Consider the following 57,671-nt stretch of genomic DNA (forward strand, 5'->3'; position numbering starts at 1 on the left):
AATAACCAATCCATTATACGAGGTGAAGGAACCATGACACAACAATCTCAATATCCACAACCGAAAACATATGGACCACTCGGGAGTTTGCCCGTTATTGATAAAGAAAAACCACTACAATCATTTATGAAGCTTGCCAGAGAACTGGGACCAATCTATCAGTTCCAGTTTCCAGGCAGAATGAGCACCTTTGTGTCCAGCGCTTCCCTTGCAAAAGAAATATGCGATGAAACCCGTTTTGATAAGAAAGTCGGACCTGCCCTGCAAAAAGTGAGAGCATTCGGTGGTGACGGCCTTTTTACCAGTGAAACGACAGAGATGAACTGGAAGAAGGCTCATAACATCCTACTGCCAAGTTTCAGCCAGCAGGCCATGAAAGGATACCACTCAAAGATGGTGGATCTCGCCACCCAGCTCATTCAAAAATGGGCACGCTTGAATCCTGCAGATGAAATCGATGTCCCTGAGGATATGACCCGTCTGACCCTGGATACCATCGGACTCTGTGGTTTCAATTACCGTTTTAACAGCTTCTACCGGGAAACCTCCCACCCCTTTGTCGACAGTATGGTCCGGGCTTTGGATGAAGCGATGAACCAATCACAGCGCCTCGGTCTTCAAGATAAACTGATGATCAAATCGAAAAAACAATTCAGGGAAGATATCGAGTACATGTTCTCCCTTGTCGACGAATTGATTGCCGACCGCAAGGCGAATGGGGACCTGGGGGAAGATGACCTCCTCTCGTATATGGTGAAAGGAACAGATCCTGAAACAGGAGAGGCACTCAGTGACGAAAACATCCGCTTTCAAATCATTACCTTCTTGATTGCAGGTCACGAAACGACAAGTGGACTCCTCTCCTTCGCCCTTTACTACCTGATGAATCATCCCGAAAAACTGAAAAAGGCTCAGGAGGAAGTCGACCGCGTCGTTGGCGATAACATTCCGGAATATAAACAAGTGAAACAGTTGAAGTATGTCCGCATGGTCCTGAATGAAACGCTGAGACTGTGGCCGACCGCCCCTGCATTTTCTGTTTATGCGAAAAACGACACCACTCTTGATGGCAAATATGATGTCAAAAAAGATGATGTGTTCACACTCGTTATTCCTGAATTACACCGGGATTCATCCGTCTGGGGGGATGACGTGGAAGCCTTCATACCTGAACGTTTTGAGGACCCGTCTTCCATTCCCTATCACGCGTACAAACCGTTTGGAAATGGACAGCGTGCCTGCATTGGTCAGCAGTTTGCCCTTCATGAAGCGACACTGGTGCTCGGCATGGTCCTGCAGCACTTTGACCTGATCGATCATCAAAACTATCAACTGGATGTCAAAGAGACGCTGACTCTGAAGCCCGATGGATTAACGATGCGGGTCACACCCCGTAAGCCTGCCATGGCATTCTCTGTCGCTTCCTCCGAAGAAACAAAACCGGAAAAAGCGGCCGCACCTGTCCCGGCAGAATCATCTCACGGCACGCCTTTACTCGTCCTTTATGGTTCAAATATGGGAACGGCGGAAGGAATTGCCCGGGATCTAGGGGAAACAGGTCGTCAACAAGGATTCCGGACAGAGGTAGCTCCATTAGATGAGTACAGTGATGGACTCCCAACAGAAGGAGCGGTCATCGTGGTCTCTGCTTCCTACAACGGAAACCCACCTGACAATGCTGGTCAATTCATTTCCATGCTGAAAGAAAGTGAGTCTGATGACTTTGATGGGGTCCATTACGCAGTGTTCGGATGTGGTGACCATAACTGGGCTACTACGTATCAGAGGATCCCTAACTTCATAGATGACCAGTTGTTTGAAAAAGGCGGGCACCGCATCGCAGAAATCGGGCACGGTGATGCAAGCGATGACTTTGAAGGAGATTATGAAAAATGGGCAGAGTCTCTTTGGCCGAATCTCGCTGATGAATTGAACATCGAACTCCATCAGAATGATCAATTAAACAGCTCGATTACAATGAATTACGTCAGTGATGTGAGCGACACACCGCTAGCACGCACGCACCATGCCTTTACAGCGATGGTGAATGAGAATACAGAGTTACAACACGCAGAAAGTGGGAGGAAGACGAGACATATCGCCCTCTCTCTTCCAGAAGGTGTTGCCTACCAGGAAGGCGATCATATCGGGGTCCTCCCGCAAAATCCGTCATCTCTTGTCGAGCGAGTCCTCAGTCGATTCAACCTGAACGGGCAGGACTTCGTGACATTAACAGGCGATTCCGGTAAAGCGGCGCACCTCCCTACAGAAAAGCCTGTGAAACTTTTTGAACTACTGGCCAATTATGTAGAGTTCCAAGAACCAGCTACCCGTTCTCAAATCCGGACTCTTGCTGCTCATACCGTATGCCCTCCTCACGTCGTTGAGCTTGAGGAACTGTTGAAGGATGAGAAGTATAAAGAGGCGATATTAAGTAAACGAATAACGATGCTCGATCTTGTGGAGAAGTACATGGCATGTGAAATACCCTTTGAAAGCTTCCTTGCACTTCTCCCATCATTGAAGGCACGCTATTATTCAATCTCAAGCTCACCTTTATACACAAACGGAGAAGCAACCATCACCGTCAGCGTCGTCCGGGGAGATGCCTGGAGCGGACATGGTGAATATAAAGGAATCGCATCCAACTACCTGGCAGAGCGATCCCGTGGAGACAAAATCTCCTGCTTTATCTCTACACCACAATCGAACTTCCAGCTGCCTGAAGACACGGAAACTCCGATTGTCATGATTGGACCGGGAACGGGAATCGCACCATTCAGAGGATTCATCCAGGCACGTAGCATTCTGAAGGAGCAAGGAAAATCACTCGGCGAAGCACATCTCTACTTTGGTTGCCGAAATCCTGAGCACGATTACCTGTACCAGGATGAATTGGAGAAAGCAGCACAAGAAGGAATCGTCACACTTCACACGGCATTCTCAAGATGCCCGGGTCAAGAAAAAGCATATGTCCAGCATCGACTGGCAGAAAATGCAGAAGAAATCCTGCCGCTATTAAAAAATGGCGGACGCCTATACATTTGTGGTGACGGCAGTAAAATGGCTCCGGATGTCGAACAGACATTAGGAGAAAGCTACATGCGTTTCTGTCAAACATCGAAAGAAGAAGCCGACCGCTGGATAAGATCATTGGAAGAGGATGGTCGATACGCGAAGGATGTTTGGGCAGGGGCATGATGTAAGAGAAGCGAATCCTTATAGGGTTCGCTTTTTTTAGTGATCATAATGGATTCGGACGTGTCCAACGTACATGTGCCACAATTAACTCAAAAAAGGGAGCTTCCGCTTCGGATGCTCCCCCTACTACTATTTCCCCCCTGTAAACGAAATCCCCTTAATAAAGTACCGATTAAAGAATGCATACAACAACAGTACGGGCAGCGTAAAGACCATTGAAGCGGCCATGATATAGTTCCAGTAGCTGACATATTGCCCTTTGAAAGTGTTCAAACCCAATGGAAGTGTGTACATTTCTGTATCGGTCATGACGATCAATGGTGTCATGAAGTTGTTCCAAAAGCCCATAAATACAAAGATCGCCTGAGCAGCCAGGGCCGGTTTTGCCAATGGCAATACGACTTTAAAGAAGATTCCGAAACGGCTCAGACCATCGATTTGAGCCGCCTCTTCCAGTTCCTTCGGGAAGTTGATGAAGAATTGCCTCATCATAAAAATGAAAGTAGCATTGATCATCGCCGGTACAATCATCCCTTGATACGAGTTTAGCCAGCCGATTTCCTTTAAAATCAAATAATTCGGGATCATGGTGACCTGTGCCGGAATCATCAGGACAGCCAGAATCATGATGAACAATGCCTTTTTTCCTGGAAAGCTCAACCTTGCCAATGCATATCCGGACATGGAATTAAATATGATATTCAAACCTGTACCGACAACGGCGATGAACAAACTATTGAACAGCCATCTCGGAAACAGCTCCTGCTTTATAAAAATTTGTTTGTAGTTATCTAAAGTGAAATCCCTTGGTATGAAATTCATCGCCCCGCTTATGATTTCTTCCAGCGTTTTAAAAGAAGAAGACAGTGCCCATAGAAATGGGATCAGGGTTGTGATGGCATAGCCGATCAAAACGATGTATAGGAGACGTTTACTGAACGTCTTTTTCTTTGAATTCATGTTTTAGTCCCCCCATTAATAAAGTGATTCTTCTTTAGAGAATTTACGTTGTATCAAGGTGGCAACCAGGATGATGAGAGCAAGTGCAAAGGCGAGGGCCGCTGCATATCCCATGGATCCCAATGATTTAAACGCATATTGGTAGATTAAGAGCACGACCGTTAACGTCGAGTTATTGGGTCCCCCGGATCCCCCTGAGAAGATATACGATTGATCAAACAACTGGAACGTGCCGATGACTCCCATGATCACGACGAAGGATGTAACCGGTCTGAGGAACGGAACAGTCACATAGAAGAACTTCTGAATCGCACTCGCTCCGTCCAGTTCAGCCGCTTCATATAACGAGTCGGGAATATCCTGAAGGGCAGCAAGATAAATGACCATGAAAAACGGGGCCGTCGCCCATATATTCATCAGCATGATGGCATTCAAGGCTATATCGGGATCTCCCAGAAAATTGTAGGTGGGCAAACCGACTTTATCTAATATGTTATTGATCAATCCTTCTTTGTTGTACATCCACATAAAAATCAGGGTCAATACGGCTGAAGACGTTAACGTCGGCAAGAAGTAGACGATCCGGAACAGCTTCTCACCCTTTAAACCTGCATTTAAGGTGGCAGCTAATACCAGTGCGAGAAATGTTTGGGTCGGTACCACAATCAGCACATATTTCGCTGTGTTTTTCAATGCAATGATGGCCCGGTTGTCTTCCATGAGCCGGGTGAAATTGTCGAAAGCCACAAAATCGAAACTCATATCACCAAGGAGTTGAACTTTATGAAAGGATAAAAAAATGGCATATAAAATCGGTCCAATGATAAACACGGCTAATACCAATAGTGTCGGTGACATAAATAAGTATCCTTGTCCTGCATCTTTTAATCTCTTTTTAGAAGATGGTTTGTTCATTCTTATCCCTACTTTCTATCTGTCTCGTTAACCTACACCTATTACCTGTATTCTTTCCGCCAAGGTCTACAAGACAAGACCTAAGAAGAAAGAATACAGTCAATGGTAAAGATGTACCTGACACGATCATGGGTGCCAGGTACCTTTAGAAAGATTATTGAATTTCGCTATTCGCCTGTTCCTGTGCTTCTTTCAGAGCTTCATCCAATGGGCGGTCTCCCAGGAAGGCCGCAATGAACTGGTTGTTAAAGTTATTCATGATGATCGGCAGATTTTTTCCTTCTGCCCAAACTGTTGCATATGGTGCCCCTGCTACCAGTGCACCCCGTAATTCATCTTTGTCATATCCTAATTTTTCAGCAACTGACTTACGTGTCGGAAGGGCAAATCCTTTGGACGTCCAAGTTTCCATTCCTTCTTTACCTGTCAGATACGAAATCAGCTCCCATGAAGCTTCCTTCTTTTCAGATGCGGCATTCATCACATATCCCACCGTGTAAGCCATTGTTCCTTTTTTTCCATCAATGGTCGGTAATTCAGCCGTTCCGTATTCTACATCAGGAAATGTATCCTCTAAAAATGGAATCGTCCAGTTTCCTTCGATGACCATGGCCGCTTTTTCTTGTCCGAACATTTCTCCACCCCAGTTCGCTCCGACTTCTGAAGCCTGTGCAGAGGTTTTGTCTTTGTTATGCTGGTCTACGATCGGCTGAAGGGCATTCACCACTTTATCAGAAGCAAAGTTCGCTTTATCATCCTTCACAACTTCCCCACCTGTTGCCTGGGCAATGTGGTAAAGACGGGCGAGCTCAGGAGCCACACCAAATCCATAGACGCCATCTTTCGTGAGGGCTTTTGAAACTTCACGGAGTTCTTCCCATGTTTTCGGAACTTCGACACCCGCCTCTTCAAACATCTTCTTATTATAGAAAAGGGCTAAAGTCGAGTAATCCTTCGGAAATCCGTACGTTTTTCCATCGACTTGAAATGCTTCAAGCATCGGCTTCTCGAAATCTTTCACATCAAAGTCTTCCGTCACATAATCATCCAGTGGTTCAACGACCCCGGTATCAATCAGGGCAGGTGCTTCCAGGGCATCAAGATAGAAGACATCCGGTCCTTCCCCACCGATTAGACGTGTTTTCAAGACATCCATGTACTGCTCAGAAATGACTTCATGTTTCACATCGATATTTGGATGCTTCTCTTCAAAGTCAGCAAGTGTCTGCTTCAGGAGCTTTTGCTCTGAAGGATTCCCTCCCCAGCCAGCAAGGGTGATTTCCACTTTTTCGCCATTTCCCCCACCGTTTGAACTTGCTTTCTCATCGGAACTGCTGCAGCCCGCAAGCACTGACCCTACTAACATCGTCGTCATTCCTAAACTCGCTATCCACTTCGTTTTCACCATTTCTTCCAACCCCTTTATTGATTTATGAAAAATAGGAAGCTTATTCCAAGGTGTACCCTAAACTATTTGTTTTTCTTTTACAATGGCATAGCCAGTTGAGTTTTCCATAATGGTGGTACTTACTTTGTCCCCATTTCGCACTACGGAGAGAGAAAGCACTCCATCACCAATCGCTATATTTTGAACCGTTAAGGTATTCATCTCATTAAGTAAAATCGGATGTAAATGGATCTCTTTTTGAAGGCTATTCGGGAAAAGCCCCAATAAAGATTGAACAAACACAAGAGGTGTCCCCGCTGCCCATGCTTGCGGTGAACAAGCGACAGGATACTTTACTGCCTTTCCGATCGTTGACTCGTATCCGCAGAATAATTCGGGAAGGCGGTCGTATTCGAAATGACGGGACGCATCAATCAGCCCACTCATGACCTTCTTCGCTTCAGCCGTTAATCCCAGCTTGCTTAATCCGAGCAAAGTAATACTGTTATCATGTGGCCAGACACTACCATCATGGTAGCTCATCGGGTTATAGCCAGCTTCCCCTTTCCCCATCGTACGGATTCCGTAACCGGAAAACATGCTATCACCCGTTAATGTTTGACTGACTTTTTCAGCACGGTTTCCTGTCATCATTTCCGAATACAACACATGCCCAGGATTCGATGTAATCGTACCTACCTTTTCTTTCTTTCGATCAAGAGCGATGGCATAGAATTCAAGGTCATCCATCCAAAACTCCTGTTCAAATCGTTCTTGGAGATTTTTCGCTTCTGCATTTAATCTGGACGCTGTATCATGATCCTCAAGTGCTTCATAAATGGCAGCCAATCCCCGTTTTGCCTGGTACACATAGCCTTGGACCTCAACCAAGGCGATCGGCGTATCCGCATAGTCCCCGTTCCGGTGGACAATGGAATCCCCCGAATCCTTCCAGCCCTGATTGGCAATTCCTTTGGAAGATTCCTGATGATACTCAAGGAATAGATCTCCATCGCGGTCTCCATATTGGTCGATCCACTTCAAAGCGCTCTTTACGTTGTCTGAAAGCTTTCGGAATGTGCCGAAATCCCCTGTCCATTTCACATACTCCGTTAGAAGGACAAGGAATAACGGTGTGGCATCAATCGTCCCGTAATATGGCGTGAACGGAATCTGATTCGTATTCGCAAGCTCTCCATAGCGAATCTCATGCATGATCTTCCCTGGTTGTTCGTCTCTCCAGGGATCCACCTTCGTTCCTTGCTCGCTCGCCATCGTGAACAGGGTGCCTTTTGCAACCTGTGGCTCGAAGGCAATCATTTGTAATGCCGCAATAAGACTATCCCTGCCAAATGGAACCCCAAACCAAGGCAGACCAGCTACAGGAAACTTCCCGTATCCAGTGTCGTTCAATAACACTCTAAGATCGGACAGTCCTCTGTCCACCAGACGCTGAAGCGGTTCGTAATCGGTTTCTACCTTTGTTAACTGAGAGGACCATTCTTTATAAGAAACTCTTAATTTTTTTAAAGCCTCTTCGACAGGTAACATGTCATCTCTCGCTTCTACATTTTCCAGGGGCACGATCATAAATGTAATGGATCGTTTTTCCTCATGCTGAAGCTCCACCTGGAACGTGACCTCTCCAGTTTCATTCACATTTTTCGCTTTGGCATCCCAGTGAATGTTGGTCGCGCGATCGATTCCGTCTGCTCCTTCGTATTGGAAAATGAGGGTTTGATCCTCTACTTTCTGTCCCGTTCTCTTCCCTACCTTTCCTGTTTGGAAGCCGCGTATGATAAACATATCGTTAAAGTCCACATCGACTTCTATATTCAACTCAAACGAAACCGGCTTTGGGTAATAGTTTTTTGTTGTTATCGTTTCATATAACACATCATCATAAATAAAGCGCTTACGTTCGATCTCAACGGATTCTCGCCATAGAATAAGATGGCCACTCTCTTCCTGGTGGGGATTTGTCGATAGAATCGTAGACATATAGTTTTCAGATCCATCCGAATGCAATAGAATCGGTTTTTGATTATTTATTTTTACATTCAACTTGCTTAAGTACCTCGTGTCATTTTTGTATAAACCAAGGCCGTAGCTATGATCTGAAGTGATATCTCCCTGTTCGTCTGTAAGAAGAAATAAGTTATTTTCTTTAATCACCCGGTAATTCATATGGGTTCCTCCTCCTTTTACAAATTGTTTTCACCCTTTCCGAAACGTTTTGGTAAAAGAGTAAAAAAATATTCACTTCATCCAAAACGTTTCGGATTTTCTAATGAATAATGGCTGGTCCGTGAAATCACTCACCAACTCTTATTCGAATTTGCGGTTCGTACTTTCCCTCTCGATCAACTTCGTTTCCAATACCATCCGATGGGTTTCAGACTGATTTGTTAACAAATCCAACAATAATTTCGCAGCTTCATAACCCAATTGAAATTTATTTTGTTGGATAGTTGTAAGCTTCGGACTCACATACGAAGCAAGCAGGATATCATCATATCCAACAATCGAAAGATCTTCCGGGATTTTAATACCCAATTCTTTCGAAGCACTCATTGCCCCAACGGCCATTAAATCACTGGAGCAAAAGATGGCTGTGATTTCTGGATTTGATGAAAGCAATTGATGTGCTGCTGCCCTTCCGCTTTCTTCAGTAAAAGCACCGTTTACGATGTAGTCGGGTTTACTTTCTATTTGTGCTTGACGCAAGGCTGCATAATAACCTTCCAGTCGCTGCTGACTGACAAACGCAAACTCGTGCCCATTGATCATCCCGATATTCCTGTGGCCCCGGTCGATTAAATGCCGGACCGCTTTTTCAGCCCCTAACACATTATCTGTTGTCACATGACTTACATTCGTAGACTCAAGGGGAATATCGATTAATACACAGGGAATATCACTTTCCACCACTTCATGTAAATAAGGATCATCGGTTCTGATCCCCTGGATGATCACTCCATCCACTCTTCGTTCCTTGCAAAGCTGAGTGTAGGTCTTTTCTCGCTGCTTCGATGAATTCGTATTAAATAACACCAGATCGTAATCAGAACCTGACACAAATTCATTTATGCCCGCGAGAACTTCCACGATAAAATTATCCTTCACACTTTCCTTCGTGAATCCGGAAACGAGTAAACCAATCGTTTTCGATTTCTTCATCACTAGACTCCGTGCAATGGAATTCGGGCTGTAATTCAATTCTTTTGCCACTTGAACAATCTTCTTTCTCGTATCTTCATTGACATCCGAGTATCCATTCAACGCTCTTGAAACCGTCGTAACGGACACCCCAGCTACTCTGGCAATATCTTTAATCGTAGTCACTTGCACATCTCCCAAAACGTTTCGGATTTCCTTTATCTGAATAATACAACAGTTTGAAAACGATTACAATACTATTTTTCTATAACGTTGGTTTGGGACAAGTGAAACCCCTTCTATATCTGCAGGAAGGCTTTGGAAATCCCGACCAATAAAAAAACAGCGAATCCAAATGAATTCGCTGCCTCTTCCTCACTTTTTCCTGACTGGTATCCATATTTCACTTCTAAATGCATCAGACTTAACGTCTTTATTTTCATTCCACAATATCTCCGGTCCCTTAGCTTGTTCGTAGCTTGAAGTTGGAAACCACTCAGAATAGATTCTCCCCCATACCTGCTGTAAAGTGTCCGGAAATGGGCCGACCGCTTCAAATACTGCCCAAGTTAGATTGGGGACATCAAGTTTCGATAAGTCGTGGGGACATTCCTCTGTTGTGGCTGCGCCAATATAATGATCAAGCTCCCCTTTCTCTTCCATTCTGCCCTCGGAAAAGTTGATGGATGCACTAATCAATCCTTGTGGTTCCACATTTGATAGGCTCTTTAACCTCTTGATCATTTTCTCATCCAGGCTCTGCCACATTTCTGCAATGTCAGGGTTCACACCATTAAACATGATCGGCACCCGTTTCATGATTCCTACAATGGAAAACGGTTCTTTCTCTGTGATTCGATAGTTCATTTCATTGCCTCCTTTGATGGATAACTGAAAGGTCATAGGTGGAAATGATTTGAGTGAATGGCCTTTCGCTTGTGACGGAGTAATCCCATGCATTTTTTGAAAGACTCTCGTAAAGGAATCGGGTGATGAGTAGCCATATTTTAAGGCTATATCAATAACCCTTACATCTCCGTTCTGCAGTTCAAGTGCCGCCATCGTCAAACGTCGGCGCCGGATGTATTCAGACAGTGAAATTCCTGCAAGGAACGAAAACATCCGTTTAAAGTGATATTCCGAGCAATAGGCACGCTTTGCCGCTTTTTCATAATTTATTTCTTCCGTCAGGTTTTCTTCAATATATCGTAAAGCGTCATTCATCGTCTTCAATGTATCCATTCCATGACCTCCTTCTTCATAAGAATAGCAAGAATAAAAGGAATCAACCCGACATATCGTGCCCCATGTTGCAGGATGTAAAAAAAAGACCTCCTCACTGGAGAAGGCCACTACATTTATTTCCTTGCTTCATGTACCTTAAGCATCTTCCCTTTTACCGTCGTTTTCTTCATGGCTTGCAAAACCAAGGGCCCTTTTCCATTGAGAATCTCCACATACGACAGATTTTCCTGGATTGTGATGATTCCAATGTCTTCAGCCGTCACTCCATTGATTTTCGCAATCGTTCCGACAAAATCGACTGCCCTGATTTTCTTTTTCTTCCCGCCATTGAAATAGAGCTTCATGATGTCTCTGTTCAGCTGCTGACTTTTGTCCATTTTAAAATCGGGTTCCTCATCCAGCTTCCGTTCAAAATCTTGTTTTGCCATATCCACGGCTTCCCGTGTAGGTGCCGTATACTTAGGGATCACAAATCCGATATACTCCTCAATCTCACTTAGGAATTTCTCTTCATATGGCGTGCAGAACGTAATCGCTTTACCTGTCTGACCTGCTCTCCCCGTTCTCCCGGTACGGTGTACATAACTTTCTTTCTCCATGGGAATATCATAATTAATCACGTGGGTGATGTTCTCGATATCGATCCCCCGTGCAGCCACATCCGTTGCCACAAGGTACCGGAAATCCCCCCGCTTGAAATCGTCCATCACTTCAAATCTGGCTTCCTGAATCATACCGCCATGGATCTTATCCACAGGGTAACCTGAACGGTCCAGCTCTTCACATAACGTATCCACATTTTCCTTCGTTCGGCAAAAGATGATGCAGCTATCGGGATTTTCTACGGTCGTCACGTTTTTTAGAATGGAGATCTTTTCCTCTTCTCTCACTTCAAGAAGAGAATGCTCGATTTTATCCGTCGTGATTCCCGTTGCCTTGATTTCAATATGAACAGGTTGCTTCATATATTTATGACAGAGTGATTCTACATCCTCTGGTAATGTCGCAGAGAATGTCAGCGTCACACGATGAGATGGGAGTTCCTGAATAATCGCTTCGACTTGATCGATAAAGCCCATGTTAAGCATTTCATCAGCTTCATCAATAACAAGGTACGCTAATCTATCCAGTGGAAAGGTCCCTTTTTCAATATGATCGAGGACACGGCCGGGTGTACCGACGACGATATGATTTTTCTGCTTCAACTCGAGCTTCTGGCGATGAAAAGGGGATTTCCCGTATACTGCTGCCGCTTTGATCCGCTTATATCTCCCAATATTGGTGATATCTTCTTGGACTTGAACCGCAAGCTCCCGTGTCGGGGTCAAAATCAGCGCCTGGGGTTTATTTTCTTCCCACTCCACCATCTCACATAGTGGTATCCCGAAAGAAGCCGTCTTTCCACTCCCCGTTTGGGAACGGACAACAAGATCTTTTTTCTCTAAAGCAAGTGGGAGTACCTTGGATTGTACTTCTGTGGGAGCTTCATATCCTAAACCCGACAACGCCCTTACAATCTCTCCACTGAGCTTATAATCCTTAAAATGTTTAATTGACATATCATAACCTCATTTATTTTCACTTATTTTCATAGAAAAGCACAAATTCTATTCGCAAAAGCACGCCCTAATAAATTCTTTTCAAATTTATTTAGGTAATCCCCCAATAGTGTGTTATGCTTTACCTAACCATTTTTAACTTGTAACATGTTGTCTCCGGGACCGACGAACGCTGTCGGTCCCTTTTTATATCTAAAGCGCAGGCGGCTCGTTTAGAGGCGACAAGCATAAGACGAACCGGCTGGAAAGGCGTTCTTTGCCTTTTTGGCCGGTTTGACTTATGACCTCGAGCCTCTAGCCGCCGGAGCTGGAAGATATCTAAAGCGCAGGCGGCTCGCCCAGAGGCGACAAGCATAAGATGAATAGGCTGGGAAGGCGCTCTTTGCCTTCCTGGCCTATTTAGCTTATGACCTCGAGCCTCTAGCCGCCGGAGCTAGAAGATACCCTAAAGCGCAGGCGGCTCGTTCAGCCCCGACAAAAAAAAAAATAGAGTAGGGTGACCTTTCTCAAGGCCACCCCCTCATCAAACCGTACGTGCCCTATTAAGGCATACGGCTTACCAATGTGATTCCGCTTAGTTCAAGATGATGCAAACTTATTCGCACAGTGTATTTTAGAAAGTCGTTGTGAAGAAAAGTATTCCTCTCCCTTTTCTTTTGCTCTCTCCAGACTTCTTTTGTATTTCTTCTTTTGCTTATCTTTCATGTATTGGAGGTAGTATTCAATACCATCTCCATACTGTTTTCCGTAATATATTTGAAAAGCAGATTTAAGACCTGTACACGCAAAGAATTCAATGTTCCATTTCGTACTCATCACCCATCCTTTTCGTTGTGAAGGATGTTTGTGAAGCATAGCGACTCTCAGCCTTCGGCGAGTGTAAGAATCTATTGCCAGTAGTTCATCTCTGAATATGTTGAAACAACAGTTCAGTCGATATCCCTTCTCTTTGAATTCTTCAATCGCTTTCCACAAGGTTAGATAGAAGTTTACCTTTCCTTGAATGATGGAGTTTACGCGTTGGTACCACGCTTCTCTGCTTAAGGTGAGTGTTTTCCTGGTGGCTCTCTTAATTTTCATTCGAAAGTCTTTCCAGGTCTCATCTTTTGGTTTGGCTAAATAGTAAGGTTTACCATCCTTCTTACGTTTTCTCCAGTGTTGGAACGTAAAACCAATAAAGTCGAAATCATCATGATTGAAATCGACAATTCTAGTCTTCTCGATAGAAATTTCCAGACCTAGTTCATCGAGTTTCTCTTTTGTGATTTGTTCGGCTTTCTTAATGTCCTCTTTGGATTTGGCGAAAAGGAGGAAGTCATCGGCATACCGTACAAATCGAATGCCGTGTAAATCAAGTGTCCAATCCAGTTCGTTCAGATAGATATTCGCTAAAAGTGGAGAAATCACTCCACCTTGAGGAGTACCTGAATCTGAGCGATGGTAGGTCCCTTCTTCCATGTATCCAGCTTTTAGCCATTTCCAAATCATGTCTAGGACTGTACCGTCCGCTACATATTTGTTTAGGACCTTCATCAGTTTCTTGTGCGGGATATTGTCAAAGAAGCCTTTGATATCGCAATCATAAATGTGATTGTATCCTTGTTCAATATTCCACATTATAATTTGTACAACTCGTTTGGCTCCGCGATTTTGACGATACCCACATGACCAATTATGAAAGATATGGTCATCGAATTTTGGTTCTAATACGTTTCGCAGAGATTGTTGAACAATCCGATCTTCGACCGTAGGAATACCGAGAGGTCTCTGTTTTCCATTCTTCTTGCGTATATAGGAGCGTCTGACAGGAGTAGGCTCATATTCTTTCGCTCTCAGTTTGCCGAGTAGATTATCTAGATTTTCATCCAGGTTCTCCTCATACTTTTCAAGAGTTACTTCGTCGATTCCACCTGAACCTTTGTTGGCTTTTACTTTCTCCCACGCACTTTTCAATTTACGGTCAAACAGTAGTTGTCCGTATACACTATGCCATTTAAGCTTTAATTCTTGATTCACTACGTATTCCACACCTTTCATTGTGTACATTCAGTTCGTTTATACCGAAGTATCGTGGTCTGTTGTCATTACACACCTTTACTTGTGTAGAGTCACAAGGTCGTTCCCCTTCCGTTCACCAGATGTTTTGTCATCTGGCTACTTCCGTACTATGAGAACGTCTGACTTCTCTATCCACATTATCCATTTCGGAATTCCTTATAGGACAATGCCCTGACGGTAAGATAGAGATCTCACGGGGTCATCGCACTTTCCTTCTGTACATACCCAGCACCATCACTTGATAAGTTGAGCTCATTCGGCTGATTCTTTGAATGAACACCTTTAAGACTTCCCATTATTTTCGCATGGTCGCCAACTTACCCAGCCGCCGTGCTTCACACTTTTTGCATTTGGGTCTGCACATCCGACTACGGGTCTCTCGATTATCCGCATCTCCTCCGAACACAATCTCACAATTATGCCCTAGATTAGTCTTCGTTAGTTGTATCAGCACTCTAACGGAAGGACTTTCACCTTCGAGACGATGAATCTTCCGGGATTCGGGAGCCGTTTATACTACGTATCGTACTCCAACCCTTAACAATTCATCTTGAGTGTGGAACACTCAAGGTGCGACTGCCCGTCGCACAAAAAAAGGACTCTCCTGAGAGAGTCCCTTCATCAAAAGCTATTACGCTTTGTTTACGTTAGTCGCTTGAAGTCCACGTTGACCTTGCTCAGTTTCAAATGTAACTTTTTGACCTTCGTCTAAAGATTTGAATCCTTCGCCTTGAATAGCTGAGAAATGTACGAATACGTCTTCTCCGCCTTCGATTTCGATGAAACCGAATCCTTTTTCTGCGTTAAACCATTTTACTGTACCTTCTTGCATGTGTGTATCCTCCTGTGTGGATGTTGCATCCACGATTTATTACTATAGTTGCTCAATTAGATGTTAAAGGTGAAAAGTTTATAACTTATTCTTTCCTTACATACCGAACAAAAATAATTCTTTCTTAGAATAACAGATAATCTCATAAAAAGCAAATCGATTTGAATTTTCTTTTCAAACTTTCTCTTCATAAAGGAGAATGCTGTTCCTTTGTCGAAAGTAAGAGATATAAAGGGGATGACCCAATGAATAAAAACACACTATTCAAAAACCTTAGTCAAGCAAGTCGCGGAAATTTCTTTACTATCGAACTCCCTGTCTCTTCCAAAGAAGAAGCAGCAGCTCTTGAAAAGGCAGCAACTGAATTAGAAAGGGAAGGCAAAATCAAGATCAGGGAATGTACATTGAAGGAAACTTCCTTCTACATCCAGGGAATCATGAAATACGCTTTAACGTAAAGACGTGGTGCCTAATAACAGGCACCTGTTTTTTTAAACAAAAAAAGGACCCTCAGAGAGGGTCCTTTTTTCTTAAAGCAATTAGATTTTGTTAACGTTAGTCGCTTGAAGTCCGCGTTGACCTTGCTCAGTTTCAAATGAAACTTTTTGACCTTCGTCTAAAGATTTAAATCCTTCGCCTTGGATAGCTGAGAAATGTACGAATACATCTTCTCCACCTTCGATTTCGATGAAACCGAAACCTTTTTCTGCGTTAAACCATTTTACTGTACCTTCTTGCATATGTGTATCCTCCTGTGTGGACTTAATATCCACGGTTTATTACTATTATTGCTCAATTAGATATCAAAGGCGAAAAGTTTAAATACTTTCATTCCTTACAGACCGAACAAAAATAATTCTTTCTTAGAATAACAGGAAATCGTAAAAAAAGCAAATTCTTTTTTATTTCTTTTTAAAAATAGGCTTTAAAGATCGTTGTTCTCCCCAACCAATGCATTCATGTAGGTTTCTGACATTATACAATAGAAAGAACATACCATTTCTCTTCTTTTACTCCAGCAAGATGAAAAAAAGCAGAAAAAAAGCCCACTCCCAAAAGGAAATGGACGTGTATTCTTAATCTTCCTGCTTGTTTCCGTGTTTTACACCTTTACTCGTATAAGGCTTGTTGCTCTTTTTCTTATTGGCGCCTGCCTGCCACCGGTTCCAGCCTTTCTTGCCGGTGCCCTGGCCTGTTCCGCTCTTTTTCTTAGGTTTACTCATTTTTTCACTCCGTTATGATCAGGTTCATTCTTTCAAGTTCATCTCCATATCATAACACGGATTAGTGTAGCAGGGTACTTCTTGTTTATTCCACTTCTTTTTTCTGTCCAGTATAAATGTGGATCGCATCCCTCAGGAATTCAGCCACTCCCTCTTGTTCTGCATCATAATAGGCCTTGAATCGCTCATCATCCACGTACATCTGAGAGAGTCCTGCATGAGCTTCCTTGCTGTAGTGACCCCAATAGAAGGAGATCCACTGTCTGTGAAGATCAGCCGCTTTCTGTGCCATATCACTTCCAGGATCACCCTGTTGAAATGCTGCCCCCAGCATTTTTTTGATTTCCTTCTCTAATCCCGTGACCTTTTTATACTCTTCCTGTGACATGTTCATGACTTTCGCGTTGGATTCGTCCACTCTCTTGTCTCCATATTTCTCACGCACTTCTTTCCCATACTTTTTCTCATTCTCTTCCACCATTTTTTCTTTGAATCCTTCAAATTTTTCTTTATCCGACATGGTGTTTTTCCCTTCCTTTACACGTAGAGTTTTATCGACATTCGCAATCAGTTGATCAAGCTGAGCGCGTCTGTTGAGTAACATTTCCCGGTGTTTCCGTAGTGCAAGTGTTGCGTCAAAGGCGGGATCATCCAGAATATCCTTGATATCATCCAGTCCAACACCTAATTCTTTGTAAAAGAGGATTTGCTGCAGGCGGTCGACTTCCTCCTGTCCGTAAATCCTGTATCCTGATGAATTGGTCCTGGCCGGCTTCAGAAGCTCAATTTCATCATAATATCGGATAGTCCTAGTGCTCACCCCAGCGATCTCCCCCAATTTTTTGACCGTATATTCCATGATGTCACCTCCTGACAATTCTTACTTTACAGGTTGACGCAGCGTGAATGTAAAGGGATTTTTTCCAAAAACCGCGAATGTGGATTTCCTTGAAAATAAAGTGACAGTCCGATATTCTTAGTATAATCACTTTGAGTATAAGGTTGTGTTGAATATGCGAATTAATAAATATATCAGTGAAGCTGGAAAGGCGTCGAGACGCGGGGCCGATAAGCTGATCACAGAAGGCAGGGTCACAATCAACGGACGGGTCGCGAAGATCGGTGACCAAGTGAACCCCGGTGACGATGTATTGGTGAGCGGAGCACCTGTAAGGGTCGCACGGAACAATGTATACATCGCTCTGAATAAGCCTGTCGGAATAACGAGTACGACAGAAAAAGGGGTCAAGGGGAATATCGTTGACCTCGTTAATCATCCCTTAAGAATATTCAATATCGGACGCCTGGACAAGGACTCCGATGGACTGATTCTTCTGACGAATGACGGTGATATCGTTAATGAAATCCTCCGTGCGGAAAATCAGCATGAGAAGGAATACATCGTCACGGTTGACCGCCCGATTTCAGAAGACTTTCTCAAGCAGATGTCAGAGGGTGTCAAGATTCTTGGAACGAAAACACTGCCATGTAAAGTAGAGCAGATTTCGAAATATGTATTCCAGATCACGCTCACCCAAGGGTTGAACCGACAGATCCGCCGCATGTGTGAAGCTCTTGGATACGAGGTATACAGACTGCAGCGTACACGCATCATGAATATTCAATTAGGAAATCTTCCCGTGGGACAATGGCGCGATCTTTCCAAAAAAGAAAAGACGCGATTGTTTCAGGATTTAGATTACGAACCAAAGGAATGGTAATAATAGACGGGTCCGGTGCCTTGACTGCCTAACAGTCGGGGCACCGGCCTTTTTTTATCCTGTCACGCTTTTAAGAAACAAACGGATTTGCTCTTCTTATTTTCAACAATATACGCTATTATTAAATAGTTTAGAAATTCTAACTAGATTTTGTGGAGGTTTGAGAACACATGGTTTTCAAGAAAAAGGATAAATTCGCCATTCTTCTTAGTCAAATAGCTGGTAATTTGAAAGTGAGTGCGCATTATTTTGCTGATTATAAACTGAATAATGTGAGTGATTTAAAAGAATTTTCAGGTACGATGAAGGAATATGAAACAAAAGGGGATTTTTTTGTGCATGAAGTCATTTTGGACTTGAATAAAGTCTTCATCACACCGATTGAGCGGGAAGATATCCTGGCGCTGGCTATGAGTATGGATGATGTACTGGATGGGCTCGAGCATACATCCGCTATGTTTGAAATGTATTCGATCACCCAGGCAGACGAATATATGCTGAAGTTTGTAGAAGCGATCCGCCAATGTTCTGATGAGATTGAATCGGCTGTCGAACTTCTCTCTACGAAAAAATGGCTCCAGATCAGAGAGCATGCCATCAAGATCAAAGATTTAGAATCAAAATGTGATGGCATCCTTCGTCAATCCATCAAGCATCTCTTCCATACGGAAAAGGATCCGATTCGTATCATTCAATACAAGGAGATCTATGAAGAGCTTGAGGAAATCGCGGACTATTGTCAGAACGTGGCCAACACGTTTGAAACCATTATTATGAAGAATGCATAAGGAGTCTTGCAGGAATGGATACAATTTTAATTTTAACCATACTTATCGTTGTTGGGGCCCTTGCATTTGATTTCATTAACGGGTTCCATGATACGGCCAATGCCATCGCGACAGCTGTATCGACAAAGGCACTAAAGCCAAGGCATGCCATCATCCTGGCAGCCGTCATGAATTTTGCGGGCGCTCTCGCTTTCACAGGAGTCGCCAAAACGATCACCAAGGACATCGTCGACCCCTTTTCCCTGGAAAACGGGACCATCGTCATCCTGGCAGCGCTTCTTGCAGCGATCACATGGAATTTAGTGACGTGGTATTACGGGATACCGAGCAGTTCCTCCCATGCATTGATCGGGGCGATCGCAGGGGCGGCCATCGCGGCGGCAGGTGTCTCGGCACTCAATTATAACGGGTTCATTAAAATCATCCAGGCGTTGATTTTTTCACCCCTTTTGGCTTTTGTGATTGGATTCATCATCTATAGCATATTCAAGGTCGTGTTCAAGAATCGGAATTTGGCGAAAACGAACCGGAATTTCCGGTCGATCCAGATTGCGACAGCGGCACTTCAATCCTTTACCCATGGAACAAATGATGCGCAAAAAGCTATGGGGATCATCACCATGGCCCTGATCGTGAACAATTATCAAACCTCCGCTGATATCCAGACGTGGGTTCAAGTTTCCTGTGCAACAGCCATGGGGCTCGGAACCTCGATCGGTGGATGGAAAATCATCAAAACCGTTGGCGGAAAGATCATGAAGATCCGACCGGTAAATGGAGTGGCAGCAGACTTGACAGGAGCAGCCGTCATTTTTGGTGCAACGGTGATTCATTTACCTGTCAGTACGACCCACGTCATCTCCTCTTCGATCCTTGGGGTGGGTTCCGCTCACAGATTGAGGGGTGTGAAATGGGGAACGGCTAAAAGGATGTTGATCACATGGATCATCACATTGCCCATTTCGGCAAGTCTTGCCGCCATCTTCTTTTATATCTTGAATGTATTTTTCTAATAAAAAGGAAGTCAGAAGGGAGAATCCTCCCCTTTGACTTCCTTTTATTGTTGAGCTTTTAGATGCCTACGCTCGAACCCCAGGTAACGCTTGCCCTGGAAGGTCAATTCCTCCTCGTCCCCTTCGACAAAGCATCCCATAATCCGTATCGTGATGGATTCTAATGATGACAAATAAAAAAAGCCGAGCCCCACCTGTGATTCTGTGAGGGGCTGACGACAAAACGAATTCACCCTGTCGGATGCTTCATCTTATCCATGATCATCGTAAAATAATTCTTCTTCACCGGTCCCGGTGCATGGGGGATTTCGTATAATGCTGGTTCTTTTTTCTCCATGAGTTTTGAAGAATATACTTGCGTTCCCTCCATCATACGGCGAATGGAAGAGGTCAATTCTTCACTCGGACTATCCTTCAATAAGTAACCGTCTGCACCGGTGTCCTGTACCCTTTCCAGATATCCCTCTTTAGGGAACGTTGCAAGAACCAGCAGTCGACATTCCAGCACTTCCAGAGGTCCGTCCCTCAGTAGATGTTCGATGTCAAGGATAAGGAGGTCTGGTTGCATGTAGTGGATGAGTTCCAGTGCATGATCTCTGTCTCTCGCCTTTCCGACTATTTCCATATCGTCTTCAAGGTTCAGTAGTGAACCGATTGTTCCTAACACCCATTCTTCATCCTCTGCTATCACAATGCGAATCATATGCGTCCTCTCCTTTTTACACCGTATCAAGTAAAGACTCTCCTTATATGAATATCATAAGGAGAGTCGGCATGTTTATAATTCAGGTTTGGCTTCTCTAGAAATGTGCGCGTTCGATTTCGCTTTCGCTTTCGCTGAGGATTTGATGCCTCTAAAGCTTACAAACGTCTTATTTTCTTCATCCCATAGCTTGAAGCGAAGCGATTTCAAGCTCGTTAAGAGTGAGATCGTCGGTACATTCTGTAATGGCTCCGTATTTTGATGTGCTTGCTCCAGCTTGTAATTCGGTACCCTTGGGCTCAGGTGGTGGACATGATGATAGCCGATATTTCCAGTCAGGAACTGCATGACTTTCGGAAGCTTATAGAATGAGCTTCCCTCCACGGCTGCCAGCACATACTGCCACTCTTTGTCTTCTTCAAAATAGGAATCTTCAAACGTATGCTGTACATAGAACAACCAGATGCCGATCGAGCCTGAAACCATGAAGATCGACCCTTGCACAAGAAGGAATTCCTGCCATCCAAGCGTGACAGAAAGCAATGCAATGAGAGCCACGATGATGACATTCACTAAATACGTGTTCTGACGCTCTTTCTTACGTGCATTTTTACGGTTGAATCGATTTTTTAAAAGAAATACAAAAATCGGTCCCAGAACGAACATGACGAGCGGATTACGGTAAAAACGATAAGCTAAACGTGTTTTCAAAGGTGCCGCTACATATTCGTCGATGGTAAGGGTCCAGATATCACCAGTTCCCCGTTTATCCAAGTTGCCGCTTGTCGCATGGTGGACGGCATGTTCATGACCCCACTGATCGAACGGGAACAGTGTCAGTACACCCATGGCCGTTCCGACTGCCCGGTTGGCTTTACGGCTTTTAAAGAAAGAAAAATGGGTGCAATCATGAAAGATAATGAAGATCCTCGTCAAGAATCCTGCGGCAATCACAATTGGAATAAGGGCGAGCCAGTATGATACTGACAGACTTTGATACGCAAGGAACCATAATAGAAAGAATGGTCCAAGCGTGTTGATCATCTGCCAGACACTTTCCTTCGTTGTAGACTTTTCATAAGGAGCAACTTCTTTTTTCAACGTTTTTATATTTGTCATGTCATTATTCCCTTCGTTTAAGGCGTTGAATTCATTATAGGATAAGGGGGATCATCGTGTTAGTAGTAGGTGTCATATGCTGGGCATGACAAATGTCATAAGGGAGAAAATGTCATGCGTTTACATTGTCCGGAACCCTTGATAATCCTGACTTTTTCTCACTCAGCCAAAAGTTCAATTATCTTTATTATTATTGGGAAAAAGAAATATATTCTTGATTTGGTGAAAAAATATCATAAAAAAGAGCGTGGAAACAATCTCCCACACTCATTACGCACATACAAGTATCTGTCTGACAAATCTTCCTTTACTTACTTCACACCGGTCGATAATATCGAAGCCCGCTTTTTTAACGTTTCTATCCACATCTTCCAAGGTCACGATCACGACCCTTTCAGCGAATCGTCTCGCACTCTTTAGCATTTCCAGCTGTTCATCATCCGTTATGACGGAGCAAAGATTATAAGGAAGGTCAATGACCGCGACATCGTATCTGCCGGTTACATCATTGATGTCCCTTAACGACACTTCCCCTTCCAATCCAAAATGAGCGATATTCTCCCTTACTCCGTCCAGGATCAACGGATTGCGGTCACTGCCTACAATATCGATACCCATGGACAGGGCTTCTACCAGAACCGTCCCGATTCCACAGCAGGGATCGATCATCTTGATCCCTTCCGTTTCGGGAGCCGCAATATTCACGACGGCTCTTGCCACACGGGTACTCAGTGCAGTGGAATAGCTGTGAGGCTTTTTCACGTGGTGTAGCCAAACAGCTTCATTTTTCTTATATGTCCCAAACACCCAGCGGTCACCTGTGTTAATGACCCCATACCAAATATGGGGATCGACAAGTTCCGCTTCGCCTCTCAGATGCAGGCCGATTTCCTTCTCTATCCTCCGCCGTTTCTTAAAGCCGACTCTGTCACCATCAGGGTTTTGTATAAGCACGACCTTGAATCCATCCACTGCGTCTAATCCCTCTATGTTATGAAATAATTCTTCCAATTCGGTATCTTCGCATATGATCTCCAGTCTCTCCCGGATGAAAGGGCTTCTGCTTGGATCGACCTTCACCGTACTTTCGAGAATACCAGATTCAGAAGCCTCTCCGAACAGGATGCGCCTTTCCAACGCACATAGGGACTCTTCGTTCGGCTCCCAAGAAAACGTATATAAATAGTTTTTCGTTTCTATTGTAATCAACTCCGTGTGATGTTTTGCATTTCACCATTGTATCACAAAAAAGGGAGGGGCCCCTTTACAGGGTCTCCTCCCTCCTTATTGACGGAATCAGATTTCCATTTCCCAACGCTCTTCTTGTGTCTGTTTCAACTGTTTCTCCGTTTCTTCCGGATAAACCGTACGGAATTTGTGATTTTCAGCAGGGATGATTTCAATCATCTTTTGAATCATATCTTCAGGATCGAACTGATCTTCCAGTCCTTTCTGTTGTTCCAGAATATCTTCTTTGCGGGTGAAGTTCTTCTCGTCGTCGAACCACTTCCAAATCTCTTCCCCGCTCCGCTTATTGAATCCGGTTTCGAAGGCACCTGGATTGATGGTGGCGACTTTCACTCCAAACTCTTCAAGTTCGGACTTCAAGGTTTGGGCAATCCCTTCAATTGCGTGTTTGGTTGCCGTATAAGGACCGACATAAGGTGTTGCTGAAATTCCGGCCATGGAACTCATAAACACGATTTTTCCGCTGCCTTTCTTCACAAGCTTTTGAGCGGCCAACTGAACCGTTTCCAGGGTGGCGAACACATTCACTTCAAAGAGGGCACGAAAACGATCCATCGGCACTTCACCGAGTGGCCCCCCCTCATTGATAGCCGCATTGGCCACAAAAATATCAAAATCATACTTCGAGATTTGTTCGCGATCCCTTGCATTCGTTATATCAAGCTTGAATACCTCCATATTCAATCCTTGCTCATCCGCTGCTCTCATCAGGTCGGTTTTTTGCGAGGTAAGCTCGGTCGTCGCAATGACACGGTGGCCCTTCTTGGCAAGACCAAGAGACGCGCCCTTGGCGAGACCGCTTCCCGCGCCAGTAATGAAAATTGTTTTACCCATTCTGTATCCTCCTCGGCAATCTAATATAATATGTTCTTCCCTTTAACAGAATCAGTAAAACTTTTTCAAATTAAAAGGGACCGACTACGGGTCGGTCCCTACATGATGAATTACTCCATCTCTTTAATATACTCTTTCACCACTTCATACACATACTCCTGGTTCGCAGCTGCTGTGTCGGGATTGTACGCTCCGCCGTTCGTTTTGTTATTTGACAAAACACGGATTCCAAGAAAAGGTACATCGCATGCCCCTGCGATTTGTGCCGCCGCTGCCCCTTCCATTTCCTCTACGGATGTACCGTATTTCTCATGGAACCATTGGATACGGTCCACTTCGTTATTCCACACGTCAGCAGAACCGATTGTCCCTTCGACGACCTTGCCCTTTTTATATGTGTCCTTTACGGCGTTAGCAGCCGCAAGCAGTGCCTCGTCCCCATCGTAATATCGGATTTTTTCTGCATTCGGGTCTTCGCCGGCGCTTCCTTCAGACGCCATCAGGTCCATCGGCTTCCATGCTGTAGGTTCGATTCCTTCTTCATCAGCCATGCTCCCTGTTTTTAACGAACCAAGATTGACAGTTCTTTCACCGAGAACGATATCAAACACGTGCAATGCCGGATCATGACCACCTGATGTCCCTTGGTTGATGATGGCAACAGGATCATACTTTTCAATGGCCACAGCCGTAGCCGCTGCCGTATTTTCCATTCCTTTACCCGTCTTGGCAACGATGACCGGGTAGCCATCCACCGTTCCTTTATAAAAAACGAATGATCCGGATTTTTCTTCTTTCACATTTTTCAGTTTCCCTGCAAACTTTTCAGCTTCAATGGGCATCGGCCCCTGAATCAGGATCGGCTGCTCTTCTTTTTTTCCTTTCGCTTCCGTTTGGTTGGATGAACTGCAGCCTGTAAAAACAGATAATGCAAGTACAGATACTGCTGCGAGTGATGCGATTTTCTTTTTCATGTGAATCTCTCCCTTTTCTTGATGATTGGATCCCGCTGATTTTGGTCAAAAGAAAAAGACCTGTCATGGTAGAGTGCATCTACGTTCCAGATCTCAGAAGTCAAAGTAAAAGCAAAAACGGCAAAAAAACCGTAAAAACCGAATACTTCAACCCGTAGTCCGGTTCTTGTAATGGGAACCGGGTAGAAACGCTCAGACCATATTACTGAGGATATACGAGTAACGATATATAATGGTGGTACGGTGTTACTATAACAAACCCTTTACTTATTATCAATGAAAATACGAATTTTATTATAATTAATTTTATTATTGTTCGTGTTTAAGGGGTATCTCTTTTTTCAATTTGAAAGCGTTACATTTGAAATCTTATTGTAGAATACTATAATAAAAGAAAAATGATGAGGTGAAGACGATGAAAATCGGTCTTATCGGATTAGGGGATATTGCGAAGAAAGCCTATCTTCCTGTCCTATCTGAAAAAGAAGGCATTGAACTGGTCCTTTGCACAAGAAATGCCGAGACGCTGCATGCGCTTGGAGACAAATATCGTGTGGAGGAGAGGGTTCAGACGGTAGAAGAATTGATAGCTGCAGACATTGATGCAGCCTTCGTCAGTACGGCCACTGAAGCCCATTACGAAATATCAGAAACACTCTTGGAGAACGGCATTCATGTATACATAGACAAACCGATTTCTTTGAGCTTCGGAGAAACCGAGCGAATCGTGCAGCTTGCGAAAGATAGCGGAAAAATCGCCATGGTCGGATTCAACCGACGTTTCATTCCCATGGTAAAGGAACTGAAAAAGCACGGGAAACCGAGCTTCCTCCTGATGCAAAAAAACCGATTCGCCGCTCCGGACGAGCCGAGGAGATTCGTCGTCGAAGATTTCATCCACGTCGTCGACACCCTTCGTTTCCTGATGGATTCAGACGTGCTGGATGTGAAGGTTCAATCCTTTAAAAGAGGAGACCTCCTACATCACCTTGTCATACAGCTCATCAGTGAGAATTGTACCGCCGTAGGCATCATGAATCGGGACGGCGGCGTAACAGAAGAAATCATCGAATACTCTGCCGGACATCATAAATACGTCGTCGACAGCCTTGTTGAAACGACTCATTATCACAAAAAAGAAAAGAGCGTCTCCTCCTTTGGCGATTGGGAACCGACACTCTATAAACGGGGATTCTATGATCTGGTGGATCACTTTATCAACTGTGCGGAAAAAGGGCAACACCCGGACCCTTCCATCGAGGATTCTTTGATCACCCATGACATTTGTGAACGGATTGTGGGAATGGTTGATTAATTGAACGATAGAAGGATTAACATAGGGGGAATGGGCACAGCACCCGTCCCCCTATGTCCCGCCAAAGAGACGTTTTCTATTCAATAACAGTAGCGATAATCATACAAAAGCCCAAGTGATACTTCACTTGGGCTTTTGTATGTAAATGTATGGACTACCTCCACCTCTTCGCCATCGCCTCAATATCCCCCGGATGCATACGGCAGCAACCACCAATGATACGGGCTCCTGCTTCGTACAAAACTACTGAATCCTCATCAAACGCACAACATGCTTTCTCCCCGTCCCATCACTTATCGTCTCTCCATCCTTTAATGAAAGGACAGCCTCACCCAGGTATCCGGAAATGCTTTCAAAAGAGCAATGTCAAGACCCTGAAGCTGATAAGTAGCCCAGCCCATCCAATGGTTACATGAAAGAATAAATAGGGAACAACTATAGTAAAAAAGGAGAAACTGCCATGCCAGAAGGTCCTGAAATCAGAAGAGCAGCCGATAACGTTGAGCGTGCTCTTAAAAATAAAACAGTCGAAGATGTTTATTTTGCCTTCCCTCATTTAGAAGGCTATGAAGTTCTGCTGAAGGGGTCTAACGTGACAAGAGTCGATACGAAAGGAAAGGCCATGCTCATCCGCTTTGACAATGGATACACCATCTACTCCCACAATCAACTTTACGGAAAATAGTATATCAGAAACACCTACAATTACCCGAAAACAAATCGCCAGCTCCGAATGGCACTTCATAACGAGAAAAAATCCGCCCTTCTCTATAGTGCGTGGGATATCGAGGTTCTCAGAGATGAAGAGGTGCCATCACACCCATTCATTTCAAAAGTCGGACCCGACCTTTTAAGTGAACACGTAACATCCGGCGGGCTGACCGAGCGGATGAAGGACAAACGATTCCGAAACCGCAAATGGTCAATTTTATTGCTTGATCAAGGTTTTGTCGCCGGAATCGGTAATTATTTGCGATCTGAAATTATGTTTGTTGCCGGCATACATCCTTCCCTCAGACCTGTCGACTGTACAGAAGATCAATTAAACAATGCCGCTCATGCGGTCATGAGTTTAGTAAAACAATCGTATAAAACTGGAGGGATCACGAATGATCCCGACCTTGCACAGAAACTAAAAGACAAAGGTGTGAAGCGATCCGGCTATCGTCACTGGGTCTTTAACCGTGAAGCGGAATCTTGCTTCATCTGTGGAAGCGAAATCGAGAAGATGGTGGCCGCTTCAAGAAGGCTCTACCATTGTCCGGTTTGTCAATCAATCAAATGATAGATAAAAGGGTTCGTGGCAATCTTACTGCCACGAACCCTTTTATCAGTTTAACGTCAAACCACAGATTCTATTCCGTACTACGGTTAATCGCTTCTTTCATTGAAATCCCTTTTAATTTCCGACGATTAAGCCACAAGGACACATAATACGATAGGATCATGATGATGAAACAAATGATGACACTCATCCAGTCCAGCCTGACAGGAATGGTCACATTCATTTCTGAAGTGATTGAATTCATAAAGGCTGAAATCGACAGCAGCGTGGCAGGAATACCGATCACAAACCCAAGGATGATGAACCAAATGTTATAGTCGATCATCATGTTCATGATTGATTTCTCCCGATAACCGATGACCTTCATGAGTGAAATTTTGAATGAATTTTCCTCAATTAATAAGGAGATAAGAATATAGATGATGATGATTGCAATGATGGCTGCAACGAAGGCAATCGCTGCTACGCCATAGTTCAACGGCTTGAGCATTTCCTCAAAACCATCAATCGTATCGGATGATTTCGTCATCGAGGCAATCTGATCTTTCGGTAAGTTGAGTTCTTTGTTTGAATATATTTCCGTGTAACTTCCCGAAGGATAGTCATTTAATTGGTTGAATTCATCAAGTGGCATATAAATCATATTTCCAAGATACGATTCTGCGATGTGATCAATGGTGAGAGTAAAGGATTTATCCGTCAATTCATTTGTCACATGAATCGACTCTCCCTCTCGAACCCCTAATTTATCTGAGAGTGATTTATTCATAATGACTGAGTTGAACGTAAGTCTCTCCCCACTTGCGTCCTTTAATCGTATGGCTGTATTATCCGCCTTAAGGCCCGTAATCGTAACGCTCTCCTTATCATCTATCGTAAATGGTGCCACAGCTCCGATCTGTCCCGAGTGAGGTTCTGTGGTCTGTGGAGCTTTAAATAGATAGCTGTACTCATAGTCGTACACTTGTTGAAAATTATCGGTCACCAGATACTCCATCGAGTTCTTCGTGACGAATCCGAACAACAATAATAATGTGGCAAACATCACCCCGATGATTAAAAACAGTGCCCTGGGAAGGTTTCTCATGATTTCCCTGATCACGAATTTCCGTCGGAACGGCAGCTTTTTCAATTTAAATAACCGTTCAAACCGGCTCACTTTCACCTTTCGCTCCCCCCCTTTTATCAAACTCACCGGTGGGATCTTCAAGACACGGTGAACCAAATAATAGGTTAACGGGATGAATAGAACAAGTGGCAACATTATGCTCGTAAGTAAATAACCCACATGCAGTTTCACGTCAAGTACGGGCAGATTATAAAAAGCCGCAAAGGTTGATAACAATGGCTGCAGGAATAGCCAGCCAAGGATCGTTCCCACGGCGCTTCCTGTAATGGCAAGAATGCCTGCATAGGAGAGATAGTGACGGATAATTTCCCTTTTCCTGTAGCCGAGGGCATACAGTGTACCGATCTGCACATATTCCTTCTTCATCAAACGCCACAATAATATAAGAATGATCACCATACTAATGAATAATATTCCTATGGGAAGAAATTGTCCCATTTTTTTGACACCGGAAATATCCCCTTTGATGAAGGAAATGCGGTTATTATCTTTTTTATCCGTCCATTTGATGATGGAGTTATTTTGATTGATTTGCTTTTTCAGTTTTTCCCGGGATGCATTCAATAGACGGACACTATAATACACCTTGTGATCTTTCCAGTTTGAAATGACTGATTGCTTCACGACTGCGACACCGAAAGCATCAGGATTTTTAAGGAAGCCTGATTCATCCTTTAATGGATAAATGTAATCCGGGATTGCCATGTATCCTGCAAGGTGGAACGTCTCCCCTCCCAGTTCAATCTCGTTTCCAATCGTCAATCCATGGGCTTTTGCGAAGCTTTTATCCACTAAAACGTCACGATCCGAGGACAGTTTTTCACCATCCACCACAGTGGGGAGATTGATATCCTCCGTCGCATCCAACACCCTTAGAGTCGCATCTTGACTATAGGAAAGATCAGCTGCAATCCTTTGCTCGATCTCTGCCCCAGTCCGTTTTTCAATTCCTTCGATATTTTTCAAGGGCTGTTGTGTGACGAATTGAGCATCTTCAACCTTATTATCCTTAAAAAACATCTGTAAATTATCAATGAGATTTGCTCCGGCTGCTGTAAATGCGTAAAATACGATGGAACTGATGACAATCAGCAACCACGCAGAAAAAAACTGCGCCTTTTTTTCCATTATGGTCCGAAAAAGCTTTTTCCGAAGGGGCATCACCACTCAACCCCTTCAGCGGAGGTTTGATGTTCATTGACAAAGTCGGATTCAACCTTCCCATCTTTCAGTGTGATGACCCGGTTCGCCATGCTTTTGATTGCTTGGTTATGGGTGATGATAAGGACTGTCGTGTTAAATTCTTTATTCACTTTCTCGATCAACTGCAGAATTTCTTTCGATGTGGCTGAATCCAATGCTCCAGTCGGTTCGTCACATAATAATAATTTCGGAGCCTTCACGACGGCACGGGCAATCGAAACGCGTTGCTGCTGTCCTCCGCTTAATTCCCGGGGAAAGCGATCCTCCATCCCCGACAATCCAACAGCATGAATCACCTCCGGAATAGACATTGCCTCCCGACTGATATTCGCGGTCAATTCGATATTTTCATAGACCGTTAAATTGGGAATCAGATTATACATTTGAAAGACAAAGCCGACATCTTCCCTTCTATAATCCACAAGATCTCGATCACTCAATCGGCCAATATCTTTCTTATTAACCTCAATGCTCCCGGAATCCATTGTATCAATGCCTCCAATGGCATTTAACAAGGTGGACTTCCCGGAACCCGATGGACCGAGAATGACGACGATTTCCCCTTCCTCGACTTGAAGGTGAATATTCGTCAGGGCCTGAAAGGTCGTTTGGCCGCTTTGATAGGTTTTATGGACCCCATTGATGCTCAAGATGCTCATCTTCATTCCTTCTTTCCCGGTTTTATTTTCCCTGCAAATAAAAATTGTATATGCCTCGATAATTGTTCCTTATAAGCTTTGAGATCCATCTCTTCGTTATACATATAGAACATCGTATCGGACATGGCTGCACTATAGATGGCGTAAGCCGCTTCTTGCGGATCAATTTTTACAGCAAAGCAATCTGAATGGCTTTCGATCAAATACTTGACCCACTTCATCATCTCTTCATCAATGCCGAATAATCCCTGTCTCAATCGGATGCTCTCTTCCACTTCTCCCGTCATCACGTGAAACAGCTCTCGCCAAAATGCTTTCGGATAATGCTGAAAAAATTCTGCAAAAACCTGCATGGCCCCAATCACACTTTCTACCAGATCTCCACTCTCTTCTGAGGAAAATGGATCTTGAAGCCCTTCTTTCATCTCCTCCGCTTCTTCAGTGAAAATCCGTAGCAGCAAGGCTCCCTTAGAAGGAAAATAATTGTAGATGGTCCCGGTCCCCACACCTGCATCCTTCGCAATTTCAGCCATGGAAGCCGTTTCAAATCCCTTTTGAGAGAAAATATTCTTCGCTGATTCCATGATGTTCAGCTGTGTTTGCCGTTTCTTATCTTCACGTAATCCTGCCATAATCAGTGCTCCTTTAGTTATAAAAATATGAACGCGTTCATTTATGAATACATTCATATTTTAACTGGAAGAATATTGATTGTCAAACAGTGCTTGTCTCAGAAATAACAAAGCCCACTTCATCAAATGAAATGGGCTCGTCCTCTCTACATTCCATATTCCTTTCGATACTCATCATGCTTCGGCTGGAACAGTTCCTCATTGGATGATCTCACATCCGAAAAATGATCCACATTGTAATGTCCCCTCAAAGCAGCATTATGATGGGCAATGATTTGCTCCGCCTTCAAGGCTTGAGAGTCCTTGGTGGAGTGCCCGTCAGCCACCAGGGTGACATCGAATCCGCTCACCGTCGCATAGCGGACAGCCGTGTCGATGCAGTGCTCGGTCTGACAACCCGCAATCACGAGATGCCCTACTTCTTTTTCTTTTAAAAATGAGAGTAACGGCGTCCTGTAAAACGAGTTGGTAGCGAGCTTATCAAATACCTCTGCATGATCCGGAATCTCAAGGTCCCGATGTACCTGGAACCCTTCGCCGTTACCACCTGCGACGTCTTTGTCCCTTATGAAGACAATATGTGCGTCCGCTTCCTTTGCCTTGGCGACCACTGTGTTGATGGTCTCGATCAGTTTTTCTTTTTGAAAGACCACCTGTTCCTTTTCGTTTCCTTCCACTAATTCCTGTTGTACATCAATGACAAGTAATGCCTGCTTCACATATAAAACCCCTTTTCGATTTTAGTCCTCTTTTAAATGGATGTCGTTCGGTAATCTTTTTCATTATGAACCGCCCCCTTTAAAGTCTATATGTGTATAGTTCGGCGTATCACCCGCCCAATCCTTTTACACAGCAAAAAAGCCCGGAATCACATATGACTCCGAGCTTTATCGCATGTATGTCATGCAAGCAGGACGATCTTGCCAAGCTTTCCTGAATGTTTAAAATAGGTTTGTGCTTCACCCGCTTGTTCCAGTGGGAACGTCCGGTCAATGACCGGCTTGATTTTCCCTTCAGAGATTGCATCAAGCATACGTTTGAACTCTACTCTGGTTCCCAACACCGACCCATAAAACGTGATATGTTTTAAATAAAGGGTCCTGAAGTCGAGTTGTGTTTTCTGACCACCGGCGGATCCGGATATGCAGAACTTGCCGCCTTTTTTCAAGACTTCAAGGGATGTTTCGAATAGTGCATCCCCTACTACATCCAACACGGAATCGACCGGGCCTCCATTTACATCAAGTATTTCACCGGCAAGGTTTGGCGACTTATAGGACAGAACGTGTGTGGCACCGAGCTCTTTCATCCTGTCTTCTAAAGCCAAGTCTCCTACTATGGCAATGACCTTTGATCCGAAAACCCTGGATGCAATTTGAACATTCAATGATCCCACACCGCCATTGGCACCAGTGACGACGATCGTTTCCGAAGGCTTAGCCTGGATCTGTTCCACCATATGCCATGCCGTCAAACCGCTGACGGAAAACACGGCACTTTCTTCATATGCGGAGAGAGGCATGTCATAACAGAGTTCTGCTGGCCACACGACGTATTCTGCATATCCGCCGTCATATTCGGAACCGATGAATGACATATCGTCTGATATATGTTCGCTTCCTTCCGTACCACTTGATGTGAATGGAAAAAGGACAACTGGTTTCCCCAACAGGGCTTCAGAAACATCGGCCCCCACTTCTACTATTTCACCGGTGATATCGGAACCGGGAATCCGTGGGAACTGGACGCCTTCAGGACGCCAGCCTGATTTTTCTTCCGTTCCATAGGCGCCTTCTCTCATCCAGATTTCAGTATTGTTGATGGCACACGCCTTTACTTTGACCAGGACTTCACCCTTTTGAGGGGTGGGGACCGGAATCTCAGCAACTTCGAGCTTGTCGACATCTCCATATCCTGTAACTTGAACGGCCTTCATGAGCGTTCCACCTTTCCATTATTCTGGTTATAGTGTTGCCGAAAACCAAAACTCTAACCTCAACCCACTATCTTTAAGTTCCACAATAGGTACGGTACGGACGTTTCGTCGGACTTGGAAGCGTACAATACTCTTCCTGACCGGGAGAGTAAGCGTACGGATCTTCCAGAGCCGAAAGCAAGTCGTTCATCACACTGAAATCATTTTCTTCCACTGCCGCCTGAAGTGCTTCTTCCACCCTATGGTTACGCGGGATGACCGATGGATTGCTCGTGCGCATCCGCTGCTTGGACGCTTCCATCGTCTCCTCCTGTCTGCTCAGCCTTTCTTTCCAACGTTCCTTCCAAGACGTAAATTCAGGTGTGTTGAATACATCTGACTCTTCACGACCCAGTGTCAGGCTCCGGAACAAATTCGTAAAGTCTGACTGATGCTTATGCATGAGATCCAGCAGTTCTTCTGCAAGTGCACGATCCCCTTCTTCTTCATTGAATATCCCAAGCTTGGCCCTCATGCCGTCAAGCCAGCGTCCTTCATACAACTTCGGAAATTTGAGAACCGCCTCCTGGGCAAGCTTGAGGGATTCTTCCTGTTCAGGATGGAGGATCGGGAGCAAGCTTTCGGCAAAGCGGGCGAGGTTCCATCCTGCAATCGGCGGCTGATTCCCGTATGCATATCTCCCTTGTGCATCGATGGAACTGAAGACCGTATTCGGGTCATACGTATCCATAAAGGCACAAGGTCCGTAATCAATCGTTTCCCCGCTGATCGTCATATTGTCCGTGTTCATGACACCGTGGATGAAGCCCACCATCTGCCACTTGGCTATCAGGGCTGCCTGTCGTTTGATGACTTCCTTCAGTAGGAAAAGGTAGCGGTTTGGAGCATCCATGCCATCTGGATAGTGGCGCTCCAGTGCATAATCTGCAAGGGCCCGGAGATCATCTACCTCCCCGAATCTTGAAGCAAACTGGAACGTCCCGACGCGGAGATGACTGGCGGCCACCCTGGTCAAGATCGCACCCCGTTGTTCCGTTTCCCGGTAAATCGGCTCACCCGTTGTCACCACTGCCAAGCTCCTGGTAGTAGGAATCCCAAGTCCGTGCATGGCTTCACTGATGATGTGCTCCCGGAGCATGGGACCGAGTCCTGCGCGCCCGTCCCCTCCACGGGAATAAGGGGTTCTTCCTCCCCCTTTAAGCTGAATATCGAATCGTTTTCCCTCCGGCGTGATCTGCTCGCCAATCAGGACAGCCCGTCCATCACCCAGCATATTCAAATGTCCGAACTGGTGGCCTGCATAGGCTTGAGCAAGGGGCTCGGCTCCTTCAGGGATTTCATTGCCCGACAAGACACCCGCTTCCAGTTTTTCTGCATCAAGCCCCAGGGACTCAGCAACCTGCTCATTGAGAACCATCAGCTTTGGGTCACGCACCGGTTCAGGATCCTGGCTGGTGAAAAATGTTCCAGGAAGACTTCTATAACTGGTTTCGAGATTCCAACCTGCATTCTTTTCCATCATCGTCCTCTCCTCCTTTTTAATAAATAAACAAAAAACCATAGATGTGTTCTATGATTTTTTGGTGAAGTTCCCTTTTATCTCCTCTTCATTATACCGTTCTTTTCCTCTAGTGTCCTTTATGGCCCCTCTGGAAAATACCCCAATAAGAAAGATAGATCACTAGGATCAACCCTAATGAGATGAACAAGCCAATCCGTTGATTCCCGTGGACCATCGCACCTGAAATTGCCAGGAGTATCAGCGCGATCCCAAGGTAGGAGGTAAAGGGATATCCAAACATCTTAAACTTTCCATTCGCTGCATCGTAGGAAGGATGGAGTTTAATATGGGATACAAGGATGATGCCCCAGTTCAGGATCAACATGACTCCGGCTGCAGTGGTGATATATTCATACACTTCATTAGGAAGAAGAAAGGAAAACAGAATCGATATCCCGAGCCCGACCGCTGTGATCATCAAGGATTTCACTGCCACACCCTGATCATTTTTTTCAGCGAATCCTCTGGGTGCATCTCCATCGACAGCCAGGGAAATCATCACATTCGTAATGGAGAATAAGGCCCCGACCATCGTCGAGAAGGCCGCACTGATAATAATGATGTTGAAAATCGAATCAAGGAACGGGATATGATAAGCGGAGAGTGCCGTTACAAATGGACTTTCCGTTTCGTTGATCTTCCTCCAGGACACCATACTCATGACAAAGAACAAGGAAAGAACATACACCGTCACCAGGGAAAACAGCGTGCCCTTCCCCGCTTTCGGGACATCTTTCTTGTCACGCAGTTCATTCGAGGCGATACCGAGAACGGCAATGCCACCGAATGAAAAAAACACAAAAATCAAAGCCGCCCATGTACCCTTGATACCCATTGGCATAAAAGGGGAAATACCGGCATTTTTAGCAGATTGAAGCTCGGATGGCGTGATGATATGAAATAATAGCAGGGCCCCGAAAATGATGAATATAAGCAAGGTCGACAATTTGATCACGGCAAATATCGATTCGATCTTCCCGAAATTACTCGCCCCCAGTAGATTGATGCCAAAACCCAGGACCGCATAAAGAATGGAGAAAATCCATAACGGGACGTGGGGAAACCAAAACTGGGTGAACGTCGATAACGCCACGATTTCACTGGACATAATCAGGATGCCCGATAGCCAGTACATCCACCCTGAGACAAACCCGAATGAATGTCCGAATGCCTTCTTCGCGTAAATTCGGAACGTCCCCTTTTGTGGATCATTCGTGATCATTTCCGCCAGGGCACTGAATACGAAATACGCCGTCACTCCAGCGATGATGTAATCGATGAGAATGGACGGGCCGGCCGTCTTGATGGATAACCCCGTTCCGAGAAAGAATCCTGCTCCGATGACGGATCCGATCCCAATCAGGGAAAGCTGCCACCAGCTGAGCTTGGTTCCTTCCCTTTTCTCCTGCTTCTTCTGTTGGTGGTGGGCTACCGTCTGGGTCAATAAATGCTCGTCTTTCATTCAACCATCCTTTCGTATGTATGTATATCCATAGGTTTTTCATCAGATGGGATTACTATACAAGCGGCTAACACCCGTTGGATTAACATAATTGTAAAAATTTAAATTATTTTGAAATTATTGTCACGAACCGTTATAATTGGCCTAAAAGATCATGGGGGTGTTTCTACTGAAAAGATTCCATGTCGTCGGTCTACCCATTCAGTTCTTGCTTACATGTATCGGTCTATTCCTTTTCAGCGGCGCAGGTTCCTTGCTTGCATACGATACTGAATTAGTCATCATGCTGGGGAAATATCTTCAAACCCTTCAGGAGATTGGACGTGAAATGCTCCATCCCACTTCTCTCATTTTCAGAGTCGGGGATCCGATGGACTATAAAAGCTATCCGCTTTACCCGCTATTCTTTCAATTGTTCGGTTACTCATTCTCACTATTAGTCATGGCTTTTTTCCTTGCTGCCATCACGTCTTCCCTTGTGAGCTATTTGTTTATGTTTCTGCCAAAGAAGGTGTATCGTATCTGCTTCCGTTTACTCGACTCACTGGACTCCCTTCCCGACGTCATGATCATCGTGATCATCCAGCTGTTTATCGTCTGGTTTTTCAAGAAAACGGATATTTTGCTTTTTGACATCTATACCTTAGGCGATGAAAAGATTTATCTGCTTCCGATTATTTGTCTTGCCATCATGCCGATTGCGTTTTTAACAAAGCATTTCTTATTCCAGCTTCGGGAAGAAGAAGAGAAACCTTACGTAGAGTACTCACATTCTAAGGGGTTCTCAAAAGCGTATACGATATGGGTTCATTTATTTCGAAATGTGTGGCTTCACTTTTATTTTCATATTAAGCCGATTTTTCTTTTGATGCTTTCAAATCTGTTGATCATCGAAATCCTTTTTAATATCAACGGATTTATGAATGTACTTCTCGATGTTTCAAGGAATACGCCAAGTGCGTTTTTCGTCGGTATGCTGATGATTTACATACCGTTTTTTCTTATTTTCACTATGGGAGCCGTTTTTCTAAAGAAATGGTTATCGGGAGAGGAGGTCAGTTCATGAGAGTGTTAAAATCACCACGATTCTGGCTGCCGTTAGGCTTTCTTCTGATTCTGATCTCAGCAAGTTTCATCGTGCCAACCGTCTATCCGGAGCTATTGGAACCCGGCCCCCCTTATTTGAAGGATGAAGCAGGGAAGATCATTGCAGATCCACCATATACGATGAAGGAAATGAAGCCGCTGGGAAGTGATAAACTCGGCCGGAATCTATTTTATTTGCTATTGTCCGGTGCAAAGTATACCTTGCTGTCGGCCATGATCATCGCCCTTCTCCGCATGGCCGGTGGGTTTGCGTTCGGTCTTGTATATGCTTTCCTTCCTGATTGGGCCAGGCAGATGCTTAAGGGAATCGGGGATACATTCAACTTCATCCCGCTTGCGATCATTGCTTTCGTTCTCCTCACTCCCCTGCAGCTTGCCTTTGAAGCAGAGGCAATGTTTTCGTTTAGGTTTCTGGTCATTGAAGTTTTCGTGATCGCCATCATCGTGATCCCTTCTCTCGGCTTGTATATTGGGGAAGAAATGAAGGAGTACTTAAAGAATGATTTCGTTAGTGTATCGAGACAAATCGGGGCATCGAAATTCCATATCATCAAGCGGCACCTGCGTCCACAGTTCAGCCGTCATGCCCTTGTCATGTTTTCAGAGCAAATATCACAGACCTTATACCTTCTCATTCAACTTGGGGTTCTCCATATCTGTTTGGGAGGGCTGAAGATAGCGGAGTTCGGGATCATGGAGCACATACCTGAATACTTCTCTTATACAAATGAATGGGCAGCGACGATGAGCATCAATATCCAAATGGTTTTTCTTCATACGTGGTTGGTGCTGACTCCACTAGTATTTTTTGCGACAGCCATCTTTTGCATCAATGAAGTGACCAGATTCTTAAAAGAGGTTCTGCTTGAAGATAACCTCCCCATCGGAGAAGCAAAGCCCCATTCAATACAGACGCCGCCTTCGTCCATGTTTGATGACCCATTCACGTTTACAAACCGCTCAAGGGAGGAATTCCATTGAGAAATCAACTACTATTGATCCTATTTGCCATTCTAACCGTACTGACCGGATGCAGGGTTGAAATGGCAACGGAACTTCCTCATAAACCAGAAGCGCCGTCCGGGGTGAGGATTGAAATGAGCGGCACCGTCTCCCTTCAAGGAAAAGAACTAATCGTTGAAGGCAAATCCAATCTTCCAGAGGACAGCATCATATTTGCTGGCCTCAAAGATTATGGAGAAATGGAATCCTACGCCAGGGTCATCAACTGGCAGGGGGAAGAAACGGATGAATATGTGACGGAAAGTACCGGGGTAGTGGACGATAAAGGGAACTTCCAAATCAAAGTGGACCGGGTCAATCCGCAATCCCGCTACAAGCTGGAGGTCCTCTTTAACCCCGCCATCCAAAAATCCAGGATTCAGGAAATCTACGGCTTCTGGGGAGAGAACATCGCCCGGAACATCGGTTACCTCGATTTCGAGTATAATGGCAACACACTATCCGGGATGATCAAAGTCGCCCCAATCGTCAGTATCACAGACCCAAAAGGGGACGGTGCCAAATGGAACCTCACCAACATCCCGAAAAAATCCAGGGCACTAAAGTGAGGAATGAGGGACGGACCTCTTACTGTCAGACATTCTTGGTTGAAGCCTCAATGGGAGATCAGTCCCTCTTAGCATTGAAAAATCCCTGACGCTGAGTTTGGCGTCAGGGATTTCTCCGAAGGGAACCGGTTTTTTATGAATTCAATGTCAGTGTCGCAACACATTCCACATGCACCGTATGAGGGAACAGGTCCACAGGTTGAACGGCATCAAGGGTGTAGCCGAATGGCTCAAGCTCCTTGATATCCGTCGCGAACGTATCCGGGTTGCATGAAACGTACACGATCCGCTCCGGCTTCGCGCGACCGATTCGTCTCATCACTTTCCCGCCGGCTCCGGAACGCGGCGGATCAAGCATCAACAGCTGTGGATGACCGAACGTTTCGAGCATCTGGTCGATTCCTTTCCGTGCATCCTTTGCGAGGAATGTGGTGTTCGAGATCCCATTATCATCTGCATTCCGTTTCGCCGATTCGATGGAGCTTTCCACGATCTCGATCCCGGCAAGCTCCCCTACTTTGCTTGCAAATGGAAGGGAGAACGTTCCTACTCCGCAGAAAAGATCGATCATCTTCTCCGTTTTCTTCGGCTGGCTCATTTCAACCGCCAGGTCCACAAGCTTCTGGGCCTGTGTCGGATTCGTTTGGAAGAACGTATCGAACCATAGACGGAAACGATACCCGTCCATTTCGTCATAGATGAAATCCCGTCCGTCCAACAGATGGATCTCCTCCGCCTGCGTACGATCTGCCCATGCCGTGTTTTCTAGCCATAATAAGCTTTTCACATGAGGGAATTTCTCGCCGACACGTTTCTTTAAATCGGCAACGGCTTCTGAATAGGCTTCAGGTGCCTCGGTTGCGAACAGGGCAAGCATCAATTCACCTGTCGCAAACGATTGGCGGACCATTAAATGACGTAATAACCCTTCATGCTTGTCCTTGTCGTAACCTTGCAAGGCATGATCTTTTACCCAATCAGAAACTTCCATCGTCGCTTCTACCATCTCCTCACTCGCGATTAGGCAAGTTTCAAGGGAAATGATCTTACGGAAATTCCCCTGCTCATGTAAACCAAGTGCCCCTTCAGGTGAAAAAGTAAATTCCATCTTATTGCGGTAGCGCCACGGGTTGTCCATCCCTATGGTCTCACGGACGAGAGCGGGGTCGTAGCCCTGTCCTATTAAAGCTTCCTTTACATGATCCGTCTTGTGCTTCAGCTGACCTTCATAGTCCCAATGCTGCCACACACAACCTCCGCAGCGTTCAAAATGAGGACAAGGCGGGGCGATACGTTCCGGGTTCGTCTCCAGGATTTCATCCGCCATTGCCTTACGTCTTCTACGGTCCGGCTGATCGACCGTCACCTTCACCTTTTCCCCGATCAGGGTCTGAGGGATCGTAAGTCGCAGCTTCTTCGGATTCCCAAGCTCATTCTCACGCCAGATCACAGCCTGTCCGGACCCTTTTTGATCTAACTCTTCTATAGTGGCAACCATCGTTTCTGGTTTGATATTCGACAATTTCTACGTCCTCCTTCAACTTGCTCTCTAACTCTATACTTTATTAAAAATGGAGGCGGAATGCAACAAGGATATAGGGGCAAGTAGCACAAAAAAAAAGCCTTAAGTGTAAGGCCCCTTCTTTGATGTGAACAGACTAATAGGCTTTGTAACTTCCGAATTCACCGGTAATATAAGCTCTTCTTCCGTTGTAGACGACTTCCCAATAGCCTGAGCTGCTGTTTTCCCCCCTGACGGATCCCGTGACGGGAAGGGTACGGCCTTTTCTAATGGTACCCAGATCTTTTGAGGTCAAGCGATCCGGACGATCTTGTATGATGGCGGCATTCGCGACGCCAATAATGGTGATTTCCCCAATGGCAATCGGTCCTCCTGGTACAGGTGGCGGTGAGACTGGTCCCCCCTGCTGTCCACTTCCTTCCACCTTCACATATTTCGGTGATGCCGTCACATAAAACACATAGCCCCTGGAGTTCATGACTTCATACATATCGGCACCTTCCACCTTCAGCTTCCGGACAATCGTCGGAAATCCATACCCGTACTTCAATATTCCAGCACGGTAGGTATCATCGAAGGTCGGCCGGCTGTAGAAGTCAAGACCTTCTGCTCCTTTATAAATACTCTCAACGCGCTTGCCGACAAAATTCCCACTGCTTGTCCCACCGGAAGCGGGAGGTGACCCAACGTTCCCACCATTACCTGCAGCCACATAAGACACCCCGAAGAAATCACACACTCCCAGTGCCTGCTCCCTTGCCGTCTCACGCTGAAAATCCTCGTTGATCATGAGCAACGCTTCCCTCTCATTATCCATGAAGCCATTCTCTACAAGCACCGCCGGACCATTGAACTCCCTTGTCATATGAAGATTTTGCTCAATAATCCCCCGGTACACCTGCTTCGTCCCCTGTTTCAAGTACTTCGCAATATTCTCAGCAAGTTTTCTATCCTTTGCATCGTTATAATATACATGAAGCGAACGCCCTTCTGCATCCTTCCCCGGGCCATCAAACTTCCCATCAAAGGCATTATAGTGGTTGGAAACCAGTGCATCTGCCCCCATGGAATTAGCGGCATCGGTTCTCGCCTGAAGCGGAGTATCTGCATCCGTCGGAGCTGTTAACAGCGTCCGGAATCCGCATCTCTCCAATTCCAATTTTAAAAATAAGGTCACTTTCTCATTGAACTCGTTTTCCCGGATCTGCCTTCCGATAGACGGAATATAAGGCGTCCGTTTACCAGCTGTCCCGAGACCGTGACCATCATCCAATGCTATTAAATAATCACTAGCTTTTGCCATATTTTGTATCCTCCTTTACTAGTAAAATATTCACAGCTTGTACAAATGGTCACGGCGAGGGGAAAAAGTATAAAAGAATATAAATGCATCCGTTCATGACTTTGTCATCAGATAACATAAAAAAGGTGCCCGACTCCCCTTATCGGAGTCAGACACCTTTTTACTCTTCTATTATTTCGCCTGCAAGCGACTGATCCGCTCATCCAAATCCGGGTGAGTCGAGAACATCGCTGATTTACGTCGTCCATTGATTTTCAACGTAGAAATCGCAGTGTCGTCTTCCCCCTTCATCCGGCTTGAGTAAGCTTTCAGCATCTGCAGGGCATGGACCATTTTATCCTTACCGGCAAGATCCGCTCCGCCTCTATCTGCATGATACTCACGATGACGTGAATAAGCGAAGACAACGAGACTTCCCAGGATCGAGAAGACGATCTGGAAGACAATTACGGCAATGAAATGAACAATCGGTGCCATTTCTTCCCTTGCAAATCGGGACGCAATCCATGCGGCGATCCGCGCCAGGAAGACAACGAATGTATTGACCACACCTTGGAGCAGGGTCATCGTTACCATATCACCGTTCGCAACGTGGGCCACTTCATGGGCAATGACGCCTTCCACCGCATCATCATCCATTTCACGAAGCAATCCAGTCGAAACGGCAACAAGTGAGCGTTTCTTCGAAGGACCTGTGGCAAATGCATTCACTTCAGGAGAGTGATAGATTCCCACTTCCGGCATATGCGTGAGTCCTGCCGCTCTTGATAGACGGTGGACTTTCTCGATCACGGCACGTTCCTCAGAAGATAAAGCGCCATCCGGATTCAACACCTGGACACCCATCATCCTCTTCGCCATCCAGCGTGACATCGCCAAAGAGATGAAAGCTCCGGAAAAACCGATGATCGCACTGAATACAAGCAATGCACCTAAATCTAATCCGCCTGAAGCAGTGATATAATTCCCCGCTCCTGTGACGGAAAAAATGATACTAATCGTCAGTAGTACTAAAACGTTCGTTAACAGGAAGTAAAATATACGTTTCCCCATCTTGATTCTCACTCCTATTTCAAGTTCAAAAGAACCTGTATCTGATTCTATTATAAATCTTTCATGTGTAAAATACAAGCAAAAGGTGAAATTGACGAGTCACCACCTAACCAGTAGTATAGAAGAAGATATTTGCAAAAGAGACGGGGGAATCACGATGGAAACGTTTAAACTGACACGCAAAAATATGGCCGACCTGCTGCTGTCTCTGAACGGCACTGCGAGCAGGACTCCACATGAGGTGATTGGGGGAGTTTGGTCGGATCTGGTCCAGGAAAGCGAGCGTCCACCCATCATTCGAAAAATCCTTAAACCCACCAAAGGTGAAATCGGTTTTTCCCTCAATGAAATCGTGTCCCTTGGAAATTTGATCGAATTCACCAATTTCCCCCAAAGCACCGTCCAGAACTGGGTGAAGCGGGATGTAAAAGGGTTGATTGGTTCCCCGCAACTCGGTAAAAAATACACTACGGAACAGGCTGCCATGCTGTTCATCGTCGAAGATCTCAAAGCGACATTGGATTTTGAATCCATCCGTAAGATCCTGACCCTTGTATTCAATAATATCGAAGACCGCACCGATGACATCATTAACCCTACGGATCTTTATCTTGCCTATGCATCTGTCTTCGATCAGATCCACCACCAATCCCTCCCGTCCATCAAAACGGCAGATGGGTCAGTCAACGAACATATTGACGAATTCATCAAGGAAGAGTGCCGAACGATGCTAGGGACGCTTGACGGGATTGCAGAAGAAAACCTAACCAAAGTCCTTAATGCCATGATTGTATCCGTCTTGACGGTCCAGGCTGGATTTTATCAGGCTGCCACGAAGAAATATGTAATGGATGCCTTATCTTAACGGAAAATGCGAGGAAGGCACAGAGGGACGGACCTTCATTTTTGCAAATGAAGGCCCGTCCCCCTTGGGTTTCTCATGAAAATCATAGGTCCGTCCCTCTCTAAAAGTGATAACCCAAATAGTTTGATTGAAATTGAAGAAGATGCCTTGATTAAGGCATCTTCTTCCCTACAATCTGTCTCAATTCATAAGCCTTAATAATTTCACGGACCAATAGATATAGCCTCTCACTTCGTCTCTTTCACAAGTTGGAACATTTCTTTGTCTTTTAGGCATCGGTTTTGGATTTCTTCAGCCGAACCTTTATCTGTTGAAGATTCCACCAGGGTTTCCACCACTTGCGTCGCCCCGATCAGCATCAGCTTTGCCGACAGGATCGTCAAGGTAAAGAAAACGACGGGGATGAAAGAAATCCACGGATAGGTCGTCCACAGGAATTGCCACCAGCCGCCGAGGAGACCCGACCATTCATGAGAAATGGAAGCCAGGAACGGATTGTCAAAAAGGTCTACCTTAAGTGACGATCCCCCGATATAAATGTTCAAAACCCCAAGATGTGCAATCAACAGCATGATGATCATAAATTCCCGGATCGACACGAGAAGAATCTGCGGAAGAATAAAGGGGCGAATATGATTTCTGATGTAATGACGCTTCGTTGCCCCCAGCACTTTCGCACTATCTATAAACTCTTGACTCATGATCCGGTCATATTCATTCGTAAATAGCAGTGTCAGACTCGGAAGTGAAATCACGATAAGAATGATCAGGTAAAAAATCGTTTTATCCGTAAAATCATAAGGGAATCCCTCAGGATGATGTAACGGCCCATCCAGCAACATCCAATTCAATAATAAAAAAGATAATAACGTCGGCGGAAAATAGTTTGCGGCATCCACAATGTTATCAATGATTCTCCTGATTGGTTTCAAGTAGAAATGTAGTACCAACCCCATCAAAACGGAAGGCAATACCCTGCATAGCGTGATCAAGAGCGCTGCCCCTATTGTATATTTCGCCCCAACAATGATAAGAGAGAAGATATTCCGGTTAAAATTGTCGGTGCCAAGTGGTGGAGACTCTATCGGGGAGTATGGAGGGCTGAGAAAATCCCCCTCTTCATTTTTCACAAGATCCAGCTTCGGCACCTCATCCCCCCAGCCAACATAGTAAACAAGACTTGCGGCAAACATACCGAACAGAAAAATAAACCCCATTATAAATGACCGATTCTTCATCAGTTTTTTCAACATCATATCACCACCTTCTGCCCGGTTTTCCGATCAACGATGAGCCTGATGAGGATGAGCAGGACAAAAGCAGGCAGATAAAACATGATCAGACTGAAACAGATCACATCCATTTGAGAGAATGACAGGATGAAGTGTGTGATGCCATAAATATTAAATAATCTTTCAAACACGATTAAGGAAGATAAGAGAAAAAGAATGATAGATTTGGAATGATTCAATAAGCTGAACGCGATATTCCGCAGGACATGGATGAAGAAAATCGAGTGCTTGGACATCCCCCTGCTTCTGATCAGATCAACATACGTCTTCCCGTATTCATCATTGACCAGTAGATAGATGATCCGGAACAACATGATTGTCGGCAAGATGGACAGGGTCACAACCGGAACGAGATACACCTTTTCCTGAGAGCCGACAATAGGGAACAGCAGCACACCCGTCTCTTTCAAAATGAGGATGACGCTGTATTGAATGACAATCAAGATGAAGATATCAGGTGTGGACTCGAGAAGATTTGTCACTCTAAGGATGAACTTTGACCAACGGGAGGGCAGCAAATGTGTGAAGTACGCAAGGAAGATGCCCATAAGGACGGATAAAAGAAAGGCAGACAAAAAGATTGAAACAGAATAGAAATACGGCTCCCAGAATGCCGGGAACATCGGATACGAGTTGTTCGATTCATTCGTGATGGTCATCGACTCAGAATGGACGAGGGATGTTGAAATCTCCACAATGTTGAGCATATATTGTTGCAGGCTGAGGTCCACGCCATCATTGAACAAACCGATGAGTGCCGTCAGGAGGACGATCCCGAACAGAACGAAGACAAATTTCATCACCATGGAACCGATCGATTTGAGATTCATAGATTGATCCTCCGAATTCATTGGATAAAGTTTCCTTTATATTACCATAGTCACCCAAAAAATCCCATAAAAAAAGGTGGAAACCCTTTTGGACTCCACCTCTCTCTTCCCTACCGATCTTTCCTTACAAGATCCGCATACGTCTCCCGTTCGATCACGACCCGGGATACCCCGTTATCCACAAACACAACAGCAGGTCTCGGTATCCGGTTATAGTTACTCGCCATAGAATACCCGTATGCCCCCGTACTGAAGACAGCCAGGATATCACCGTAATTCGTCGGCGGCAGCATCAGGTCCCAGATGAGCATGTCACCAGATTCGCAACATTTCCCCGCAATGCTCACACGTTCCGTACATTCCTCATTTGGACGGTTGGCAAGTACTGCATGATACTTCGCCTGATACAGAGCCGGTCTTATATTATCCGTCATCCCTCCGTCAATCGCCACATACGTACGCACTTCCGGGATGATTTTCTTCGAACCCACTTTGTATAACGTCGTACCCGCTTCTGCCACCATGCTTCGACCAGGCTCCACCCATACTTCCGGGAGTGGGTATTCATTTTTGGCAAAATAGTTCTTCACACTATCCGTTATTCCTTTGACATAGGTCGGAATCGGCAAAGGCTGGTCTTCTTCCGTGTACCGGACACCAAAACCTCCACCGATATTCAACACCGGCATCGTGACGTCCAAATCAATCCGTATCCGCTGCATGAAATCAGACAGTACCAGGATCGCCTGATCGAAGCCTTCCTGTTCAAAGATCTGGGATCCGATATGGGAATGGAGACCGAGCAATGAGAAGTATGGCTTTCTAATCGCAAGCTGAATCGCCGTGGCCGCCTGTCCGTTTGAAATGCTGAATCCGAATTTCGAATCTTCCTGGCCCGTCGTGATGTATTCATGGGTATGGGCTTCCACGCCCGGTGTGACCCTGATGAGGATCTGCACCTCCTGCTCCCGCTCTTTTGCCAGGTCATGCAGCAGTTCAAGTTCAAGGAAACTATCGACGACAAAGCAGCCGATTTCAGCTTCAAGAGCCATTAAAAGCTCCTCTTCGGACTTGTTGTTCCCGTGAAAATGAATGCGTGCCGCCGGGAATCCAGCTTCAAGTGCCGTATACAATTCCCCGCCAGAGACGACATCCAACGATAGGTTTTCCTGTTCCGCCAAGCGCACCATTTCTTTACAAAGAAATGCCTTACTCGCATATGCCACCTGATATTTCAGACCACTTTCATTGAATGCATCCCGGAACAATTTCGCATTCCCACGGATCTTCCCTTTATCATAAACCATCAGGGGGGTGCCATATCTTTCCACCAATTCACCTGTACCCAGCCCACCGATCATTAAATCTCCTTGAACATTCACATCAACTGTACTCATATCCTAAACTCCTTTAGACTCTCTAAAAAAAACACAAAAAACCGTATGAAGCAGATGCTCATACGGTTTTTCATCAAAGTTTACGGAAACAAGATGAAGACTATGTATTAACATCTCTTCAATAGTGCTCCACAACTTTTGCATTGTGACAGTCCAGCATTTCTTCAATGCTGGCCCAACAAAAAATAGAATTGGCTATTTTCTGCTTCGGCGATCTGCCTTTCCCAACTTATCCCGGAATCCATTATTCTCAAAGAAGGTACTCATCATTCTCGCGCCTCTATTATCAGAGAGTGACTGTATATTTTTATTGGAATAACTATATCATTCTCTTGAAATGGATGTCAATTGGTTTTTGAATGTTCTAAAAAGGAGGAGCATCCCACCCTTGGGTTACTCCTCCTTTCCATTACTTAAAAGCTTGCCTTCTCATCCACTGGGTCGCAGCCCATTTATCCCCGATGACAACCGGTGCGCCGCCATGGAGCGTCAAGTCGTTCAATTCTTGATTATCATAAAAATATTCGAAGTAAACCGCCATTCCCTTTTGTGGAGAAACAGAGAGATTCAGCTTCGGGAAGTAAGTTTCCCCGCCTTCCTCTACGTCGTTCAAATACATAACGAGGGTACTGATCCTCGGGTTCTTCACCGGCCTTGCCGATGCCGAAAAGAAATCGAAGTGGGCCTTGTATTCCTGACCCGGTTTATAGTTCAGGATTTGAAGACCCTCCCCGTGCTCAACGGGTATATTCATAATCTGAGAGACTCGCTTTTCAACTCGTGTCACGACGTCATGACTTTCTTCTAAAAATACAGAACTGCTTGTTCTCAGTCCATCGACTGTCCTTGTATTCCCGATTTTTGAGCGTTCGACACGGTCTTTTGACAATTGGATGAGTTCATCACATTCTTCATGACTCAGTACATTGCCAAGCACGACGATCAGGGGCTCCTCCATTTTCGCGATGATCTGGATATCCCGGTCTTCCGTCTTGATCTTATTCCCGGTGTGGTGAAAAATCGTTTGTTCCTTTACAGCTATTTCAGTCGTATTCATTGCCAACTTTCATCAACCTCTTATCGTATTTTTAACATTCTGAATTCTTATATTAGTGGAAGCATTCTTTAAATCTTCCAGACTCGAAAAAGTGATAGCAACAATAGGCATAACTGTATATTTTATTCGGTTGTTTCCTCCTGGATGTCAAAGTATGAGAGTGTATTTTACTATATTTTACACCCGGGATGAGGGGAATTCTATCTTTATTTTTTCTTTTTCCCCTGAAAAATAATGTGGGTGACTCAGGTGTAGGATTGGAGTGGGTTGGAGGGTGTCACAGAAAGGACACGTATGGAAACCTTTATAATAAAACGAGTAGTGGTTGATTTCCACTCCAGGTGCTCGCTTTCCGCGGGGCGTGAGTAGAGCCCAGGAGTCGAGCACCTTCCGCTCCAATCAACTTTAAGGTTTAGTTTTTTACTACCATTGTCGTAAACGTCTTCCTCATCATTTTTTATTTACCAAATACATGGTCTGAAAATATAACCTTCTAAAAAGAACAAAAAAGACTGCCGGATCCCATCCGACAGTCCATCAATTTATTTCTTCAATGCTTCATACTGAACCAATACTTCCTTCACGATTTCACTATTCGCATCCAGTCCGCTCACTTCTTTCAAGACATGAGCAGGGCCGTGCTCGTTGATCATGCTCTGGATTTCCATGGCTTGTTCGTCTTCAGGATTGTCGAACAGTAACGCTGCTGCAATCGCTTTGGCGAGATACGAATAAGACAATCCCGCTTTTTGGGCTTCGGTGGTCGGACGGATCAAGCGGTCATCGGGACCAAGCTTCCTGATCGGCGCGCGTCCCACACGGGTGACGTCATCATTCAAGTAGGCATTTTTGAAGCGTTCGATGTTTTTATCAATATAAGCAAGGTGGTCGTTTTCATCGAGACCATATTGCTTCACAAGATAGGCGCCTGTTTCTTTCAACGTCTCCTTCACTTGTACAGCGATTTCGTCATCGGCTAATGTCTGATCAATGGTAGATTTCCCTTTCAGATATCCAAGGTAAGCAATGACAGCATGTCCCGTGTTCACCGTAAACAGCTTCCGCTCGATGAATGGTGCAAGATCTTCAACAATCGTCATTCCTACAACAGGCGGGATTTCTTCCGTCGTTTCAACCACCCACTCATAGTATGGTTCAACGAGGACGTCCAAAGAACCTTGATCCTGCATCGGTACAATGCGGTCCACCGCTGAATTGAAGAAGTAGACTTTGCCTTCAAGCTTTGCAACCGTTTCTTCATCAAGATTTTCTAAAATATGCTTTTTCAAAATATCCGTTGCACCGATCTGGTTTTCACATGCGATCACGTATAACGGTTCTTCTGAAGAAGCCACTCGCTTAGCGATCCCTTTTGCGATCAGTGGAGCGATCCGTGGCAGGATGTTCGGTCCGATGGCCGTCGTCAAGTAAGTGGAGCGGCCGATCGTGTCGATCACATCCTCTTCCTGATGAAGATTGTTCAGGCCGGACACATTCTCGATCGTTTCCGTTTCCATCGACTCGGTTGCGAGTTTCACCTCATAGCGTCCTTCTTCATTCAGTTTATTGATTACTTGTTCCGCAATATCGACAAAGGTCACGTGGTAACCTGATTGGGAAAACAATGCTCCGATAAACCCTCTGCCTATGTTTCCTGCTCCAAAATGTACGGCTTGTTTCAACATCATCATTCCTTTATCAAATTAGTTTGTAAGTAGTCCAGAAAGATTTCTTCCAGTTTCTTCAGGATGATCGCTTCATTCGTGGACGAATAAATCATCATCGATCTATGATCTTCGATTAAGCTTGTAGAGATCAGGCTGAGGATTTCCTGTTCCCGCCTGCTCAATACTTCCGGGGCAAGCATCAGGAGGAGGCTCTTCATCTCCATCTCCGCACCATCCATCCCCTTGATCTTGCAAGGTTCATCCAGATGGGCCACCTGGAAGATCAGTTTATTTACGTTGTCATCCCGGCAATGGAAAAGCCCCATATTCGTGTTCGGGATACCTAGTCCGCCTTTCTTCTCCCTTTCCATCAGTTGGTCCAGGACCGCTCGAGGCTGTTGAAGAAGTCCGTCCCGGTTCACCTGGTCGACCATTTCACTAAGGATCCTCACATGATTTCCCGTCGACTGCTTTCTGTACACGCGAAAATTGGTAAGAATGGCTTCCATGCTGGAATGGACGTCTTTAATCTCCTGAAGGAGCATTCTCACTTCGGCTTTCCCATCAGACTTCGGTGATGGTTTCAAATATTTTTTCCTCGTCAGCTTCTCGACGTTATTCTGCAGGTAGCTTTGTATGAATCCGATGTCCTTCTCACTCAATAGTGGACTCACCAGAATGTACTCCACTTCAGTAAAGGGAAGCCTGACTGTAGAAATGACAATGTCGTACTCCTCAAGATTCGCTGTCTGGAAATCTTTTATCGAAAGAATTTCAACCTTATTGATCATGCTCAGTTCCCGCTGGATGCGGCTGGCGAGCATCTTGGACGTCCCGATTCCTGTCGGACATACGACTACGGCTTGAATATTGACCTTTTCTTCATTCATCAGCATGGCGGATCCGAAATGAAGGACGATGAACGCCACCTCATCATCAGGAAACGAGATATCCTTAAACTCCATTTCCAGACTCTTTTTCACCGCTAAAAATAAGACCGGATACTTCTTCCTGATTTCATCCGTCAGAGGATTAAAAAGATCAAGCTCCTGCTGCAACCGGAAGATGGACGGTCCCATATGGGCAAGGAGTCCCTGAAACAGGGAAAAATCATCGGACAGATCCACGTGGAGGTCTTCAGACACATCCTTGATGACATTTTTGATGAGATGCCCAAGGAGGATGCTGTCATAGTAAACGACTTCTGGATCCTGCACCTTTGATCCTTTCAAAATGACCGTCAAGAATTGGACGTCCAGATGGTTGATTGAAACGGATAGCCGCTGTTTCAGTTCCCGGCATATCATGTCCATCAACTGGAACTCACCCAGTGCCTCTTCTTCAGATGGTTCCCTTTGCTGTAATCCGAAGTCTTCTTCGGTTCGCTGGACGGTCAGGCAGATATGCACGACAAGACCGATGTAATCGCTGTCCGTTAACGTGATCTGCTCGTCTGCCAAATGATGATTCACTACTTTGTCAACGGCAAGTAAATAGTCCGGTTTGAAATAGCCGAGAACAGGTTCATCAAGGTGAAGACCCTGTTGCATCCCATAAAGAGCCTCGATAATGTCTTCATAAAAATGGACGAGGAAAAAACTTGCCAGGGCATGACGCTTGTCGGCTTCTTCTGCCACAAGCTCCACCCCAACCCCTCGTTTCCTCGTCAGGGTGATCCCATATTTTTGTAGCCAATCGGCAAGCTCATCCAGATAAGAAGACAAGGTCGTCACGCTGATTCCGAGCTGACGTGCCAGGACCTGTTTTTTAAAAGAAGGGCCTTCGTGCAGAAGGATGATCAGGAGATTAAGCTTTCGTTCCTCAGGGGTTTCGTCGGTCGGATGCACATCCGCAAGATTTTGTATTAAACGATAGATATGCTCATTCTTCCCATCGATGAACAGACCTTCATTAGCCGTCCTCTTTAATTCCAAATGAAACTGTTTTAAAATGCTTTCGATTGATTTCAAATTTCGCTGTACGGTTCTCCCGCTCACATTCAAAAACGCAGAAAGAGAGTAAACGGTATGTTTCCCAGATGTTTTTACAATCAATTCTATAATGGATTTTTCCCTTGATGTAATAAACATCCTTCCCCCTCTTTCCCTATCATGAGCTTTTTTCCAAAAGAAATGAGAACAGAAAGGCAGGGATCCCGCCTTTCTGAATGATTACTCTAGTTGCTGTTGATGATGTCTTTCAGTTCCTTGGCTGACTTCGCCCGAACCATCTGGTCGACGTTTTCCTGCTCTGAGCAGACAACGGCGATGCCAGACAGGATTTCAAGATGTGTACCGTCTTTACCGGCGATACCGAAGATCATCTTCGCCTTCTCTCCGTTGAAGTCGACGCCGTCTGGAACTTGAACGACGGTGAATCCTGATTTGATGACGGCTTTCTTCGCGTCTTCCGTACCGTGTGGAATCGATACATTATTACCCATATACGTAGATGTGATTCCTTCTCTATCAATCATAGCATCTACATAGCTTTCTTCCACATATCCTGCTTTAACAAGAGCTTCTCCAGCGAAACGGATCGCTTCTTCTTTTGTGGAAAATGACTGATTCATGAAGATGTTCTCTTCAAGCAGTAGATCATCATCGTGATCTGCATTCGGTTCGGCGTTCACCGCTTCTTCCTCTGCCTCTTCGACAACCTCTGCCTGTTCATTCGTGATCCCGTCCTGAAGACTCGCGATCAGCTTGTCATACTCAGGGCTGGATAAGAAGTTATCCACTGAGATATGATACGCATTCGGAAGTTTATTTTTCGCACGAGGCGTCAATTCTTCCTGTGTGATGACCACTTGTGCATCTGATGGAAGATTACTGATGGAGGTGTTCGTGACGCTGACATCCAGATTTGCTGCCTTCACTTTCTTACGCAGGAGGGAAGCACCCATGGCACTTGATCCCATCCCTGCATCGCAGGCAAAGACGATTTTGTTCACTTCTTCAGGCATTGTCCCATTGCTCACATGTCCGGCAACGGAACTCTTCTTGCCTTTCATTTCCTGCATTTTCTTTGTAGCGCCTTCAATATCTTCGTCTGTCGCTTTGCTTGATTTCAAGACGATGGCAGACACGATGAAGGACACAACTGTTGCAACAAGGACCGCTGCAAAGTTAGCCAGATACGCCATTCCTTCAGGAGGTGTAACCGCGGTAATCGCGATGATACTACCAGGTGACGCTGGTGATACCAGTCCTCCACCTAATAAAACAAGAGTAAATACTCCGCTCATTCCACCAAGGATGACGGATATGAACAGCATCGGCTTCATTAATACGTACGGGAAGTAGATTTCATGAATCCCACCAAAGAAGTGAATGATTCCTGCTCCCGGCGCCGATTGCTTCGCTGTTCCTTTTCCAAAGAACATAAAGGCTAAAAGAACACCAAGACCTGGTCCCGGGTTTGCTTCCAATAGGAATAGAATCGATTTTCCACCCTGTTGAACCTGCTCCAAACCAATTGGTGACAGGACACCGTGGTTAATGGCATTATTTAAAAATAAAATCTTCGCCGGTTCGATCAGGATACTTGTTAACGGAAGCAGTCCAGCTGCTACGAGCCAATCCACACCTTCAACAAGTAGACTTGTGAAGGCATCTACGGCAGGTCCGACACCTAAGAATGCCAGAATCGCCAGGATTCCTCCCAGGATACCCGCTGAGAAGTTATTCACGAGCATTTCAAACCCTGCTCTGATCTTTCCTTCGATCAATCCGTCAAACTTCTTGATTACATATGCTCCCAAAGGACCCATAACCATGGCACCTAAGAACATCGGTGTTTCCGGTGCACCGACAATGACACCCATTGTCGCGATCGCACCCACGACACCACCACGCTGGTCGTGTACGAGCTTACCTCCTGTATACCCGATCAATAACGGCAACAGATACGTAACCATCGGCCCGACCAGTTTGGCAAGGCTTTCATTTGGAAAGAACCCAGTTGGTATGAACAACGCTGTAATTAAACCCCAAGCGATAAAGGCGCCTATATTCGGCAGAACCATAGAACTGAGGAAGTTACCAAATTTTTGTACCGCAACTTTCATATTGGATTGCGCCACTTCTCTCATCCTTTCATGTATAGATAATGATTTCTTATTTTAATGATAGGCCTTACAGCATGGAGGTTTCAAGAATGATGAAAACTAACTTTGTCACCCTGGTGACGACAAACCTATTGTTTCTCTGATTGGGGAAGATATTCCCTTGGAGGACCAAGAAAAAAGGGAACAGCATTGTACTGTTCCCTTCACCCGGTTAATCCAGCTTCACCTTCACCCAATCGTCCAGGTATTGGGTGGTGCTGTAGCCGTCTATCACAAGCTCGGTCGGTATGACGTCATCATTTGTGCCATCGTTGTAAAAATCAATGGTTTGTTTCGTTTCAAAGTAACGTGGCTCCTCTATTTTCTCGTACTCATATGACCCCGGCTCGTACATCTGGCCCTCTTTGTCCATCAATATGCCATCGCCGCCACTTACACCGATTGAGTAGTAATCTTCCTCTTCTTCCGCAGTCCGATAATAGATATAGTTCACATTTTCATACTCACGGTCTTTCGGCAAATCGTGTGTGAGGGTCACTTGTGTCGGGCTACCGATTTTGATGTCGTCGATGGTGATCGTGTTTCCGAGATACTCAGTAGTATCTGGCAACTCTTTATTTACATCGAGTTCAATGACTTTTTGATCCTTTACAAATAGATGAGCCGATCCAAATCGGATGGTCACTATCTTAGGATCATCAAAATAGAGTGTGTCAAAGGCTGTTTTAAAGGAATTCCATCCCTCATTGTCTGAATATCCACCGAACATCATGCCTCCGAATTGATCCGCCTTCCATTTTTTATCTTTCGATTCAATCGACTCAAAGGTCATCATGTCGATCCGCCCTTCCTTTTCTTGCTCCTGAAAGCTATATTCAAGAACCGTTGCGGTCGGGGCAATCATCATTTGATCCAAACGGACGGGAATGCCTGCCACTTCCATTTTCTTATCCAGCTTATGGACACGGGATGGCTTCTTTTCGAATGGAATCTCAAAACTCCAGCCCCCTTCGGCAAATCTCATTTCCCCGCCGCCGATTAATTCACCGGATGAAGGGTCTTCGTTTAATTGCATGAGTCGTACAATCTGTAATTTTATCGTCCCCTCGTCCACTGAGACCGGCTGGAGACTGATGGTTCCTCTATAGACATTTTTCTTATCATTATGTAGGTTTTCTTGATCCCGGGGAGGAGAGTAGAAACTGGATTGCTCGTCCCTCTTCATGACATCGTATTCGTTCTCGATGATGACTCCTTCATAAGGGTTCATCAGATAACGATTTTCTCCCTTGAGATCTTCTACTTCATAAAAGACGAGCGTCTGCACGTCATCCGCGACAACACTCTTAATCGTGACCTTCACTCCGTCACTCTCTGCTTCAAGGTTCAGACGTTCACCGAGATTATGCTGAAGAATCGCTCGCAGTTGTTCATCTTCTTCCGTGTAAGAATAGTAGAGGCTTGCAAACCCACCTGTGACAAATCCTGCAACGATCAGGAGTACAAACACTCCCGCGAAGGAAAGCAGAATCGATTTCCGTTTCTTTCTCCGCTTCTGTCTCTCTGCTTCCCTTTGATCCAGCCTTTTTCTGACTTTCTCCATGACATCTGGCGGGAGATGAGTCTCTTCTGCCAATTTGGCAAGTGCGAGGGTCACTTCCTGAAACGAAGCGAGGTCTTCCTGACAATCCGTGCAATGATATATATGTATTTCAAAATCCACCTTTTCCGGTCGATCCATGGTTCTTCCCAAGTAAGCCAGATAATGCTTCTGATATTCATGGCAGCCTTCAAGCTCAGGGGCGTTCCCCATCGTTTCCCGAAGCTTCCGTATGCCTCTGAATAAGCGGGATTGCATTTCATCAATCGGAATATCAAGTATCCGGGCGGCCACATCCTGGTCGCACCCTTTCATATAGACTAATGCCACCGCTTCTTTTTCAGCTGATTCCAGATGATGAAATGGGTGAAAGGGGTCATCATCTGAACCCAAAGAATGTACGGATTCCTCTTGACACTCCTCCAGAAAAATCCTTGTACCCGAATGAGCATTCTTCCTTTTACGTGCCTCATCCTCCAGGCGGATAATCGAGCGAAAAAAAAGATCCTCCATTTCTTGATGATGCTTGGAGTAAACCCGGCCCAGTGCATAGAACGAATGCTTCTCCTCTTCGAACCGGGCAATGATCGATTCCAATTCCCTTTCATATGTCCTGCTGACCGGTACGGTACCGGTTTCCAATTTCGCCATAGCTGTCTTCCCTCCTTCCATTTTCCTACTAGTAATTATTTCAAAATTCCCAATACTTCACAATCCTTTTCTTGAAAATTGATTGAGTCATCTGATATTTTACATCGATTATACAAAAAGAAGGTCCGGATCACATTGGATCCAGACCTTCTTCTTCATATTATAATCGATCGATTTCACCCAACTGGGATTGCATATCCAACTTCACCATCTCTTGTGCTTTAGAAAAGGTAAACACTTCATTCGATACCCAGTGATTATACAATTTAGCCAGGGCGTTCCGGTGATAGACGGTGCCTTTCACCTCTGTAAAGAAATAGATGATCAACAGGTTGGTCACGTCGGCTGGAAGGTTCTTCTTACGATCTATCCCCTTCAACGAAAGGATATCTAATCCTCTTAATGGACTGCCGATCACGGTTTCTGCCATGTGAAAATGATCAGCTGTCTGACATAGTGCCACAAGATCCGGACTCAATTCTTCAAATTTCAAGTGAATTCCCCTTTTATATATTACATAGATAGTGAACGAAAGATCGTTACACTTTTAGGTCCTCTTAGATTGTAAGATTAACTACTATGTAGTATAACAAAAAAATGGTACAGGCAGACACTCCAATATGTTAATTTTTACTCAACCAAAACTCCATCACCTTTTCATTTGTGGAAGGATAGATCAACCTATTCACCTGGAGCTCCGTCAGATAGCACTCGGTGACCCAATCAGGCAGGTTTATACTCTTCTCCTTCCAAAGACGGGTTCGCTCCAATGCATCCTCCACACTCATCTTCACCCATGTGTCGGTAGTTATATTCTCTCTCTCGCCGGATTCCTCTTCCGCCAACGGATGAAGGGAACGATTGTAGTATGGGATGCCCTCACCGACATGGCTTATGTTCCTCACCCATATGGTGCTTTCCTTGGGAAGAAAACCTATCGTCCTCATACCTGACGCTTGCATGGTATTCTCCTCCAAATAGCAGAAACAACCGTACCAGTCACGGTCTACCTCTTTCGGGAAAATTATTTCTGTCGTGTAAATGGATTGGCCGGTATGAAACAAATTATGGACTACACGGTTGATGAAAACCGGATCCTTTTCCTTATGTTTGGTAGGTGATCCACATGTGAAACCATTGTGATGGAAACGGATCATCTTGACGAATTGCATGGCGCCCCCTCCTTCTACGGTGAATTTTATTCAAGGGCATACCTCACCAAATTCACTCTATAATAGAGGTAATTCCCTTTATAGATTGACTTCAAACAAAGGATGATGGAATTATAAAAAAAGAGCGTTCATGTAAACGCACGTTCTAGAGCCGACGTACCTTGTTTCAGAACACATTGCCTTTTATAAGGCAAAGGACATGAATTTTTAGGAATCAACTGACAGGAACCGATGACCTTTTACATTTTTTCACAGAAGTCAGCCGCAATCCTTTGACGTCCGCTGAAGAAGAGATTTACCATTTAAACTGACTCCGTAAAAGGGATCGATATAGCCAATAGATAATATCCATTTCATGGTGAGCGCTCACCATGAATGAACTCTAAGAAAGAAG

At 45.0% G+C, this 57,671-nt stretch carries 50 protein-coding genes and 2 riboswitches; of the genes, 12 read left to right on the forward strand and 38 right to left on the reverse strand.

Annotation, left to right across the window (positions count from 1 at the left end):
- The first annotated feature begins 33 nt into the window (after positions 1-33).
- Positions 34-3,201: a bifunctional cytochrome P450/NADPH--P450 reductase gene (locus tag ACSQ2E_RS17300; RefSeq protein WP_435992525.1), complete on the forward strand. Its 3,168-nt coding sequence runs from the start codon at positions 34-36 to the stop codon at positions 3,199-3,201.
- Positions 3,202-3,330: 129 nt separating this feature from the next.
- Here ACSQ2E_RS17300 and ACSQ2E_RS17305 read toward each other — a convergent pair whose 3' ends face one another.
- The 9 genes from ACSQ2E_RS17305 to ACSQ2E_RS17345 all read right to left on the reverse strand — a co-directional run bounded on the left by ACSQ2E_RS17305 (position 3,331) and on the right by ACSQ2E_RS17345 (position 15,316).
- A complete protein-coding gene (locus ACSQ2E_RS17305) occupies positions 3,331-4,161 on the reverse strand; it encodes a carbohydrate ABC transporter permease (protein WP_435992527.1) in 831 nt (276 codons plus the stop codon).
- Between the two features lie 15 nt (positions 4,162-4,176).
- Entirely contained in the window at positions 4,177-5,076 is a 900-nt protein-coding gene (locus ACSQ2E_RS17310) for a carbohydrate ABC transporter permease (protein WP_435992529.1), read from the reverse strand.
- Positions 5,077-5,230: 154 nt separating this feature from the next.
- On the reverse strand, positions 5,231-6,484 hold the full coding sequence (locus ACSQ2E_RS17315; protein WP_435992531.1) for an ABC transporter substrate-binding protein: 1,254 nt from the start codon (positions 6,482-6,484) through the stop codon (positions 5,231-5,233).
- A gap of 57 nt (positions 6,485-6,541) precedes the next feature.
- Positions 6,542-8,650: an amylo-alpha-1,6-glucosidase gene (locus ACSQ2E_RS17320; RefSeq protein ID WP_435992533.1), complete on the reverse strand. Its 2,109-nt coding sequence runs from the start codon at positions 8,648-8,650 to the stop codon at positions 6,542-6,544.
- Positions 8,651-8,791: 141 nt separating this feature from the next.
- Positions 8,792-9,808 carry a LacI family DNA-binding transcriptional regulator gene (locus ACSQ2E_RS17325; RefSeq protein ID WP_435992535.1) on the reverse strand — a complete coding sequence of 339 codons (1,017 nt, stop codon included), beginning with the start codon at positions 9,806-9,808 and terminating at the stop codon, positions 8,792-8,794.
- Between the two features lie 189 nt (positions 9,809-9,997).
- The gene (locus tag ACSQ2E_RS17330) at positions 9,998-10,864 is read right to left on the reverse strand and encodes an AraC family transcriptional regulator (RefSeq protein ID WP_435992537.1); all 867 of its coding nucleotides are present in this window, start codon (positions 10,862-10,864) and stop codon (positions 9,998-10,000) included.
- Positions 10,865-10,980: 116 nt separating this feature from the next.
- Entirely contained in the window at positions 10,981-12,426 is a 1,446-nt protein-coding gene (locus ACSQ2E_RS17335; protein WP_435992539.1) for a DEAD/DEAH box helicase, read from the reverse strand.
- Between the two features lie 579 nt (positions 12,427-13,005).
- Positions 13,006-14,442: a group II intron reverse transcriptase/maturase gene (gene ltrA / locus ACSQ2E_RS17340; protein WP_435988965.1), complete on the reverse strand. Its 1,437-nt coding sequence runs from the start codon at positions 14,440-14,442 to the stop codon at positions 13,006-13,008.
- 673 nt (positions 14,443-15,115) lie between these two features.
- The gene (locus ACSQ2E_RS17345) at positions 15,116-15,316 is read right to left on the reverse strand and encodes a cold-shock protein (RefSeq protein WP_435992541.1); all 201 of its coding nucleotides are present in this window, start codon (positions 15,314-15,316) and stop codon (positions 15,116-15,118) included.
- Between the two features lie 245 nt (positions 15,317-15,561).
- Here ACSQ2E_RS17345 and ACSQ2E_RS17350 point away from each other — a divergent pair, with 245 nt between their 5' ends.
- Positions 15,562-15,774: a hypothetical protein gene (locus tag ACSQ2E_RS17350; protein ID WP_435992543.1), complete on the forward strand. Its 213-nt coding sequence runs from the start codon at positions 15,562-15,564 to the stop codon at positions 15,772-15,774.
- Between the two features lie 81 nt (positions 15,775-15,855).
- Here ACSQ2E_RS17350 and ACSQ2E_RS17355 read toward each other — a convergent pair whose 3' ends face one another.
- From ACSQ2E_RS17355 to ACSQ2E_RS17365, 3 genes are all read right to left on the reverse strand, one after another.
- Complete coding sequence (locus ACSQ2E_RS17355) at positions 15,856-16,056, reverse strand: cold-shock protein (RefSeq protein WP_034762311.1); 201 nt, start codon at positions 16,054-16,056, stop codon at positions 15,856-15,858.
- 336 nt (positions 16,057-16,392) lie between these two features.
- The gene (locus ACSQ2E_RS17360) at positions 16,393-16,539 is read right to left on the reverse strand and encodes a DUF3934 family protein (protein WP_082386265.1); all 147 of its coding nucleotides are present in this window, start codon (positions 16,537-16,539) and stop codon (positions 16,393-16,395) included.
- Between the two features lie 85 nt (positions 16,540-16,624).
- Positions 16,625-17,398: a MerR family transcriptional regulator gene (locus ACSQ2E_RS17365; RefSeq protein WP_435992546.1), complete on the reverse strand. Its 774-nt coding sequence runs from the start codon at positions 17,396-17,398 to the stop codon at positions 16,625-16,627.
- 154 nt (positions 17,399-17,552) lie between these two features.
- On the opposite strand from ACSQ2E_RS17365, the gene rluF reads away from it, so the two are divergent.
- The 3 genes from rluF to ACSQ2E_RS17380 all read left to right on the forward strand — a co-directional run bounded on the left by rluF (position 17,553) and on the right by ACSQ2E_RS17380 (position 20,061).
- Positions 17,553-18,260 carry a 23S rRNA pseudouridine(2604) synthase RluF gene (gene rluF / locus ACSQ2E_RS17370; protein ID WP_060671787.1) on the forward strand — a complete coding sequence of 236 codons (708 nt, stop codon included), beginning with the start codon at positions 17,553-17,555 and terminating at the stop codon, positions 18,258-18,260.
- 170 nt (positions 18,261-18,430) lie between these two features.
- Positions 18,431-19,048 carry a DUF47 domain-containing protein gene (locus ACSQ2E_RS17375; RefSeq protein ID WP_435992549.1) on the forward strand — a complete coding sequence of 206 codons (618 nt, stop codon included), beginning with the start codon at positions 18,431-18,433 and terminating at the stop codon, positions 19,046-19,048.
- A gap of 14 nt (positions 19,049-19,062) precedes the next feature.
- The gene (locus ACSQ2E_RS17380; RefSeq protein ID WP_435992551.1) at positions 19,063-20,061 is read left to right on the forward strand and encodes an anion permease; all 999 of its coding nucleotides are present in this window, start codon (positions 19,063-19,065) and stop codon (positions 20,059-20,061) included.
- Positions 20,062-20,290: 229 nt separating this feature from the next.
- On the opposite strand, the gene ACSQ2E_RS17385 is transcribed toward ACSQ2E_RS17380, so the two are convergent.
- From ACSQ2E_RS17385 to ACSQ2E_RS17405, 5 genes are all read right to left on the reverse strand, one after another.
- A complete protein-coding gene (locus tag ACSQ2E_RS17385) occupies positions 20,291-20,764 on the reverse strand; it encodes a response regulator (protein WP_435992553.1) in 474 nt (157 codons plus the stop codon).
- Positions 20,765-20,839: 75 nt separating this feature from the next.
- Positions 20,840-21,883: a fatty acid desaturase gene (locus ACSQ2E_RS17390; RefSeq protein WP_435992555.1), complete on the reverse strand. Its 1,044-nt coding sequence runs from the start codon at positions 21,881-21,883 to the stop codon at positions 20,840-20,842.
- A 270-nt stretch (positions 21,884-22,153) separates the two neighbouring features.
- Positions 22,154-23,020 carry a TRM11 family SAM-dependent methyltransferase gene (locus ACSQ2E_RS17395; RefSeq protein WP_435992557.1) on the reverse strand — a complete coding sequence of 289 codons (867 nt, stop codon included), beginning with the start codon at positions 23,018-23,020 and terminating at the stop codon, positions 22,154-22,156.
- 159 nt (positions 23,021-23,179) lie between these two features.
- Positions 23,180-23,965, reverse strand: a complete 786-nt coding sequence (locus ACSQ2E_RS17400) for an SDR family oxidoreductase (RefSeq protein WP_435992559.1) — start codon at positions 23,963-23,965, stop codon at positions 23,180-23,182.
- 110 nt (positions 23,966-24,075) lie between these two features.
- Entirely contained in the window at positions 24,076-24,939 is an 864-nt protein-coding gene (locus tag ACSQ2E_RS17405; protein WP_435992561.1) for a 5'-methylthioadenosine/S-adenosylhomocysteine nucleosidase, read from the reverse strand.
- 135 nt (positions 24,940-25,074) lie between these two features.
- Positions 25,075-25,178, reverse strand: a riboswitch (purine riboswitch).
- A 176-nt stretch (positions 25,179-25,354) separates the two neighbouring features.
- Here ACSQ2E_RS17405 and ACSQ2E_RS17410 point away from each other — a divergent pair.
- Positions 25,355-26,254, forward strand: coding sequence for a Gfo/Idh/MocA family protein (locus ACSQ2E_RS17410; protein ID WP_435992563.1), 900 nt, complete (start codon positions 25,355-25,357; stop codon positions 26,252-26,254).
- A gap of 154 nt (positions 26,255-26,408) precedes the next feature.
- On the opposite strand, the gene ACSQ2E_RS17415 is transcribed toward ACSQ2E_RS17410, so the two are convergent.
- Positions 26,409-26,495 carry a homocysteine S-methyltransferase family protein gene (locus ACSQ2E_RS17415; RefSeq protein WP_435994613.1) on the reverse strand — a complete coding sequence of 29 codons (87 nt, stop codon included), beginning with the start codon at positions 26,493-26,495 and terminating at the stop codon, positions 26,409-26,411.
- Between the two features lie 219 nt (positions 26,496-26,714).
- Here ACSQ2E_RS17415 and ACSQ2E_RS17420 point away from each other — a divergent pair, with 219 nt between their 5' ends.
- Positions 26,715-26,939: a DNA-formamidopyrimidine glycosylase family protein gene (locus tag ACSQ2E_RS17420; RefSeq protein WP_435992565.1), complete on the forward strand. Its 225-nt coding sequence runs from the start codon at positions 26,715-26,717 to the stop codon at positions 26,937-26,939.
- A gap of 48 nt (positions 26,940-26,987) precedes the next feature.
- Positions 26,988-27,539, forward strand: coding sequence for a hypothetical protein (locus ACSQ2E_RS17425; protein ID WP_435992567.1), 552 nt, complete (start codon positions 26,988-26,990; stop codon positions 27,537-27,539).
- Positions 27,540-27,609: 70 nt separating this feature from the next.
- On the opposite strand, the gene ACSQ2E_RS17430 is transcribed toward ACSQ2E_RS17425, so the two are convergent.
- The 7 genes from ACSQ2E_RS17430 to ACSQ2E_RS17460 all read right to left on the reverse strand — a co-directional run bounded on the left by ACSQ2E_RS17430 (position 27,610) and on the right by ACSQ2E_RS17460 (position 36,121).
- Positions 27,610-29,829 carry an FtsX-like permease family protein gene (locus ACSQ2E_RS17430; RefSeq protein ID WP_435992569.1) on the reverse strand — a complete coding sequence of 740 codons (2,220 nt, stop codon included), beginning with the start codon at positions 29,827-29,829 and terminating at the stop codon, positions 27,610-27,612.
- Entirely contained in the window at positions 29,829-30,530 is a 702-nt protein-coding gene (locus tag ACSQ2E_RS17435; protein ID WP_435992571.1) for an ABC transporter ATP-binding protein, read from the reverse strand. The genes ACSQ2E_RS17430 and ACSQ2E_RS17435 overlap by 1 nt, the downstream gene beginning before the upstream one ends.
- Before the next feature lie 2 nt (positions 30,531-30,532).
- Positions 30,533-31,162 carry a TetR/AcrR family transcriptional regulator gene (locus ACSQ2E_RS17440; protein WP_435992574.1) on the reverse strand — a complete coding sequence of 210 codons (630 nt, stop codon included), beginning with the start codon at positions 31,160-31,162 and terminating at the stop codon, positions 30,533-30,535.
- 146 nt (positions 31,163-31,308) lie between these two features.
- On the reverse strand, positions 31,309-31,881 hold the full coding sequence (locus ACSQ2E_RS17445; RefSeq protein WP_435992581.1) for a cysteine hydrolase family protein: 573 nt from the start codon (positions 31,879-31,881) through the stop codon (positions 31,309-31,311).
- Between the two features lie 182 nt (positions 31,882-32,063).
- The gene (locus ACSQ2E_RS17450; protein ID WP_435992582.1) at positions 32,064-33,098 is read right to left on the reverse strand and encodes a zinc-binding dehydrogenase; all 1,035 of its coding nucleotides are present in this window, start codon (positions 33,096-33,098) and stop codon (positions 32,064-32,066) included.
- Positions 33,099-33,171: 73 nt separating this feature from the next.
- A complete protein-coding gene (locus ACSQ2E_RS17455; protein ID WP_435992584.1) occupies positions 33,172-34,620 on the reverse strand; it encodes a protein adenylyltransferase SelO in 1,449 nt (482 codons plus the stop codon).
- 106 nt (positions 34,621-34,726) lie between these two features.
- Positions 34,727-36,121, reverse strand: coding sequence for an amino acid permease (locus tag ACSQ2E_RS17460; RefSeq protein ID WP_435992586.1), 1,395 nt, complete (start codon positions 36,119-36,121; stop codon positions 34,727-34,729).
- 160 nt (positions 36,122-36,281) lie between these two features.
- Here ACSQ2E_RS17460 and ACSQ2E_RS17465 point away from each other — a divergent pair, with 160 nt between their 5' ends.
- From ACSQ2E_RS17465 to ACSQ2E_RS17475, 3 genes are read left to right on the forward strand one after another with little or no spacing between them, the layout of a single operon-like run.
- Positions 36,282-37,187: an ABC transporter permease subunit gene (locus ACSQ2E_RS17465; protein ID WP_435992588.1), complete on the forward strand. Its 906-nt coding sequence runs from the start codon at positions 36,282-36,284 to the stop codon at positions 37,185-37,187.
- Positions 37,184-38,209 carry an ABC transporter permease subunit gene (locus tag ACSQ2E_RS17470; RefSeq protein WP_435992590.1) on the forward strand — a complete coding sequence of 342 codons (1,026 nt, stop codon included), beginning with the start codon at positions 37,184-37,186 and terminating at the stop codon, positions 38,207-38,209. The genes ACSQ2E_RS17465 and ACSQ2E_RS17470 overlap by 4 nt, the downstream gene beginning before the upstream one ends.
- Complete coding sequence (locus tag ACSQ2E_RS17475) at positions 38,206-38,799, forward strand: hypothetical protein (RefSeq protein WP_435992592.1); 594 nt, start codon at positions 38,206-38,208, stop codon at positions 38,797-38,799. Before ACSQ2E_RS17470 ends, ACSQ2E_RS17475 begins: the two co-directional genes overlap by 4 nt.
- Positions 38,800-38,932: 133 nt before the next feature.
- Here ACSQ2E_RS17475 and rlmD read toward each other — a convergent pair whose 3' ends face one another.
- From rlmD to htpX, 3 genes are all read right to left on the reverse strand, one after another.
- Positions 38,933-40,297 (reverse strand): 23S rRNA (uracil(1939)-C(5))-methyltransferase RlmD, encoded by a 1,365-nt coding sequence (gene rlmD / locus ACSQ2E_RS17480; RefSeq protein ID WP_435994615.1) that lies wholly within the window; start codon positions 40,295-40,297, stop codon positions 38,933-38,935.
- 160 nt (positions 40,298-40,457) lie between these two features.
- The gene (locus tag ACSQ2E_RS17485) at positions 40,458-41,624 is read right to left on the reverse strand and encodes an N-acetylmuramoyl-L-alanine amidase family protein (protein ID WP_435992594.1); all 1,167 of its coding nucleotides are present in this window, start codon (positions 41,622-41,624) and stop codon (positions 40,458-40,460) included.
- A 171-nt stretch (positions 41,625-41,795) separates the two neighbouring features.
- The gene (gene htpX / locus ACSQ2E_RS17490; protein WP_435992596.1) at positions 41,796-42,677 is read right to left on the reverse strand and encodes a protease HtpX; all 882 of its coding nucleotides are present in this window, start codon (positions 42,675-42,677) and stop codon (positions 41,796-41,798) included.
- 157 nt (positions 42,678-42,834) lie between these two features.
- Here htpX and ACSQ2E_RS17495 point away from each other — a divergent pair, with 157 nt between their 5' ends.
- On the forward strand, positions 42,835-43,542 hold the full coding sequence (locus ACSQ2E_RS17495) for a DUF1836 domain-containing protein (protein ID WP_435992598.1): 708 nt from the start codon (positions 42,835-42,837) through the stop codon (positions 43,540-43,542).
- A gap of 227 nt (positions 43,543-43,769) precedes the next feature.
- On the opposite strand, the gene ACSQ2E_RS17500 is transcribed toward ACSQ2E_RS17495, so the two are convergent.
- The 10 genes from ACSQ2E_RS17500 to ACSQ2E_RS17545 all read right to left on the reverse strand — a co-directional run bounded on the left by ACSQ2E_RS17500 (position 43,770) and on the right by ACSQ2E_RS17545 (position 57,277).
- Positions 43,770-44,798 carry an ABC transporter permease subunit gene (locus tag ACSQ2E_RS17500; RefSeq protein ID WP_435992600.1) on the reverse strand — a complete coding sequence of 343 codons (1,029 nt, stop codon included), beginning with the start codon at positions 44,796-44,798 and terminating at the stop codon, positions 43,770-43,772.
- A complete protein-coding gene (locus tag ACSQ2E_RS17505) occupies positions 44,795-45,664 on the reverse strand; it encodes an ABC transporter permease subunit (protein WP_435992602.1) in 870 nt (289 codons plus the stop codon). Before ACSQ2E_RS17505 ends, ACSQ2E_RS17500 begins: the two co-directional genes overlap by 4 nt.
- A gap of 110 nt (positions 45,665-45,774) precedes the next feature.
- On the reverse strand, positions 45,775-47,061 hold the full coding sequence (gene lysA / locus ACSQ2E_RS17510) for a diaminopimelate decarboxylase (RefSeq protein WP_435992604.1): 1,287 nt from the start codon (positions 47,059-47,061) through the stop codon (positions 45,775-45,777).
- A gap of 114 nt (positions 47,062-47,175) precedes the next feature.
- Positions 47,176-47,352: riboswitch (Lysine riboswitch) on the reverse strand.
- Between the two features lie 118 nt (positions 47,353-47,470).
- Positions 47,471-48,118 (reverse strand): 2OG-Fe(II) oxygenase, encoded by a 648-nt coding sequence (locus tag ACSQ2E_RS17515; RefSeq protein ID WP_258262828.1) that lies wholly within the window; start codon positions 48,116-48,118, stop codon positions 47,471-47,473.
- 542 nt (positions 48,119-48,660) lie between these two features.
- Entirely contained in the window at positions 48,661-49,800 is a 1,140-nt protein-coding gene (locus ACSQ2E_RS17520) for a mannitol-1-phosphate 5-dehydrogenase (RefSeq protein ID WP_435992606.1), read from the reverse strand.
- 5 nt (positions 49,801-49,805) lie between these two features.
- Positions 49,806-51,875, reverse strand: a complete 2,070-nt coding sequence (locus tag ACSQ2E_RS17525) for a BglG family transcription antiterminator (protein ID WP_435992608.1) — start codon at positions 51,873-51,875, stop codon at positions 49,806-49,808.
- 86 nt (positions 51,876-51,961) lie between these two features.
- The gene (locus tag ACSQ2E_RS17530) at positions 51,962-53,869 is read right to left on the reverse strand and encodes a PTS mannitol transporter subunit IICBA (RefSeq protein ID WP_435992610.1); all 1,908 of its coding nucleotides are present in this window, start codon (positions 53,867-53,869) and stop codon (positions 51,962-51,964) included.
- Between the two features lie 196 nt (positions 53,870-54,065).
- Positions 54,066-56,105, reverse strand: coding sequence for a DUF4179 domain-containing protein (locus ACSQ2E_RS17535; RefSeq protein ID WP_435992612.1), 2,040 nt, complete (start codon positions 56,103-56,105; stop codon positions 54,066-54,068).
- Between the two features lie 160 nt (positions 56,106-56,265).
- Positions 56,266-56,598 carry a hypothetical protein gene (locus tag ACSQ2E_RS17540; RefSeq protein WP_435992614.1) on the reverse strand — a complete coding sequence of 111 codons (333 nt, stop codon included), beginning with the start codon at positions 56,596-56,598 and terminating at the stop codon, positions 56,266-56,268.
- A 130-nt stretch (positions 56,599-56,728) separates the two neighbouring features.
- Entirely contained in the window at positions 56,729-57,277 is a 549-nt protein-coding gene (locus ACSQ2E_RS17545) for a hypothetical protein (protein ID WP_435992616.1), read from the reverse strand.
- Positions 57,278-57,671 lie beyond the last annotated feature (394 nt).

The sequence above is a fragment of the Rossellomorea sp. LjRoot5 genome, assembly GCF_964253455.1.
Lineage (GTDB): Bacteria > Bacillota > Bacilli > Bacillales > Bacillaceae_B > Rossellomorea.

Excerpts from the sequence above, each read along its gene's own strand:
- ACSQ2E_RS17495 (WP_435992598.1), top strand. The coding sequence starts at position 42,835 with ATGGAAACGTTTAAACTGACACGCAAAAATATGGCCGACCTGCTGCTG.
- ACSQ2E_RS17535 (WP_435992612.1), bottom strand. The coding sequence starts at position 56,105 with ATGGCGAAATTGGAAACCGGTACCGTACCGGTCAGCAGGACATATGAA.
- ACSQ2E_RS17430 (WP_435992569.1), bottom strand. The coding sequence starts at position 29,829 with ATGCCCCTTCGGAAAAAGCTTTTTCGGACCATAATGGAAAAAAAGGCG.
- ACSQ2E_RS17505 (WP_435992602.1), bottom strand. The coding sequence starts at position 45,664 with ATGAATCTCAAATCGATCGGTTCCATGGTGATGAAATTTGTCTTCGTT.
- ACSQ2E_RS17500 (WP_435992600.1), bottom strand. The coding sequence starts at position 44,798 with ATGATGTTGAAAAAACTGATGAAGAATCGGTCATTTATAATGGGGTTT.
- ACSQ2E_RS17320 (WP_435992533.1), bottom strand. The coding sequence starts at position 8,650 with ATGAATTACCGGGTGATTAAAGAAAATAACTTATTTCTTCTTACAGAC.
- ACSQ2E_RS17390 (WP_435992555.1), bottom strand. The coding sequence starts at position 21,883 with ATGACAAATATAAAAACGTTGAAAAAAGAAGTTGCTCCTTATGAAAAG.
- ACSQ2E_RS17425 (WP_435992567.1), top strand. The coding sequence starts at position 26,988 with ATGGCACTTCATAACGAGAAAAAATCCGCCCTTCTCTATAGTGCGTGG.
- ACSQ2E_RS17420 (WP_435992565.1), top strand. The coding sequence starts at position 26,715 with ATGCCAGAAGGTCCTGAAATCAGAAGAGCAGCCGATAACGTTGAGCGT.
- rluF (WP_060671787.1), top strand. The coding sequence starts at position 17,553 with ATGCGAATTAATAAATATATCAGTGAAGCTGGAAAGGCGTCGAGACGC.
- lysA (WP_435992604.1), bottom strand. The coding sequence starts at position 47,061 with ATGAGTACAGTTGATGTGAATGTTCAAGGAGATTTAATGATCGGTGGG.
- ACSQ2E_RS17450 (WP_435992582.1), bottom strand. The coding sequence starts at position 33,098 with ATGAAGGCCGTTCAAGTTACAGGATATGGAGATGTCGACAAGCTCGAA.
- ACSQ2E_RS17455 (WP_435992584.1), bottom strand. The coding sequence starts at position 34,620 with ATGATGGAAAAGAATGCAGGTTGGAATCTCGAAACCAGTTATAGAAGT.
- ACSQ2E_RS17470 (WP_435992590.1), top strand. The coding sequence starts at position 37,184 with ATGAGAGTGTTAAAATCACCACGATTCTGGCTGCCGTTAGGCTTTCTT.
- ACSQ2E_RS17365 (WP_435992546.1), bottom strand. The coding sequence starts at position 17,398 with ATGGAATATACGGTCAAAAAATTGGGGGAGATCGCTGGGGTGAGCACT.
- ACSQ2E_RS17380 (WP_435992551.1), top strand. The coding sequence starts at position 19,063 with ATGGATACAATTTTAATTTTAACCATACTTATCGTTGTTGGGGCCCTT.
- ACSQ2E_RS17435 (WP_435992571.1), bottom strand. The coding sequence starts at position 30,530 with ATGAGCATCTTGAGCATCAATGGGGTCCATAAAACCTATCAAAGCGGC.
- ACSQ2E_RS17335 (WP_435992539.1), bottom strand. The coding sequence starts at position 12,426 with ATGTCAATTAAACATTTTAAGGATTATAAGCTCAGTGGAGAGATTGTA.
- ACSQ2E_RS17345 (WP_435992541.1), bottom strand. The coding sequence starts at position 15,316 with ATGCAAGAAGGTACAGTAAAATGGTTTAACGCAGAAAAAGGATTCGGT.
- ACSQ2E_RS17375 (WP_435992549.1), top strand. The coding sequence starts at position 18,431 with ATGGTTTTCAAGAAAAAGGATAAATTCGCCATTCTTCTTAGTCAAATA.
- ACSQ2E_RS17355 (WP_034762311.1), bottom strand. The coding sequence starts at position 16,056 with ATGCAAGAAGGTACAGTAAAATGGTTTAACGCAGAAAAAGGTTTCGGT.
- ACSQ2E_RS17485 (WP_435992594.1), bottom strand. The coding sequence starts at position 41,624 with ATGGCAAAAGCTAGTGATTATTTAATAGCATTGGATGATGGTCACGGT.
- ACSQ2E_RS17400 (WP_435992559.1), bottom strand. The coding sequence starts at position 23,965 with ATGGGTAAAACAATTTTCATTACTGGCGCGGGAAGCGGTCTCGCCAAG.
- ACSQ2E_RS17545 (WP_435992616.1), bottom strand. The coding sequence starts at position 57,277 with ATGCAATTCGTCAAGATGATCCGTTTCCATCACAATGGTTTCACATGT.
- ACSQ2E_RS17350 (WP_435992543.1), top strand. The coding sequence starts at position 15,562 with ATGAATAAAAACACACTATTCAAAAACCTTAGTCAAGCAAGTCGCGGA.
- htpX (WP_435992596.1), bottom strand. The coding sequence starts at position 42,677 with ATGGGGAAACGTATATTTTACTTCCTGTTAACGAACGTTTTAGTACTA.
- ACSQ2E_RS17305 (WP_435992527.1), bottom strand. The coding sequence starts at position 4,161 with ATGAATTCAAAGAAAAAGACGTTCAGTAAACGTCTCCTATACATCGTT.
- ACSQ2E_RS17310 (WP_435992529.1), bottom strand. The coding sequence starts at position 5,076 with ATGAACAAACCATCTTCTAAAAAGAGATTAAAAGATGCAGGACAAGGA.
- ACSQ2E_RS17410 (WP_435992563.1), top strand. The coding sequence starts at position 25,355 with ATGAAAATCGGTCTTATCGGATTAGGGGATATTGCGAAGAAAGCCTAT.
- ACSQ2E_RS17385 (WP_435992553.1), bottom strand. The coding sequence starts at position 20,764 with ATGATTCGCATTGTGATAGCAGAGGATGAAGAATGGGTGTTAGGAACA.
- ACSQ2E_RS17405 (WP_435992561.1), bottom strand. The coding sequence starts at position 24,939 with ATGAAAAAGAAAATCGCATCACTCGCAGCAGTATCTGTACTTGCATTA.
- ACSQ2E_RS17360 (WP_082386265.1), bottom strand. The coding sequence starts at position 16,539 with ATGAGTAAACCTAAGAAAAAGAGCGGAACAGGCCAGGGCACCGGCAAG.
- ACSQ2E_RS17300 (WP_435992525.1), top strand. The coding sequence starts at position 34 with ATGACACAACAATCTCAATATCCACAACCGAAAACATATGGACCACTC.
- ACSQ2E_RS17525 (WP_435992608.1), bottom strand. The coding sequence starts at position 51,875 with ATGTTTATTACATCAAGGGAAAAATCCATTATAGAATTGATTGTAAAA.
- ACSQ2E_RS17440 (WP_435992574.1), bottom strand. The coding sequence starts at position 31,162 with ATGGCAGGATTACGTGAAGATAAGAAACGGCAAACACAGCTGAACATC.
- rlmD (WP_435994615.1), bottom strand. The coding sequence starts at position 40,297 with ATGGTTGCCACTATAGAAGAGTTAGATCAAAAAGGGTCCGGACAGGCT.
- ACSQ2E_RS17315 (WP_435992531.1), bottom strand. The coding sequence starts at position 6,484 with ATGGTGAAAACGAAGTGGATAGCGAGTTTAGGAATGACGACGATGTTA.
- ACSQ2E_RS17460 (WP_435992586.1), bottom strand. The coding sequence starts at position 36,121 with ATGAAAGACGAGCATTTATTGACCCAGACGGTAGCCCACCACCAACAG.
- ACSQ2E_RS17330 (WP_435992537.1), bottom strand. The coding sequence starts at position 10,864 with ATGGATACATTGAAGACGATGAATGACGCTTTACGATATATTGAAGAA.
- ACSQ2E_RS17515 (WP_258262828.1), bottom strand. The coding sequence starts at position 48,118 with ATGAATACGACTGAAATAGCTGTAAAGGAACAAACGATTTTTCACCAC.